The organism is Uliginosibacterium sp. 31-16 (genome assembly GCF_030730865.1).
In the GTDB taxonomy this organism is placed as follows: domain Bacteria; phylum Pseudomonadota; class Gammaproteobacteria; order Burkholderiales; family Rhodocyclaceae; genus Uliginosibacterium.
Map to the genome: position 1 here is coordinate 1,143,071 of NZ_JAVALZ010000001.1, position 57,671 is coordinate 1,200,741.

Genomic DNA, 57,671 nt, shown 5'->3' on the forward strand with positions numbered 1-57,671 from the left:
CGTCATCATGGCGCTGGTGTTCTATCACCTGATCCGGCGTCTGCTGAAGGGCCCGCCGGTGGGCGTGGCGGTGCTGGAAGTGGCGGACAGCTTCCTGATCCTGCGCAATCCGTCGACCACGCCGGCCAAGGTGGACCGCATTGCGCTGGAGAAGCTGCATTCCGTCGAGCTGCAGGGCGAAGAGCATCTGCGCTACTTCAACTGCAAACTCATGAATGGCGACATTGCCCGTATCGGCCCCTTCGAGCGGGGGCAGGGCGAAATGGCGATTGCTGAATGGTTCTACGCCAACCTGCCGGAAACACCTTTCCACGTTGATCCCTCGGCGACGCCGGTGCATCAGCTCAGCAGTCGTCCGCCCGGCATGTAATCCTCGCGGAGAGCTGCCCCCGGCGGACCTCTCCGGCCTGCCTGCCGGCTCAGGCTTGGCAGGCGCGCCTCTCCACGATGCCTGCCTGAAGACGCTTGCTGCATGCGGCTCTTCAGGTTGCTCATCCAGCGCAAGAATCGGGTGGCTGCCAGTCGCCAGCGGTGAGACACTGCGTCTTCACGAACTATTGCAGCACCGCACTCATGGATTCGCGCAACCTCACCCGCCTGTTTCTGCTCGCCCTCATCTGGGGCGCGTCCTTCCTGTGCATGCGTGTGGCTGTGCCGGCGCTTGGCCCGATTGCCCTGATGGAAGCCCGCGTCGCGCTGGCCGCGCTGCTGCTCGGGGCGCTGGCATTGTACAAAGGCCAGACCTTCTGGCCGCGCGGGCACTGGCTGGATTTCTGGGTGCTGGGCCTGTTCAACACGGCACTGCCCTTCGTGCTCTTTGCCTGGGCGGCGCAGACCCTGACCGCCTCCACCCTGTCCATTCTGAACGCCACCGCGCCGATCTGGGGGGCACTGTGGGGCGCGCTGTGGCTGCGTCAGCTGCCCGGCCTGCGGGCGGGGGCGGGTTTGCTGATCGGCCTGTGCGGGGTGGCGCTGGTGGTGGGCTTCGATCCGACCGCGCAAACTCGCGGCGGCCTGCTGGCCTACGCGGCCGGGGTGCTGGCACCGTGCTGTTACGGGCTGGCCACGACCTGGATGAAATCCCGCCGCAGCGGACCGAGCCCGGCGCAGGCGGCACACGGCAGCATGGCCGGCGCCAGCCTGATCCTGCTGCCTTTCCTGCCCTTTGCACCGCCCGCCGCGCTGCCCTCGGCCTGGGGCGTGGTGGCCGTGCTGGTGCTCGGGCTGGTGTGTACCGGCGTGGCGTATCAGATGTATTTCCGGCTGGTCGAGGAAACCGGACCGACCCGCGCGCTGACCGTGACCTTTCTGGTGCCAGTGTTCGGCGTGCTGTGGGGGCATCTGCTGCTGGGCGAGGCACTCGGCCTGCGCAGCCTGATCGGCGCGGCGGTGGTGATCGTCGGGACGGCCCTGAGCACCGGTTTTTCGCTGCGCAAGCTGCTAGCCAGGGCGCCATGAGCGAGGCTGCCTATGCCACCGTGGCGCAGGCGATCCGCTTCCTGCGCAGTCATGCCCGCGAGCAGCCCGGTCTGAGTGAGCTGGCTGCGGCGCTGGGCGTGTCCGAATTCCATCTGCAGCGGCTGTTCAGCGACTGGGCCGGGATCAGCCCGAAGCGCTTTCTGCAATTCCTGAGCAAGGAAGACGCTCGCCAGCGTTTGCGTGCCTCGGCCTCGGTGCTGGAGGCCAGTCTGGAGGCCGGCCTGTCCGGTCCCGGCCGTCTGCATGATCTGATGGTCAGTTGCGAAGCCGTCACGCCCGGCGAATATGCGGCGGGTGGCGCCGGACTGGAGATCCGTTATGGCGTAGCCGCGACCCCCTTCGGCGAGGCTTTCGTGGCAAGCACGTTGCGCGGCATCTGCCGGCTCGAATTCATCGACCCCGAGCACGGAGCAGCACACGCACTGGACAACCTGCAGGCCGAATGGCCGCATGCCACCTTGCTGTGCGCGCAGGAAGCCGCGAAAGCCTTGCTGGGCGCGGTTTTCCAGGGCGACCCCCGGAAAACGCCGCTGCGCCTGCTGCTGCGTGGCACCAACTTCCAGATCCAGGTCTGGCAGGCCTTGCTGCGGATTCCGCCCGGCGCGCTGGCCAGCTACGGCCAGATCGCCCGGGCCATCGGCAAACCGCAGGCCGCCCGGGCCGTGGGCAGCGCCATTGGCGCCAACCCGATTGCCTGCCTGATTCCGTGCCACCGGGTGATCCGCGAGAGCGGCGACTTCAGCAGCTACCGCTGGGGCATCGAACGCAAGCAGGCCCTGATTGCCTGTGAGGCCGGGCGGCACTCTCTAGAGGCTGTTCATGATCTTACTGCGAGGCCGTGATCAGGGCTCATGCGCTGCTCGGAATCCTCATTTATCAACATAAACTCCGGTTCCTGTGCTGCTCTTCACCCTGCTGACGGCCTCTCGCTACAGATCGTGAACGGCCTCTTAGAGCATGTCACCCAGATTCAGCAGGGCGGCCAGACCGAGCGCCACGAAGATCAGCGCGCAGACGCTGTGCACCACCTTGATCGGCACGATCTTCGTCAGCTTGTCGCCGAAATAGACGACGGGCGCATTGGCCAGCATCATCCCCGCCGTGGTACCGGCCACCACCCAGACCAGCGACGAATACTTGGCCGCCAGCGCCACCGTGGCGATCTGCGTCTTGTCGCCCATTTCGACGATGAAGAAGGCGATTACGGTCGTGAGGAAAGCGCCAAAACGTTGCGGCTTGGCGCTCTCGTCATCGTCCAGCTTGTCCGGAATCATCATCCAGGCGGCCATGGCGAGGAAGGAGATGCCCAGAATCCAGCGCATCGCATCGGCGCCAAGATAGGTCGTGATCCATTGCCCGACGGCGGCCGCACAGGCGTGATTGACCAGCGTGGCAACGAGAATGCCCAGACAGATCGGCAGGGGTTTCTTCAGGCGGGCGGCCAGCACGAGGGCCAGCAACTGGGTTTTGTCGCCCATTTCAGCGAGGGCGACGAGACCGGTAGAGACGAGGAAGGCTTCCATGAATTTCTCGGGTGCGGGCTGGCGACAGATGAACCAATGACTGCCGCAGCCCGCCAACCCGCGTTGGCACTGCAGCAGTCAAAGGTCTCGCCAAGCACTTGCGTGCCCTCCGCACCATGCCCGAAGGCAAGTCTGTTGATGCGGCGCTCTCTTGAGAAAGAGGCTACTCCCCGATGACGGGGCGGATTATAGCCGTCCCGGCCCGTTCGGCGTCGAGCTTTTTCAGGCCGCTTTGCGCCGGTAGGCCCACACCATCATCGCCACGCCCGCCAGAATCATCGGCAGGCTGAGCCACTGGCCCATCGAGAGATGCCCGGCGAGCAGGCCGAGGAAATCATCCGGCTCGCGAGCGAATTCGGCGATGAAACGGAAGCTGCCGTAGCCGATCAGGAACAGGCCGGACACTGCGCCTACCGGGCGTGGCTTGCGCGAGAACAGCCACAGGATCACGAACAGGGTCACGCCTTCCAGCGCAAACTGGTAGAGCTGTGAAGCGTGACGCGGCAGGCCGGCCTGCATTTGCTGGCTCATCGGGTTGAGATAGGAAAGTACCGAGGTTTGCAGCGACGGGTTGGCTGCCACTTGCGCGGCATCTGTCTGGGCGGCTTGCGGGAAGATCATCGCCCAGGGCGCATCCGGCGCCGTCACGCGGCCCCACAGCTCGCCATTGATGAAGTTGCCCAGACGCCCGGCAGCCAGCCCGGTCGGCACCAGCGGGGCGACGAAATCGCCGACCTGCAGGAAGTGGCGCCCGGTCTTGCGGCCGAAGTACCACAGTGCGAAGAGTACGCCGAGCAGACCGCCATGGAAGGCCATGCCACCTTCCCAGACCTTGAAGATATCCAGCGGATGGGCGAGATAGTCGCCCAGTTTGTAGAAGATTACGTAGCCGAAGCGCCCGCCGAGGATCACCCCGAGCATGCCGTAGAACAGCAGATCATCCAGCTCGGTACGCTGCCAGCCCAGATCGGGGCGAGTCTTGATACGCTGGCGCCCGAGGAACAGGAAGAGCATGAACGCTACGAGATACATCAGCCCGTACCAGCGCACATGCAGCGGGCCGAGGGAGAAGGCTATCGGATCGAATTGGGGATGAATGAAGGGCATCTTGCAGGCCATGGGCTAGAATCCAGAGTTCAATTGAACCACATTGGCGCGACAAACCGCTTGCTCCTCCCGACGCCGCGCGCAAATCCGGAGAAAAACACCATGCCCCAGTATCGTTCCCATACCTCCACCCACGGCCGCAACATGGCGGGTGCCCGCTCCCTGTGGCGCGCCACCGGCATGAAGGATGGCGATTTCGGCAAACCCATCATCGCGGTGGTGAACAGCTTTACGCAATTCGTGCCCGGCCACGTGCACCTGAAGGACATGGGGCAGCTCGTCGCGCGCGAGATCGAAGCCGCTGGCGGCGTGGCCAAGGAATTCAACACCATCGCGGTGGATGACGGCATCGCCATGGGCCACGGTGGCATGCTGTATTCGCTGCCCAGCCGCGAACTGATCGCCGACAGCGTGGAATACATGGTCAATGCGCACTGTGCGGATGCGATGGTGTGCATTTCGAACTGCGACAAGATCACTCCGGGGATGCTGATGGCCGCGCTGCGCCTGAACATCCCGACGATCTTCGTGTCCGGCGGGCCGATGGAAGCCGGCAAGGTCACGATGGTGAAGGATGGCAAGCAGCAGGTGATCCATCTGGATCTGGTGGACGCCATGGTCAAGGCCGCCGACAAGACCGTGTCGGATGCGGAAGTCGACGAGATCGAGCGCAGCGCCTGCCCGACCTGCGGATCATGCTCCGGCATGTTTACCGCCAACTCGATGAACTGCCTGACCGAAGCGCTGGGCCTGTCGCTGCCGGGCAACGGCACCATCGTCGCCACCCATGCCGACCGCAAGGGCCTGTTCGTCAAGGCTGGCCACCTGATCGTCGAACTGTGCAAACGCTATTACGAGAAGGACGACGACAAGGTCCTGCCGCGCTCGATCGCCAACTTTGCTGCATTCGAAAACGCCATGAGCCTGGATGTGGCCATGGGCGGCTCCACCAATACCGTGCTGCACCTGCTGGCCTGTGCGCATGAAGCGGGCGTGAATTTCACGATGACGGACATCGACCGCATCTCGCGCAAGGTGCCCTGCCTGTGCAAGGTGGCCCCGGCGACCGACAAGTTCCATATCGAAGACGTGCACCGCGCAGGCGGCATCATGGGCATCCTCGGCGAACTGAACCGCGCCGGCCTGCTCAATCACAACACCTACACCGTGCACAGCCACACCATGAAGGGTGCGCTGGAGCAGTGGGACGTGATGCACTCCGGCGACCCGGCGGTGTTCGAGTTCTACCGCGCTGCGCCCGGCGGCGTGCCGACCCAGGTGGCCTTCAGCCAGAACAAGCGTTTCCCCGAGCTGGACATGGACCGCAGCAAGGGCTGCATCCGTGACAGGACCAATGCCTACTCGCAGGACGGCGGCCTCGCCGTGCTGACCGGCAACATCGCGCGCAAGGGCTGCATCGTGAAGACCGCCGGCGTCGATGAATCGATCTGGAAATTCACCGGCAAGGCCCGCGTGTACGAGAGCCAGGACGACGCGGTGGAAGGCGTGCTGAATGAAGTGCAGGCCGGCGACGTGGTCATCATCCGTTACGAAGGCCCGAAGGGCGGCCCGGGCATGCAGGAAATGCTCTACCCGACCTCGTATCTGAAGAGCCGTGGCCTCGGCAAGGAATGCGCGCTGCTGACTGACGGGCGTTTCTCCGGCGGCACCTCGGGTCTGTCGATTGGCCACACTTCGCCGGAAGCGGCCATGGGCGGCGAGATTGCCCTGATCGAAGACGGTGACACCATCGAGATCGACATCCCGAACCGCACGATCAACCTGAAGATCAGTGACGCCGAAATGGCCAAGCGCCGCGCCGCCATGGAAGCCCGCGGGCCGGAAGCCTGGAAGCCCGCCAACCGCGTGCGCCACGTCTCCGCAGCACTGCAGGCGTACGCCGCGATGACGACCTCGGCCGACACCGGCGCGGTGCGCGATCTGTCGCAACTCAAGCGCTAAAGCAGCCCGGCAGCAAACCGGCTCCCAGACCCGGCCTTGAGCCGGGTCTTTCGTTAACGCGCGCCGGTATTCGGTCTTCGGGCAGGCATGCTGGAGAGCAAGGCTGAGGGCGGCATTCCAGCATGCCGGTTAATGGGTCATGGGCCGATGAACGCAGTGCTGCCGCAAATGATTTCAGGGCACCATACGCGCTGCCTGTTGATCAGAAGAGAGCGTCATGAAACCGATGTGCCACGCGAAACGCTGTGCGAGCGTCTTCCTCCTGTGTATGGCTGCGTTCCTGAATCCGGGGCTTGCCCGGGCGGCGACGGCAGCGGATTTTCCGGGGCTGCGCGTCGAACGCAGTCCGGTCGGGGAAGGGCGCTTGCGCATGCTGTCGGCGCGCACGGGAGCCGTCATTTTCGACAAGCTGGAGGCGGCCTACCCCTACGACGGTTACGTGACCGTTTCCCGTGACCTGCACTACGGCGTCGTCGATGCCGAGGGCCGTGTGCTGCTGCCGCTGGAGTTCGAACGCATCGAATTCCATGCCGCGTGCGACTGCTTCGAAGTCAAGCGCAAGGGTCAGACCGGGTTGCTCACGCGCGCCGGCAAGCCGCTGCTGCCCCTGACCTATGAATTCATTCAGGACGATGAGCAACCCGGCCTGTGGGTGGTGCGTGCGAAGACGGGCTATGGCGCCATCGATCCGCGCAGCGGCAAGATCGTGCTGCCAGCGGTCTACAAGGAAATGCAGAAACGCGGCAGCTTCATCATTGCCGGCAACGAGAGCCAGCGGCGGGGCGAGGCCATGGTCTGGCAAGCCTGGGACAGCACCGGCCGGCCGGTGCCCGGCCTGCAGCGGGCAGGCGGCCTGAATATCCTGGACAAGACTGACCTGCTGCTCGTCGATGGCCGCCGGGTGATCGACGTGCAGGGCCGGGAGCGCATCCCCGCTGGGCGCTACGACTACCTGATGGAAGCCGGCGAACGGCTGATCACCGTGCTCAAGGATCGCTACGGCCTGATCGACGCCACGGGGAAGGAAATCATTCCGCCGCGTTACCAGCATCTGGGCTACTTCAACTCAAACCCGTTCTGGTTGCAGGCCACCCTTTTCGGCCCGGATGGCGAGGCAGGCCACATCGGTGTCGTGGATGCCGATGGCAAGGTGGTGATCGACCCGCAGTGGGACAGTGCTGACCTCGACTATTCCCGTGCCCGCGAGGGCAAGCCGGCCAGCGGTTTCTTTCTGGTCGAGCGCAACCGGCGTTACGGCGTTTTCGGGCTGGACGGGCGCCTGCTCTTCCCGGCACGTTTCGAGAAGCACCACAGCATCGACCGTGACAGCCCGCTGCACCTCGTGACGCTGGATGGGCTGCGCGGCCTGTGCGATTTCACCACCGGGAAATGTCCGCTGCCGGTGCAATACGAGGTGCTGGGCGTGCTGGACCGCATCGGCAACGGCGAAGAGCTCTTCATCGCCGGCAAGCCCGGCGCACTCGGCGTGGTCGATATCGAGGGGCGCCCGGTCCTGCCGCCCGCATTCGGCAGCATCCTTGAGGACAGCTACACGGGCGTCATCACCTCGGGTGCGAAAGGCGTGCAGCCTTACCGTTTCGAGCGCGACGCGGCCGGCCGCTGGCAGGCCAGCGCCGAAAAGACCATTCCGCTCGCCGAGTTGCCCTGGGACCGTCATCCGCTGGCCAGCGAAACCCATCCCCTGATCGAGGCGCGTTACGTGCCGGAGCAATACCAGACCGAAGCGCAGGTGCTGGCCGGCGTTGAGGCGCTGAAGCTGCGCGACGCCCAGTTCCCCAGCATCCAGCTTTCGGCGCAGGCCGCCTATGTGCAGTTCGGCGAATTCGTCAGCCCGCGCATCCCGCTCTGGCGCAACACCCTGCCCTGGTGCCGCACGCCTGATGGCTGGCGCGTGGTGGTGGACACCTCTGTGGAACGCGACGCGAAGGATGTGTGCGCCGATGCGACCCTGAGCGCGCTGCATTTCCGTGGCGATCCGGACAAGCGCCTGCTGTGTGCGGATTGTGCCCGCTACGATCTGCCCGAAGTCTGGGTGCGGCAGGATCGTGCAGCGCCGGGTCAGTGCAAGGCCGGTGCGTGGAACGCGGCGCAGGCCCGCGCCGACTACGCCAGCTGGCTGAGTGCTTGGCGTACGACCTGGCAAGCCGCCGTCAAGAGCCCGAAGACCATCACGCGCAGCACTCTGGGCGTCAGTGTGGCGCCAGTCTCGCGGGCCACGGTCGCGCTGGGCCAGATCCTGCTCGAACCGGAGAACCTGCAGGTGCCGCTGCCGGCAGGCATCGAGGCGGTCGCTCCCGAGCACCTGGCCGCCCGCCTCGACGCCCTGTTCGCCGAGGCGCAGCCGGTCGGTTATGGCGGCCTTTACCCCGAGCCGGAAGCACGCTTTGCCGGGCTCTGCGCCGAAGTCTGGTATCTGCGTCTGCCCTCGCTGGAAGTGCGCCTTGCCGCTGGCCAGCCCAGCCCGCTGGGTAGCGCCACGTCCTATGCCTTGCCGGCAGAGGGCACGCTGCGTCGCGATGCTTACCCCTTCATCCTCGTCAGTCGCGAAGGCGGCACGCTCAGGCTGGCGGGGCTGTCGAAGGAGTGGGTGCAGGTCCTGCGCGCGAAGTAGGCCTGCCCGCAGACCCGCCCCCAGACCCGGCCTTGAGCCGGGTCTTTCGTTAACGCGCGCCGGTATTGGGTTTGCAGGCAGGCATGCTGCGGAGACCCGCCAGAAGCGGGTCTTGAGGCATGGGCTGATGCAGCGCAGCATTTTGCCGTCAAGGCATGTGCTCTGGCGCGGCGGTTTGGCCCTTGCAGTCCGGTGGACTCCAGTTCTGTGCTGTGATGCCGTTAGACCTGACTGATGAGCCAGAAAACCTGACCGGCACGCGCGTAACCATGCACCCCGTAGCGGACCAATTCGACAATCTGAGTGATCGCCTGCAGGCCGCGTTCAACCGTCTGGCCAAGGACGAGCATCTGTGGCAGAGCGATCTGTACGGCGCGCTGCGCGATGCGACGACCTCGCTCGCCGCCGCGCTGGAGGTGACGCGGGCCAGTGTCTGGTATCTGAACGATGAGCACACGGCGCTGGAATGCCAGTTGCTGTTCCGGGCTGACCGGGGCGCTTTCGAGTCGGGGGCCAGCCTGACGATGACGGAATGTCCGCGGCTGTTCGGGGCCTTGAATGACGGGCGCCTGCTGGATGTGTCGGATGCGGCCAATGATCTGCGCGTGGCGGAGGTCTATGGCTGGCTGCTGCGGCCACAAGGGGTTGGCGCGGCGATGATCGCGACCCTGAACGAAGCGGGTCGGCTGGCGGGCATCCTGTGTCTGGAGCATGTCGGCAGTCCGCGCCTGTGGAGTCGCGACGAGCAGACTTTTGCGGTGTCGGTCGCCGATCTGTTGTCGCAGTTGCGGGTGTTCCATGCCTTGAAGAACCGCGAGCGCAGTTATCGCGCGGTCTTCGATGCGGCGGGTGACGCAATCCTGATCATCATTGATGGCGTGATCACCGATTGCAACCCGCAGGCGCAGACGCTGAGTGGTTATTCCCGCGAACAGCTGATCGGCATGACCCCCGGAGAATGTTCGCCGGAATTCCAGAGCGACGGCAGCCGCTCGCAGGACAAGGCCGCCGAGCTGATCCGGGCCGCCGTGGATGTGGGGCCGCAGGTGTTTGAATGGACCCATCTGACCGCCGGGGGCAGTCTGCTTGAAGTTGATGTCAGCCTTTCTGCCATCTGGGTTGGCGGGCGTTGCCAGATTACCGCCATCGTGCGCGATGTGACCGAGCGGCGCCTGACCGAGCAGATCCGTCAGGCTTCAGCCGAGGTGCTCAAGCAGCGCAACACCGCGCTGCAGGTGATCAACAATCTGGCCAACCGTCTGCATGGCAGCAAGGACAGCCATGCGATCGCCGATGAAACCCTGCGCGTGCTGCAGGTGCTGCAGCGTTCGCCCCTGTCGCTGTTCCATCTCTATGATCCGGCCACGGATGATTTTGAAGTCGTCGCGGCCATCGGTTACAGCCCGGAGGAAATCGCCGTGCGCCGGCGCATGTCTCTGGGCCGCAGCATGAGCCAGTTTGCGATTAATGAACATCGCATCCTGCATAGCGACGACATTGCCAATGATCCGCGCATGGATCCGGACATCTGCGAGTTGCTGCTCGCCACCGGCATCCGTTCGCAAACCGTGCTGCCACTGCTTTATCACGATCAGGTGCTCGGCATCATCGGTCTGCATTTCCACGATTGTGGCAACGAGTTTTCCGATACCGAGCTCGACACCTTGCGGGCCGTCAGCCAGACCGTGGCGCTGGCGCTGGCCAATGCGCGTCACCTGCACGACCTGGAATTCCAGGCCACCCATGATTCGCTCACCAGCCTGCCCAACCGCATGCACCTGCACCGCGACGCCACCGCAGCCTTGCGCAGGATTGCCGGTACCCAGCAGGGGCTGGGCTTGCTGCTGCTGGATCTGGACAAGTTCAAGGAGGTCAATGACACCCTTGGGCATCGCACGGGCGACCAGATTCTCAAACAGGTCGCCCTGCGTCTGCAGACCGCGCTGGAGCCGCACGATGCACTGCTGGCCCGCCTCGGCGGTGATGAATTCGCCATCGTGCTGCGCAGTGTGAGCGGCGCACCACAGGCCTGCGGCATTGCCAGCACGCTGCTGGCCGCCCTGCGTCAGCCCATGGAGGTGGAGGGCATCTTCATCGAGCTGGGCGGCAGCATCGGTGTGGCGGTCTATCCGCAGCACGGTGGCACCAGCCATGCGCTGCTGCGCTGTGCCGATGTGGCCATGTATGCGGCCAAGACGGCGCCAGGTTCGGTCAGTCTGTACGACAGCAGCCACGACGCGCACAACCCGCGCCGGCTGGCGATGATCACCGAGCTGGGCGCTGCCATCCGTGGGAATCAGCTCATCGTGCATTACCAGCCGCGCTTTGCGCTGCAAGAAGGGCACTGGTGCAGCTCCGAGGCGCTGGTGCGCTGGCAGCATCCACGTCTGGGCTTCATTCCGCCGGGCGAGTTCGTGCAGTTTGCCGAGACCAGCGAGCTGATCCGTCCGCTTACCCTGTGGGTGGCACGGCAGGCCGTAATGCAGCTGGCTGCCTGGCAGCGCGCCGGCATGCCGCTGTCGATATCGGTCAATCTGTCCACGCGCAACCTGCTTGACGTGACCCTGCCTGAAGCGCTCGCCGAGTTGCTGCGCGAGTTCGACGTGCAACCCGGCTCGCTGGAACTGGAGATCACCGAAACCGCCCTGATGACGGACCCCGAGCGGGCCATGCAGGTGGTGAACCAGATTGCTGCGCTGGGCATGCGCCTGTCGATCGATGATTTCGGTACCGGTTATTCCTCGCTCGCCTATCTCAAGCGCCTGCCGCTGCATTCACTGAAAATCGACCGCTCCTTCGTGCGCGACATGCTGGTCGACGATCAGGACGCCATCATCGTGCGTTCCACCATCGGTCTGGCTCACAGCCTAGGTCTGCAGGTGGTAGCGGAGGGTGTGGAAGATCTTGACACTCTGGCACGTCTGCGCGAATACGGTTGCGACGAAGCGCAGGGCTATGTACTCAGCAAACCACAACCGGCCGCAATTGCCGGTGCCACCATGCAGGCCCCGCCGCCCGGCAACCCGGCCTGACTCCTGCAAAGGGCAAACAACCATGGCCAGATTCCGCGAAATTTTCGCTTCCTTCACTGACGTTCTGCAGCGCTGGCTGCCGGCGAAGCGTTTCAATCTGTCCGCCGAGGCGCGTGCGCGCCTGCACCCCGGCTCGCTGGCAAACACGATTCGTGAGCAGCGCGCACAATTCCAGCGCGCCTGGCAGGAAGACAAACTGGGGGCGGTATTCAACCCGGGTATTCGCCATCTCAACCGTCTGAGCTATCCGTGGAAATTCGGCCTCATCGGCCTGCTGGCCCTGGCATCCATCGGTTTTTACGTCATCTCGCTGAACGTCTCGATGCGTGGCGAGCTGAATGCGGCGCGTTCCGAGCGGGCGGCTCTGGAGCTGTATGCTCCGGTGGCAGGCGCTTTGCAGAAGGTTCAGGGTTATGTCCTGCTCGGCCACGGGGTCGCCACCAATCCTGAGCTTCGACCGACCTGGCAGGCGCGGGGAGCGGAGGTCGACACGGCCTTCAAGGCGGTTGATGCCCAGCTGGCACGTGATGACGCCTTCGACATGAAAGACAAATGGACCCTGCTCAAAGCCGCCTGGCAAAAGCTGCGCGCGGCCGAAGCAGGTCTCAGTCCGGAGCAGATCAAGACCGAGTTGCCCGGGTTCGGCCGCCAGACGCTGGATTTCATCGGCGATCTGGGCGAGGCCTCCGGTCTGGTCAGTGACAAGGGGCATGACAGCAATTACCTGGCCGACAGCCTGATCCGCAAGATTCCGCAGGCAGCCGACCGGCTCGCAGCGCTCAACAACAATGCCATTTACATTCTTGGTTCGCGCGACATGGGTGCCGAGTGGATCCGCATGAGCGCCCTGACCAGCAATGCCGGGCGGGGCCGCGACGATCTGCACGAAGCTCTGCGACGCGCAGGCGTAGCCAACGCGGCTTTGCTGCCGGTCGTACAGAAGGTGGACGGCGCCATCAGCGAGATGTACCCCGCACAGCTTGAGATTACCGACCGCGAGATCGTCAAGGGCAGTTTCGCCATGTCCGGCGTCGAGTTTGCTGAGGTGGCAACCAAGGCGAGCGATGTCCTGTACGCGCAGATTCCGCTGGTCAGCACCGCGCTGGCGGGCTTGCTGGACGCTCGCGTGAGCCGGCTGGATGGTGAGTTCTGGACGGCTTCCCTGCTGGGGGCCGGCATGTTGCTGGTGCTGGGCTATTTTGCAGCGGGCCTGTTTGTGACGATTCTGCATTCCATTGCCGAATTGGGCGAAGGTGCGTGGCGGATTGGCGAAGGTGATCTGAGCAGCCGGATAGCCTATTCGGCGCGTGACGAAATGCTGGCGGTGGCCGAGCAGTTCAACCACATGGCGGCCACTTTTGGCGGAGTGATCCGTCAGGTGCAGGAGACCGCCAGTGAGCTGGTCGGCAACGCCGAAACCCTGTCTTCCTCCGCTGCGCAGGTTGCCAACGGTTCCGAACGGCAGAGCGAAGCGGCCTCCAGCATGGCCGCCGCCGTTGAGGAAATGACAGTGGGCATCGACGAAATTTCGCGCAGTGCCAGTGCGGCAGACGAAGCCTCGACCCGCTCCGGGCAGCTCTCGCAGGAAGGGGGCGAAGTCGTGCAGCGCACGGTGGCCGAGATGGAACAGATAGCAGGTGCCGTAAACGAATCCGCGCGGGTGATCGAGGAGCTGGGGCGCAATTCACGCCAGATTCACTCCATCGTCAAATCGATCAAGGAAATTGCCGACCAGACCAATCTGCTGGCGCTGAATGCTTCGATCGAAGCAGCACGCGCCGGTGATGAAGGGCGTGGTTTCTCCGTCGTGGCCGACGAAGTACGCAAGCTGGCGGATCGCACCACCAAGGCCACTGCCGAGATCGGCGGCATGGTCGGAGCGATTCAGGCCGGCACCACGCGAGCTGTGGCGGCGATGCAGGATGGTGTCAGGCGTGTGCAGGACGGCGTTCAGCTGACCAATCGTTCCGGTGAGGCAATGCAGCGCATCCGTGAAGAGTCCGACCGGGTCGTGCGCTCAGTCAGTGAAATCTCGGCTGCCCTGCGTGAACAGGCCAGTGCCAGCACCGGTATCGCCCGCAGCGTTGAAAACATCGCCCAGATGGCCGAAACCAACAATGCCGTGGTTGCACAGACCAGTCACACCGCGCGCCATCTTGCCAGTCTGGCCCAGCAGCTCGGGCAAGACGTCAAACGTTTCCGTATCTGAGCCAGGAGCCCCGGCATGAACATCCTCTCCTTCCTGCTCGCCCCCGCAGTGCTGCTGCTCAAGCGACTGCGCTATCCCGCCCGGTTCGGCCTGATCGGCACTCTGGCGATCATTCCCATCGGCTACTTCATGATCACGCTGGCGGTGCAGATGCGCAGCGATCTGGCTGTTGCCGCGCGCGAGCAAAGTGGCCTGGAGCTCTATTCGACAGTCATCGCCGCCGTGCAGCGCACCCAGCATTTCGTGGGTCTGGCGCAGGGGGCAACAGGTGTGGATGTATTCAAGGGCAGCGCCCAGATTGCGGAAAAGGAAGTCGATGCTGCCATGCAGGAAGTGACTTCCCAGGTGGAGGACATGCCCGAGCTGGCGTTGACCAAGCCCTGGCAGGAGGTTCGTGCGCAGTGGGATGCGTACCGGAAGAAGTCTGCCAGCTTTGATCGCGCCAGCATGACCACCGAGCATCAGGCCCTGATGGCGAGCCTGCTCGGTTTCCTGCGCGAAGTGGCGGATGTATCCGGTTTGTCGCGTGACCCGGATGTGCGCGGCGCCTATCTGGCCGAGGCGGTAGTGCGCAGTCTGCCCGAGATGGCTGACCAGATTGGCCAGCTCAATGCCACCGGCATCGTTGTTCTGGGCGTGCCCGGCTTTGCCAAGGAGTGGCGGCGCATGAACGCAATGCTCGACACCTTGCAGGGCAAGCGCGATGAGCTTGACGATGCCTTGCTGCGAGCCGGCCGTGAAAGCGGTGCGGGTGCCATGGAACGGGCGACCAAGCGGGTGGGTGAAAGCACCGACAAATTCATCGAGTTGACAAAGAAGAACATTCTCGCCGGTAGCCGGGACATGCCTGCCCAAGCCTGGGCGGAAGCGGGAAACAAGGCATTGGGTGAGTTTTACCGTGTGGCGGATGAGGAGATTGTCGACGAGCTGCGCAGCGTCGTGGGCTGGCGCAGTTTCTCGCTGTCTTTGCGTTTCTGGGGCATGAACCTGCTGGCATTGGGTATGGTTCTGCTGCTGGCTTATGCGGCGGTCAGCATGTTCCTGTCGTTGAGGCAATCGGCCGAAGAGCTGGGCGAGGGTACGCGCCGGGTGAGCGCCGGAGATCTCTCGCACCGGATTGTCTTCTCTGCCCAGGATGAGCTGAAGACGGTAGCGGATCGATTCAACAGCATGATCGAATCGCTGGAGGGGGTGATCCGGCAGGTTGAAGGCGCGGCCGCTGATCTCAATGTCGCGGCTGGCGAACTCAGTCAGTCGGCCGGCACGGTGTCGCTGGAGTCCGGCAAACAGAGCGAGGCCTCGGCCGGCATGGCCTCCACCATGCAGCAGATGACGGCGAGCATCAATGAAATCGCGCACTTTGCAGGTGATGCGGAGCAGATGGCCAGCCAGTCCGGCAGGGTTTCTGCTGAAGGTGAACAGCTGACCAGCCAGACCGAGCAGGAAATCGAGCGGATCTCCGAGGCCGTGCAGCAATCTTCGATCGTGATCGAAGAGCTGGTGTCGAATTCGGCACGCATCAGCGCCATCGTCACCACCATCAAGGAAATTGCCGAGCAGACCAACCTGCTGGCCCTGAATGCGGCCATCGAGGCTGCGCGGGCGGGTGAAACCGGTCGTGGCTTTGCGGTCGTGGCCGATGAAGTACGCAAGCTGGCCGAACGGACCTCGCGCGCAACACTGGAAATCACCGGCATGATCCAGGCGATCCAGCAGGGCACCGAACAGGCTGTGGGGTCGATGCAGCGCGGTGTCGAGCGCGTCGGTGAAGGCGTGGGACTGACCCGTGCAGCAGGGGAATCGATGCGCAAGATTCGCGCCTCTTCGGCCGAGGTGGTCGGGCTGGTCAGCGACATTTCATCCGCCTTGCGCGAGCAGAGTTCGACCAGCAACGAGATTGCCGGCAACATCGAACGGGTGGCACAGATGGCCGAAGACAACAATGAGGCGGCCCGCCAGACGCTGCAGACAACCCAGGCGCTGGAGGCTCTGGCCTCACGCCTGTCCGGACAGATCCGCCTGTTGCGCGGCGGCCGGACTTAATCCACAGCAGGAGGCAACATGAGCGGTTTGCAGGAATTCATGTGGCGCAGCAACATCAAGTGGCCCGAACTGGTTGCTACGGCCGAAGGCGTGATCCAGCGCTGGAACACGGTGACCCAGTTCGTGACGCAGACCGACAAGCGCGAGCATATCTGGACCGTGCGCCACAGCAGCGTGGCCCTGCCCTTCCTCGTGTTCAACGAGGATTCCATGCGCGGATCGGTGCCCCGCATCGGCAATCCGATGCCCTTCCTGCTTCTGCTGGGCATCTGTATCAGCCGGCCTGGTGCACTGAATATCTCTTTCGCCAACGGACAGAAAATTGACCCGACGAAATTTGATCTGGCCGACCTGACCGACCTGTTGCCGCACGCCACTCACGCCGCCCATCGCAAGCTGGCAGCACTCGCAATCCAGCCGCCAGCACCCCACGTCACGGTGTAAAGCCATGAACCGCCTTGCTCAGGAAAGCTCGCCTTACCTGTTGCAACACGCCACCAACCCGGTCGACTGGTGGCCCTGGTGTGACGAGGCATTCGAACTGGCGCAGCGGCAGGAGCGCCCCATCCTGCTCTCCATCGGCTATTCCAGCTGCCACTGGTGCCATGTCATGGCCCACGAATCGTTTGCGGATGCCGCGATTGCCGAGCAGATGAATCGCCATTTCGTGTGCATCAAGGTCGATCGGGAAGAGCATCCCGATCTGGACCAGATTTACCAGACGGCACATCAGTTGCTGACACATCAGGGCGGAGGCTGGCCGCTCACGATATTTCTCACCCCTGAGGCGGCGCCTTTCTACAGCGGCACCTACTTTCCACCGCTGGCTCGCGCCGGCCTGCCGGCTTTTCCTGACGTGCTGCAGCACGTGACGGACGCCTGGCAGCATCGGCGCCCGGCGATTCTGGCCCGCACCCCGGATGTGCTGGCGTCATTGCAACAGGCGCTGCAGCCGGTGGCGAAGCCTCCGGGCAAACTGGAGCGTCGGCCAGTGCGGCACAGCATTGGCCGCCTGCTCGAACAATTCGATCCGCGCCATGGCGGGTTTGGTGCGGCGCCCAAATTCCCGCATCCCACCGAATTGCAGTTGCTGCTCTATGTGGCCACGCTGCAGGACGATGACAATGCCCGGCATGCCGCCCTGCACAGCCTGCGCAAGATGGCGGAAGGCGGCGTGTACGATCAGCTGGGAGGTGGATTCTTCCGCTACAGCGTCGATGAGCGTTGGGAAATTCCGCATTTCGAGAAAATGCTGACCGACAATGCCTTGCTGCTGTGGCTATATAGCGAAGCTTTCAGCCTGAGTGGCGAGGAGCTGTTTCGCCGCACGGTGAGCAGCCTGATTGATTGGGCCGGGCGCGAACTGCGCACCCCTGAGGGCTTGTTTTACAGCGCGCTGGATGCCGACAGTGGTGGTACCGAAGGCGCGTTCTATCTGTGGGACAAAAACGAGATAAGCCGTCTCATCGATGGCGAGCGCCTGGCACTGACAAGCGCCCATTTCGGTCTCGACAACAGGCCCAATCATGACGGCCGCCACTGGCATCTGCACGTCTGGCGCCCGCTGGAGGAAGTTGCCGGCACGCTGGCCATACCCCCGGCAACCGCGCGCCAGCATATCGATGCTGCCTGCGCCCGCCTGCTCGCTCAGCGCGACACCCGGCCGCACCCCGGCTGCGACGACAAACTGCTGTGCGGCGCAAATGCCCTGATGATTCGCGCCCTGGTGCGAGCAGCCAGTGTTTTCGAACGGCCCGAGTGGCTTGCCGGCGCGCAGCATGCCATGCATGCCTTGCGTGCCCGATTTGAAATCGACGGGCGCCTGCATGCCGTCAGTCAGCATGATCAGGCGCGTCTCGATGCGGGCCTGGATGACCACGCCTGGCTGCTTGAGGCCAGTCTGGAACTGTTGCAGGCTGATTTCAGCCTGGACGAACTGCAGCATGCGCGCTGGCTTGCTGATCAGATTCTTGAGCATTTTGAAGATCGCGAACGGGGCGGCTTCTTTGTCACTCGCCATGACCATGCGCCGCTGATCGCTCGTGCCCGCACCGGGCATGACCATGCGACCCCCAGCGGCAATGGAGTGGCTGCGCGCAGCCTGATCCGGCTGGGCCATCTTGTCAGCGAACCGCGCTACCTGCATGCCGCAGAACAATGCCTGCAGGCGTTTCGTGGTGATTTCGACCAGCATGTCGGCCCCAGCCTGTTGCTGGCGCTTGAGGAATGGCTGGCGCCCCCCACGCTGGTCATCCTGCGTGGTGTTTCCGCCGGACTGCGAGCCTGGCAGACGCGCCTGCGCATGCGCTGCGAACCGCAGCTCATGGTGCTGTGCATCCCTGTCGGCATGAGCGGTCTGCCGATCTGTCTGGACAAACCCGCCAGCGCGGACATTACCGCCTGGGTCTGCCGTGGCGGCACTTGCCTGCCCCCGGTCGCCAGTTATGACGAACTCCTGACCCTGCTGCGGCCGGAGCCTGATTACATGGTGCCGGTGCTTATGCCCGAGCAGTAGCCGGGTGTGTGCCGTGGAGGCGGTTCAATGCCTGGCTTCCGCCGCGGATTCACATCCTGCGGCAGCCGGAGGCCACCTTCGGGTGGCCTTTTTCATGTGCCTGTAGAGCCGCGCCCCGCTTGCGTCTCCATGATGCAGGCTGGAAACGCAAGCGGGGCGCGGCTCTTCAAGGGGGTCAGCCTTCCTGCCCGTCCACCCGCGGGTGCCACAGCATCGGCGCGTATTTCCACAGGTAGAGCGCAAAGCACAGCGACCACAGCGTGGCTGACAAGTGCAGGCCCGGCATGTAGGCCGCCGGCCACAACACCGCAGGCAGCACGCGTGCCAGCAGGGCTGCCTGCAGCAGCACGTAGCAGCTCGTCTCGATGCGCCCGGCCTTGAGTAGCCGGCCGGTGTGGCCCAGGGCGGTGCGGGTGATCATGCCGAGGATCAGACCGGCGATCGTGCCGACAGTCAGCACATGCACCGCCACATTGCTGCCCACCCAGCCGGCTGCGCTGGCTGCCAGCACCAGCAAGGCAATGATCAGCCAGCCATGCGACACATGCAGGATCCACAGCAGCGGTGTACGCAGGGTGGCGAACGGACGCCAGCCCTGGCAGCGCACCGCTTGCGCCAGGGCGGCGAGCAGCGTCAGCGGGCCGAGCACGCTGGCCGGCGCTTCGACTACCCAGGCCAGCAGGCCGAGGATTGTGGCCGTGATCGCCACCCGATCCACCCAGACATTCCGCCAGGGAACGGTCTTGAGGGCATTGGCGGTGAAGCTCGGCACGATGCGCCCGGCAATCACGGTGCACAGGGTTGCGATCAGGGCGATGGCCAGATGCGGGCCGAGCAGGGGTGAAACGGCGAGCCAGCCGTGTGCGCCGGCATGGCTCAGGGCGTTGGCAAGAGTCAGCAGAGCCAGGATCAGCAGCACGAAATAGTTGCGCCGGCTGCCGGCACGGATCAGCACCTGCGCCACGAGTATCCCGACGACGGGCAGGAAGGCCAGATCCACCACAGCCGCCAGCCAGGGTGGCGTGGTCAGCAGGGCGATACGACCTGCCAGCCAGAGCAAGACCAGCGCTGCCAGCGATTTGCCGGTAGGCGTGGGCAAGCCGGTCCAGTTTTTCGCGGCGGTGAACACAAAGCCGACGATCACCGCACAGGCAAAGCCAAAGATCATTTCATGTCCGTGCCACAGCAGTGCCGGCATGGCCGGTTGCAAGCCGATGGCGCCGGCCAGCAGCAGCACCCACAGTGGCACCAGCAGCACTGCCAGCCCGGCGGCGAGCAGGTAGAAGGGGCGAAAACCCAGTGCAAACAGGGCAAAGCCGCGAGGTGGCGCGACAGGTTTGCGGCGTGGTTCAGAAAGCGGGATGACGGCCATGAGGGCTCCGGAGAAATCTGGGGGAATGCTGCATTGTTTCAAGCTCATTGAGGCAGACGCCTTACTTCACGTCAATTTCCGCGCTGCGTACCGGTTCAGGGTCTGTCCGGCTCCACGCAAGCAGTCCGGCATTCCTGTCGGTGCGCCGAGCGAGGATCGCAAGAACATCCTCTGACCTTCCCTCCACAAAGGATGGCTGGAGAGACGCTCGATGACAAGCAAAAGACCGGAAAGAGCTTCTTACGGAGTTCTTACGAGCGTGCGCGAGACTTTAATGGTTCGGGGCAACTATCTGTTTGCATGTGCGAAAACCATCATGGCAGGCAGTCCGTCAGGGGGCGGCGGACCGAGCGGAACGCCCCGAGCGCGGGAGCGTACACATTTCAGCTTCGCAATTGCGAAGCCGCCACGCAGGCGATCAAACAACAGGGAACAGGACCACAGTTCCACAGGGGAAATCATGAAAAAACAGTCGTGCAATAGTCAAGCTGGGCAATTCAGTCTGAAGCTCATTCCGGTCGCCGTGGCGCTGGCGCTGGCGCCGCAAGCATTTGCCCAGCAACAGTGGACGCCGACCATCGAGCCCATTGCCAAGCACAGCAACAAACGCAGCTCCGGCAGCATCAATGCGGCCATTCCCTTGCAACAGGATACAAGCAGCCTGCTGTTTGCCGATATCAAGGGCAGTATCAGCCACCCTCGCGACCATCAGGATGGCGAGAGCGATGGCAATGAATTCAATCTTGGTCTGGCTTATCGCAAGCTCGTCGCTGAAGGTCAGTGGGCCGTTGGTGGTTACGGCGCCTGGGACCGTCGTCGCAGTTTTCTTGGCAATTATTTCAATCAGATCACGCTCGGTGTTGAGGCCCGCAACAGCTGGATGGACTGGCGCCTGAATTACTACCAGCCGATTACCGGCAAGAAGGAAATCGGTCTGGGTGATCTGAATCACTTCTCCGGCAATAACATCTACCGGAATGGTGTGTACGAAGAGGCCTTGCGTGGCGCCGATCTGGAGTTAGGTTTTGATCTGCCGCTGTTCCAGAGCCTCGAAACCCGTATCTATACCGCCGCTTACACCTTCAAAGGTGACGTTTCCGGCCCGGCGGCCAATGGCTGGCGCGGACGCCTGGAGGCGCGCCTGAACAAGCGCTTCACCCTGGGCCTGGGTACTCAGCATGACAAGAAATCCGGCACCACCAATTTTCTCAGCCTCAGCTACGCATTCGGTGGTGGTTATTCGGGCGACGGCAAGCGGTCACTTCGCGAGCGCATGATCGAGCCTTGGGTTCGTGATGACGACATTGTTCTGGCGGCGGCTGAATCCGGCAGAGAGAAGGATGCAAAGCAGACCTCGGATCAGGCCATCCACATTGACAACTCGAAGGCCACCAACGGTGACGGCAGCTACGAGAACCCGTACAACAGCGTTGCCAATTGTGAAGCTGCCAAGTGCTTTGCGGCGAACGGTGACGGTAGTGGCAGCTACAACATGATCCGCCTGTGGCAGGGCAATTCGGCAATGGGCATGATGGTTGGGCCGGGTAGCCTGCAGACTGCGGTCTATGCAGGCCCGGACGCTGCCTATACCGGCATGACCCTGCTGGACGGGCAGACCCTGTGGGGCGAGGGCTACAACATCTATACCAACGTGGCTACGCCGGCCAAGGCGCCCGTGATTAGTGGCTGGAATGGCAATGGCAATGGTGTGACCCTGGCCAGCAATGGCAGCCGCGGCAACACTGTGGCGGGCGTAAAGATCAATGCGCCGGTCAATGGCATCTACGGCTCGAATACCTGGGGTATGGTCAACATCATCGGCAACCAGATTGATTCTGTCCGTCCCGGCATCAATCTGAGCTCCGATACTGGCGGCTATGCGGGCTATGCGGGCATAGCTGCCGTGCCTGCGGTTTCTGCAGAAACCCCGGTGAGTCGCAGCCAGATCATCAACATCCGTGACAATACGATCACCACAAAATATGGTCATGGCATCCGTGTCGTCGGTAACTCCACCAGAACCAGCGCCAGCCTGAGCCAGAGTATTACGATCGAGGGTAATACGGTCGGGGCCGGTCTTTCCGGCAGCAGCAAAAAGGCGGGCCTCACCGGCAAGTCAATACTGAGTCCGGCTGGCAATGGAGGGTATGGCGGTAACGCCGTGAGTATCTCGACCAGCGCATACTATGGCGGTCCGATCAGCCAAAGTGTGGTGATCCGCAACAATACCCTGAGTGCTGTGGCCGGTAATGGCATCAATCTGACCAATTACGGTGACAGCACCGCGACACAGACCATCAGTATTACCGGCAATACCATCACTGTCCGCGACAATAGCACTGTCACCAGTCTGGATTCGGGTCCTGGCGCGAGCCGTGGCGTCGGGATTTCCCTGAACAACTTTGCCTATGATGCGGATGTCACCCAGACCGCCCAGATCAGTGGCAATATCATCGACGCCAGCAAGGTGGCTATTTACGCGACCAACGAATCAGCTTACGGTGGCAAGGCCATGCAGAGCCTCACGATCCGCGACAACTCTCTGACGGCAGGCCTGGGTGGCATCGCGCTGGGCAATGGCAGTTCCCGCAAACGTGCTGTCGCTACAACGGCTGATGTGGTCAAGGCCATGCCGGCCAGCGCCCCTCCTATCGCCTCGACCAGCGAAGTCCAGACGGCGGAGATCTCTGGCAATACCCTCCGCGGGGGCTCCGTTGGCGTGGCGGTCTATAACATGGCGGCAACGCCTGGTGCCCAAAGTGTGACCATCAGCAATCTGACCTACACCACCCCGGTCAGCAATGCTGTTGTGGCCATGCGTTGCACCCAGGCCAGCGGTTCCCAGACGGTAACGCTGGACAGCGGTGTGACGCTCAACGGCAATCCTAAAACCGGTACTGTTGCCAACGGCTGCGTGAATTAAGTCATCCGCGTGCAGCAAAAAGCCCGGCTGTGTGCCGGGCTTTTTGTGTCAATCTTGCCTTTCAAGACCTGCTCCTGCGTTGAGGAACCCGCATGCTCCCTCCAGAACCCGCTCCCGTCGTCACTGTCGAGCAGCTCATCGCGCAATGTCTTGCCCAGTATGAGTCTGCAGACAGGGCTGGCGCATTGACACGCTTGCAGGCAATGACCACAGCGTACCCGGATCACCCCGGCGTGTGGGAGGCGCTGGCGCGTGTGCTGCGCCATGCTGGGTGCCGCGAAGAGGCCGTCGTGGCGCTGCGTCAATGGGTTGTATCCGCGCCGGATAGCCACGATGCCCACACTGATCTGGCCGGCCTGCTGCATGAACTGGGTAACAAGGTGGATGTTGAATACCACGCCCGCCGCGCGCTGGCGCTGAACCCGCTGAACGCTCAGGCGCATAATTTGCTCGGCATGCTGGCGCTGGACGACTTGCGTGCTGAGGAGGCCGAGTTCCACTTCCGCCAGCTTCTGCTGCTGCATGAGCCGCTCGCCCCGCTGTGCGCCAACCTGGCCACTGCCCTGCAGCGTCAGGGCAAGCTGGACGAAGCGGCGGCGATCTTCAGCCAGATGCTGGAACTCGACCCGGCCAATGTAGACGGCTGCATCAGCTGGGCACGCATGGAAGAAGCACGCCGCAATTTCTCCCGTGCCTGGGAGCTGCTGGCGCACGCCGAACGTATCGCCCCGCTACGTCCGAACGTGGTAATTGCCCGCGCGGTGTTGTTGCGTCGCGAGAAGCAGCCCGAAGCAGCGCTCGCCGTACTGGATACGCTGGGCAAGTCGTCTGCACGACTCATGCCTGATTACCTGCGCGAACGTGGTGAGGTCCTCGATCGGCTGGGGCGCTACCCGGAAGCCTTTGCCGCCTATAGCCAGGCCAAGGCCCTGATTCACGCCAATCGGCCGGGCTATGATGCCGCTGCCCAGCAGCAGCTCGCCGTACGACTCAAGCAGGTATTCACGCGCCACCGCATGGCGCCAGTGCTGCTCAATCTGCCCGCGGTGCAAACCACCGGCACGGCTGCCCAGCCCCTTTTCATCATCGGTTTTCCGCGCTCCGGTACGACCCTGACCGAACAGATCCTCGCCTCGCACCCGCAGATCTCGGCCGGTGACGAGCTGGATTTCATCCACCGCCTGAGCCTGCTCGGCAGCCACCTGTGCGCTAGCCCTCAGCCTTATCCTGAGTGCATGCTGGATCTGGCTCGCCCCGGCAACGGCGCGGCGATTGAAACATTCCGCCATTACTACCTGTGCAATGCGCAGCTGGCAGGCGTGATCGAGCCTGGCCGCGACCTGTTCACCGACAAGATGCCACTCAACGAGGTGAATCTCGGGTTGATTTACCTAGCCTTTCCGCAGGCCCCCATCGTCCACCTGCTGCGTCATCCACTGGACGTGGTGCTGTCCACCTTTTTCACCGATCTGAGCCACGGCGGCCACTGCGGCGACGAGCTGGTGAGCGCCGCGCAGCATTACGCACTGGCCTTTGACCTGATCCAGCACTATCGCCGCGAGCTGGACCTGAACTACCTCGCCGTACGCTACGAAGATCTGGTCACCGACCCGGAGCCCCATGTGCGCCGCCTGCTCGATTTCATCGGCAAGCCTTTTGATGCGCGCTGCCTGGCCTTCCACGAAAACACCCGTACCGCCCGCACCGCCAGCTACGCTCAGGTCAGCGAGAAGCTGTACACCCGCTCCCGTTACCGTTACCGCAACTACCTGCCGCAGCTCGAAGCGGTGCTTCCCATCCTGCGGCCGGCTATCGAGCAGCTCGGTTACGAGGTCTGAGATGCTGGCCAGTGAATACCTTGTCGAAGCCGTCTACGGGCAGGTTTCTCTGGCACTTGCCGACGCGTTATGTGCGTTCTGGCTGGCCAACGGGGCGATCAGCGATTCCGCCGAAGCGCTTCGCCGCGCTTCCGAAGTGGTGATCGTGGCACGCACGCCAGCGGGCGAAATCGTTGGCGTGAATTCCGTTTACCCCGGTCGTTTCAGTGATTCCGCGCAGAACTATCATTTCTACCGCCTGTTCATCCGTAGCAGTGACCGTGTGCGCGGCCTCGGCTCGCGCATGACGCGTGCCGCTGCGGATTGCCTGCGCCAGCGTCAGGACGGCATGGCCGGAATGGCGTTGATTACCGAGAACCCCAAGCTCATGGAGCGTGGCGGTCAGCGCCTGCTGCAGCGTCTGGGCTGGGAATACGCCGGGCGTGGTCTGCTGGGGCGCGACGTATGGAAGATTGATTTTCATGCCCTGCCGGAGACCCGCACGCAGCCTTGATCTGCAGGCATGCATTGTGTGAGGGCGCATCCGGCAATGATGAACGGGCAGGCCTGCTGAAGACGCCCGCCACATGCGGCTCTTCACAAAGCTCATGATTCGGTAAAGAAGCGTAACGGTTTGTAAGTGTCGTCCTCGCCGGAACGGCTGCCACGTTAATGGGAGTGGAGGCCCTGTTTTGAGGAGATTTGCATGAACCCCCTGATCCGCCCTGTTGTCGCCCTGAGCATCCTGCTGGCCCTGCCGCTGGCTCAGGCTGCCGATTTTGACGATTACGCCCGCGTGCTCAGTGTCGAACCACGCATGCAGCAGTTCAACGAACCGCGTGAGGAATGCCGCACCGAATATCGGCGCATTGAAAGCCGCGAGGGTGGGCCGAATGCCGGCACCCTGATCGGCGGCGTGGCCGGTGCCATCCTCGGTCATCAGGTTGGCCGTGGTGGTGGCCGCGATGTTGCAACTGTGGCCGGCGCAATCACCGGGGCGGTCGTGGGCAGCGAGCTGGGCAGCCGCGAGCGCACTGCATCCGAGCGCCCGGAACGTGTCTGCCGCGTGGTGGATAACTGGGTGAGCCGCCCGGATGGCTATGACGTGCGTTACGAGTATCAGGGCCGCGAATACAGCACCGTGCTGTCCCGCGATCCGGGCCGGCGCATGCGTCTGCACGTGAGTCTGACGCCCGACGAGTGATGGTCCGGCCGGAAATGCAAACGGCCTGCCGCATGCGGCAGGCCGTTGCGCGTCGGGCAGGGCGGATCAGGCTTTCTTGACCCAGGCCGAGCACCAGCCCTTGCTGGCGACCAGACGGTTGCCCAGCGCCGCACAGGTGCCTTCGGCGGGCGTCTTGGTCTTGTAGAAGTTGCAGTTCGCGCAATTGCTGCCTTTGACGAACTGTTTGAACTTGGCGGTATCCACCTTGGCGGCGTCTTCCTTGTAGCCGAGTGCGGTGGCGGTCGGGTCGTTCTCGGGCACCTTGGCCTGCGCAGCGGCTTCGCGCATGACACCCAGGCCCAGAGCCAGTGCGGGGGCGGCAATCAGAATGGAACGGCGGCGGCTATCCATGAGTTTCTCCTGTGGGGTTTGTGGTTTGACAGCCCCTGAAGCATCGGCTGTGCAGCGGTGCGCGTCAAGTCAGGATCTTGCCCGCCGCCTTTTCGCCCCACCAGGCGGCCTCTTCAAACACCGACAGACCGGACAGGTCGGCATGGGCAAACAGGATGCGCCGGTCTGCCGCGCACAAGGCGGCAATGCCCGGCCGGGCGAGGAATCCTGGTGCGGGCGTGGCCATGGCATGGCCGCGCACGGTGATGGCGACCTGCTGTACCTGTCGCGCAAAGCCGTTGCCATAGGCGGCGTGCAGATCGCTGCTGGCGAGTGCCAGCAGTTCGGCCGGCGGGGCATTCACCAGCCAGGCCCGCAGCGCCTGCGGCGGCAGGTGGTCAAGCGCACGATAAGCCGTGAATACGGTCTGTGCCGGCCGGGCCTGACGAATCCACTGGTGGGTGGCGACCACCCAGCCCAAGCCCTCACCGCCATATACCACGTTGTCCCAGGCCAGCGGCTGGTGCGGATCGGCCTCTTGCGGGAAACGGTTCAGCAGGAAATTGCTGACCAGCCAGCTCGCGCTGGCGGGCAGATCGCGCGCCTTGTCGAAGCCGAAGTCGGCAAGATTGGCCACCGCATGCGCGGCCACATGCAGCGGCATCGCCACGATTACCCGTTTGGCGTGCAGGGTAAAAGCTTCATTCCTGGCCGCGTCGAAGCACAGCACGTCCACGCCCTGCTTGTGCTCGCTGACCTGCAGGGCCATGCCGTCGATCCAGCGTGCAGCTCCGATGCGCGAGCGCAAGCCCTGCGCCAGGGGTTGCAGGCCATCCGGCCAGGTCAGCACGGCGCCGTCTTCCGCATTCGCGGCATGCCCACCGCGGCTGGCAAAGTAATGCAGACCGGCCCAGGCCGACACCTGTTCGATGCCCGCGCCGTAATCATCGCGGCAACAGTAATCGGCATACCAGCGCAGCGGCGGCGCCGTGAAACCCTGACGGTTCAGCCAGGCCACAAAGGTTTCGGTGGCCAGCGCGGTGAACACCGGGTCTGCCGAAGACAGTGCCAGCGGAATGACGAAGGCACGCCGGCCATCCTGGCCACGTGCCTCGCGCAGGCGGGCGATCTCGCCGAAGAAGCGCCGGATCTGCGCCTGATCGTCGGCACCCAGGCCGTGTTGCGGCACGATGCCGTCCTGCCACGCGGCGTTGATGAACAGGCGCTCGTCCGGGGCGTGTACCAGCGCGCGTTCGGCGTACTCGGGTCGCAAGGCAAAGGGGTCACCGTGCAGCACACCGAATTCCGCCAGCATCTCGCGCACATGCGTCGATTCCATCGATGGCAGCGGCAGATAATGCGCGCCGGTGGGACACGGGACGCCTCCCAGCACGCTGCCGGCGGTGTTGCCCAGCGGCTCCGGCCCGCCGAGCAGGCAGAAATCGCGGTAGCCCGCCTGGGCCAGCCGCCAGCCTGCAAACAGCCCGGCCACGCCGCTGCCCAGAATCGCCACGTCAACGGAGCGTTGCCGCGTCGGATTGGGCGTCGGCAGGCGGTCGCGCAGGCGGTGGCCCAACTCCATGCCCGGCATGTGCACGCTCACCGGAGGTGCCTGCCAGGGCAGGCGCTCGCTGCAGCCGGCAAGGCTGGTCGCAGCAGCGAGTTTCAGGAAGTCACGGCGCTTCATCGCTCGGGAGTTGGAAGTCGTGAGTCGGGAGTGGGATGCCCGGAGAGCCGCGCGCACAGCGCTTCTTCGAGAAGGCATGCCAGAGACGAAACAGGAGCGCGGTTCTTCAGGCGGATAGCCTGAAAACCCTTGCCGGAAGCGGGTTTCCGGTCGCTGGCCGGCCGACTCCCCCGCCTCACCGGATCACCCGATGCCAGTCTTCCTCGAAGTAGCGCACCAGGGCCTGGCTGTTGAGGCGATTGGGCTCGACTTCGATGCGCTGCATGTCCGCCGGGAAGCGGAACATGTCGCGCGTGGCGGTGCCGTCCAGCCAGCGCATCGGCAGGGCGTAATGCGTGGGCGGCTGGTAGCGGCCGGTGCGATCCGCAATCACGAAGCCCCATTCGCCGAAGGAGGGCACGTAAGCGTGATACGGATAGGTCTTGAAACCTGCCGCTTCCAGCGTGGTGACCACACACCAGTAGGCATGCGGGGCGAAATAGGGCGAGGTGGATTGCACCACCATCAGGCCGTTTTCGGCCAGATGCTCGCGCACCAGCCGGTAGAACGGCTCGGAGTACAGTTTGCCAAGGCCGTAACTGTTCGGGTCCGGCAAGTCGATGATGATTGCATCGAAGGCCGTGCCCGCCGTTTCCAGCCACTGGCCGGCGTCGGCATTGATGATGTGCACCCGGTGGTCCTTGAAGGCATTCCGGTTCAGTGCCGTCAGCGGCGCGGCGCTGGAGAACAGGCGGGTCATCGCCGGGTCCAGATCGACCAGGGTGACTTCTTCCACGCTCGGGTATTTCAGGATCTCGCGGATCGCCAGCCCGTCGCCGCCACCCAGCACCAGCACGCGTTTCACGCCCGGCAGTGCGGCCAGTACCGGATGCACCAGCGCCTCGTGATAGCGATGCTCGTCGCGGCTCGAGAATTGCAGGTTGCCATTGATGTACAGGCGCAGGTCGTCCTTCCACTTGGTCACCACCAGGCGCTGATAAGGCGTGGTCTCGGCGTGCACAATCTCGTCGCCGAAGACACCGCGTTCGCTCCATTGCGTGATGCGTTCGGATGCCGCAAAACCACCGACCAGCAGCACCAGCACGATGCTTGCGCGCAGGGTCAGTGCGCGGCGCTGGCGGATCTCGCTGCGAAAGACACGAATGGCCAGCAAAGCCACGCCGGCATTGGCGATGCCGAACAGGAACGCCGTGCGCGCCAGCCCCAGATGCGGCGCCAGCACGATGGGAAAGAGCAGCGACACGAACAGCGCGCCCAGGTAATCGAAGGTCAGCACCCGGCTGACGATCTCGCTGAACCCGGTCTTGCGCTCATTCAGCAGGCGCATCACCAGCGGGATCTCCATGCCCACCAGCACGCCCAGCGCGAACACCAGTGCATACAGCACGCTGCGGAAGGGGCCGGCCATCCACGCGAAAATCACGAACAGCACGGTGGCCGAAGCGCCACCGATCAGGCCGACGAGCAGCTCGATGTCGATGAAGCGGGCCAGCAGGTCTTCATCCTTCACGTACTTCGACAGATGCGAACCTACTCCCATGGCAAACAGATAGCAGCCGATGATCGACGAGAACTGCAGCACCGAGTCGCCGAGCAGATAGCTTGCCAGCGCGCCGGCCACCAGTTCGTAGGCCAGGCCGCAGGAGGCGACGATGAAAACCGAGAGGATCAGCAGGCGGTCTGGCCGCCGGGTGCTCGAAGGGGATGACATGCTGGCATCGTGAATGCGGAGCGTGGCATTATGCAGGCAAGCCGCAATCCACGGGTCTATTGAAATTGCTCAAACTCATCAAATACGCGCTTTTGCTTGCTGCGATCCTGCTTTGCTATAAAGGCTTGGAGATTTACGGCACAATCAGCAGCGGCAAGATCATGCTCAATGAATGTCATGCTGATACAAAGCTGACCGAAGCGCGCAAGCGCGGAGGCTCCAAGGAAGACGTGGAGCATCTTTACCGAGAAGTTTTTACGTGCGTGAAGGAAAGGCAGAATTTCATTCAAGCTTATTTCTTCAAGGTCACTGACAAAATGATTCATCCAGAATTTTCCGAAAAGCGATAAGACTCACAGGAGCCCCGGCATGAGCATTGACATGATTTATGGTTACGTTCTCCACCTGCTGACCGGCCTGGCGCTGGTTGGCGTCTTCGTCGTCATTTACCTGTGGCTCACCCCGTTCGACGAGATTGCGCTCATCTGCAAAGGCTGTGTGGCACCGGCGCTGTCTTTCGGCGGCACCCTGATCGGCTTCTCCTGGACAGTCGCTTCCGGCATCCTGCATGTGCCGGGCTATCTGGCCTTTCTCGCCTGGGCCGCCGCCGCCATGGTCGTGCAGCTTGTCGCCTTCCTGATTCTGGAACGCACCTTGCCCAACATGAAAGAAGCACTTGAATCCAATAACGTGGCGATGGGCGCCCTGCTCGGTTCGATCTCGCTGGCGATTGGCCTGATCAATGGTGCGTGTCTGTCGTAGAAACCGCAGAAATGGTTCTGGCGGCTTCGCTGTTCCGACCTGAAATGAGCCCTCTGAGCATTCGCAAGCTCGCCGAAGCCGATCTTGCCGCCCTGCTCGCCCTCTATCGCGAGCTGCATCCGGGCGATGCGCCTTTGCCGGAAGCCGCGCAGGTGGCCGATGTCTGGCGCACGATTCTCGCCGATCCGCGCCAGCATTGCCTCGGCGGATTCCTGGATGAAAGGCTGGTGTGCAGCTGCACGCTGGTGATCATTCCGAACCTTACACGCGGCGGTCGGCCGTACGCCCTGATCGAAAACGTCGTGACCACCGCCGCACATCGCGGCCGGGGCTACGGACGGGCAATCCTCGCGCACGCCTGCAACATCGCATGGCAACATGACTGCTACAAAGTCATGCTGCAGACCGGTCGCAAGGATGACGCGACCCTCGCTTTCTACGAATCAGCCGGCTTCGACCGGACCACCAAACAGGCGTTTTACGCCGCTGCTCCGACCTGAAAGGAACCATCATGGGCCTGACCGATTTCATCAAGAAACAGTTTATCGACATCCTGCAGTGGAACGAGGATCAGGACGGCGTGCTCGCCTGGCGCTTCCCGATGCAGGACATGGAAATCCAGAACGGCGCCAGCCTCACCGTGCGCGAATCGCAGATGGCCGTGTTCGTCAATGAAGGCAAGGTCGCCGACGTGTTCGGCCCCGGCATGTACAAGCTCACCACCCAGACCCTGCCGGTACTCACCTACCTGAAGAACTGGGACAAGCTTTTCGAGTCGCCCTTCAAGAGCGACCTCTACTTCTTCTCTACGCGCCTGCAGATCGGCCGCAAGTGGGGCACCCAGCAGCCGGTGACGATCCGCGACAAGGATTTCGGCATGGTGCGTCTGCGCGCCTTCGGCATCTATTCCTACAAGATGGCCGATCCGAAGAAGTTCTTCGCTGAACTCTCCGGCACGCGGGAAACCTATACCGTCGACGACGTCGAGCAGCAACTGCGCAACCTTGTCGTCGCCAACATGACCGGCTTGTTCGGCTCCAGCGAGCTGCCCTTCCTCGACATGGCCGCCAACCAGATGCTGCTCTCCGAAAAGCTCAAGGAAAGCATGCTGCCGGTCTTCGACAAGTACGGTCTCGCGCTCGACAACTTCGCGGTCGAAAACGTCTCCCTGCCCGAAGAGTTGCAGAAGGCCATCGACACCCGGATCTCGATGGGCATGATGGGCGACATGGGCAAGTTCACCCAGTATCAGATGGCCAACGCCATCCCGCTCGCCGCGCAGAACGAAGGCGGGCTGGCCGGCATGGGTGCCGGCGTCGGCGTGGGTCTCGGCATGGGCCAGATGATGGCTGGCACCATGGCGCAAACCATGGCTGGCGTGGCCCAGCCTGCTGCTGCAGCCCCCGCCGCTCCGGCAGCCGAAGACCCCACTGCCAAGCTCGCCAAGCTGAAGGTCATGCTTGATCAGAACCTGATTACGCAGGCCGATTACGACACGGCGAAGGCTGAAGTGCTGAAGAAGATGCTGGGCTGAAACCGGATGGTTCCCATGCTCCGCGTGGGAACCTGAATTGCGACGCTCTGCGTCGAAGGGGGCGCTGGAGCGTCCCGGCAGCAGTCCCACACAGAGCATGGGAACAATCAAACTTAATTTTTCGGGGCGGACAAGTTAGAGGGGCGCGGCTCGAATACATCAAGGCCCGGATGAATCAGGAACGTACCCACGCGCTTGCGTGGGGGTGGTCAAAATCTCATTACTCGATACAACGCTTGGCAGGAAACGTGAATGAAAAAAACGGCAGTATTCACCATGGTGTACAACGAATCATTGTTTCTGCCGATCTGGTTGCAGCACTATGGGAGTATCTTTGGCCTTGAAAACTGTTTCGTGCTTGATGATGGCTCCAACGATGGTTCCACAGGAGACCGTCGCATACGCAATCTCATCAGCAAGAAACGCAGTGAATTTGACGAAGATGATCGCGCCCGTCTGATCAGCAGCCTGCACACCGAGCTGCTTGCGGATTACGAGCAGGTCATTTACACCGACACCGACGAACTGATCGCGGTCGATCCCGCGCTAGGCGTTGATCTTGCTGCGTACCTCGCTACGCAGGACGCCACCCATTTCACGCCTGTCGGTTTTGATGTGATCCACAGGGCGGCTACAGAGCCGGATCTGGTCCTGACCGGCAAGCTGTTCGAGCAGCGCAGCTACTTGCGTTTCAGAAAAGACTATTGCAAGACTCTCATCTCGCGAATTCCCTTGCGCTGGTCCGTAGGCTTTCACTACGCCAGTCTGCCGCCGAATTATGATCGCAACCTCTATCTGTTTCATTTGCGGGCCGTTGATCGCGAGTCTTCACGCCAACGCATCGCAGTCTTGAATCAGGTCCGGTTTTCTGAGAACTCGCGGAGAAAGTCGCATGGCGCACACTTTCTGTGGAGTGAGTCAGACTATCTGGATCACCTGTACGGAACTTCCGACGCGGTATTTGCGGAGGCCCTGCAGACCGACCCGATGGAGTTGTTTAGCGAGGAAAATCCGTGTGACTCTGCGCAACTGGTCAGGATTCCGCAGCGTTTCGAGCAGTCTATCCAGTTGTCGCCCCTGCAGACAGAGTCGGCCGGCAGTGATACAAGACCAAGGGAAGCACACACGGCGCTGTTTGAACGCGCCCTACGCCGGGCAATAGCAAGCGCGCCAGAGCGCAAGCGCAATGATCCTTGCCCTTGTGGTTCTGGCAAGAAATTCAAACATTGTCACGGGGCTCTGGCGTAAAACTCCTGATCGAAGGCCGGACTTGAATCAGTCCGAATTAGCCTGAAAGGCTTTTCGCGGTCTGGACGTTGCATTTAAGAAACATTGTGCCGGCAAAGCCGGCGGAAGTTCGAAATACAAACCATCCGGTGCAATTCGCTACGCTCATTGACACCCTACGAAACCATGTACAAAACCGCCTGCCCCGCCTGCGGGGCGCAAGTCGAATTCAGGTCCGCCGGCTCGGTGATGGCGGTGTGTGCGTATTGCCGCAGCACGCTGCTGCGCGATGCGGACAGCGTGCGCAACATCGGTCGCATGAGCGAGGTGATCGAGGATCACACACGCATCCAGATCACCACCTCCGGTCAGTACGAGGGGAAGAACTTCGGGGTGGTCGGGCGCATCCAGCTCAAGTACGAGGATGGTTTCTGGAACGAGTGGTATGTGCTGTTCGATGACGGCACGGCGGGCTGGCTCTCCGATGGCTCCGGCCAGTATGCGCTGACCTTGCCGAAGGGAACTCCGAACAAGGCGCCGACCTTCAGGCAGATCCGCCCCGGTGCGTCGATCCCGTGGGATGGCGCACGTTTCACCGCGACCGACGTGCGCACCGCGACCTGTGTGGCTGGCGAGGGCGAGTTGCCCTTTCAGGTTGGCAGCGGCTACGTGGTGCGCGTCGCAGACTTCCGCAGCGATGATCGCTTCCTGACCCTCGATTATTCCGACGGCGACACGCCGCAGGTCTTCCTCGGCACGGCGACCACGCTGGAGGATCTGAAGTGCCAGTTGCTGCGCAGTGAAGATCAGGTGAAGGACACGGCCGGCAAGCTCAAGGGCAAGACGAAGGCACTCGAATGCCCGAACTGCGGCAGCGGTATCGACAGCATTCCCGGCAAGGCCGAGCATCTGGTCTGCCCGAGCTGTCATGCCGAGGTGGGGCTGGAGGGTGACAAGGCCGAGGTGTTGCAGAAGCATGCCGGGCTGCAGACGCATGTCACCAGCCTGCAGCTGGGCGACACCGCCAGCCTGGAGGGCGTGAAGTGGCAGCTCATCGGGCTGATGGTGTGCCGGGAGTTCGGCTCGGATGAATCTTCGGTGTGGACCGAATATCTGCTGTTCAACGCGAGCAAGGGTTTCCTGTGGCTGGTGGAAACCGACGAGAAGTGGACCCGTACCGCCGTACTCAACAAGCTGCCGGCCGATGCGGGCCAGAGCGTGCGCTTCGGCGGCAAGACCTACACCAAACAGTGGGATTACGGCAGTGAAGTGATCTACGCCGCCGGGGCTTTCAACTGGCGTGTGAAGATCGGCGACAAGACACAGATCACGGATTTTCAGGGGCCGGACGGCACCCTGTGCAAGGAGCGCACCGCGGAGGAAATCACCTGGTCGCTGGGTACCGACATGGATTCCGCGCTGCTGGCCAAGGCCTTCGGCAAGGCGCCGGAGCTGCTCGCCAAATCAGTCAGCAGCGCGCCGTCGTCGCTGACCTTGTTTGCCAAGATCGCGTCGGGCATCCTGATCTTTCTGAATATCAGCAACATTTTCCGGGGCAGTTTTGGGGCCATCGTCTTCACCGGACTGGCCCTGCTGCTGCTGTGGCTGCCGGTGTGGATGGGCGGCGGAACGGGTACCGACAGTTCGGACGGCGACGAAGGGGATGAGGAATGAACCGCCTTATGTACATCGTGTACGCCATCGTTGTCACCACCGTTACCACCGGCATCAACAGTGGCATCAGCTCCAGCTCGGGCGGCGGCAGCTACCGCTCCTGGGGGAATTCCTCGAGCTATTCGAGCGGCTCCGGCAGTAGCTGGAGCGGTGGCGGGCACAAATAAATCCCGCTCCAGGCTGAAGAGCCGCACCCAGCCTGCCTCTGCGGACAGGCTGTCTGCCAAGCGGCGACTGATGCGCTTCTTCAGCATGCCATGCCGGAGAGGTCCGTCAGGCGGCGCTCTCGCAACCACCGCTGGCGCAAGCGCCTGAGCCGCAACTGGCAGCCGCCTCCACCGGGATCGATTCCAGCGGCTTGATGAAGCGGGTCAGGAAACCGCCGAGGCTGTCCGCCGGCAGGGGAATCCACACGCGATGGCCGTTGCCGGGGGCGACCGGCATCACAGCACCTGCCGCATCCTGCATGGCGGCAAGCTCGATCACGCGGTTGCCGCCGGGCTGCACCAGTTCCAGCCGGTCGCCGATGGCGAAGCGGTTCTTCACATCGATTTCGGCCAGCCCGCGCGCCGTATCGAAAGCGACGACATCCCCGACGTAGAGGCTGCGCTCCGACACCGAATTGCCGCGCTGATAGTTCTGCGTGCTGGCTTCATGGTGGCGTTCGAAGAAACCGGTGGTGTAGCCGCGATTGGCCAGGCCGTTGAGCGAGTCGATCAGGGCCGGCTCCAGCGGCTGGCCGGCGACGGCGGCATCAATCGCGGCGCGATAGGCCTGGGCTGTGCGCGCGACGTAGTACGGGCTCTTGGTGCGGCCTTCGATCTTCAGCGAATCGACGCCGATCTCCACCAGCCGATGCACGTGCTCGATGGCGCGCAGGTCCTTGCTGTTGAGGATGTAGGTGCCGTGCTCGTCTTCCTCGATCACGTTGTATTGCCCGCTGCGCCGGCTGTCCTGCTCTTCGATCAGGTACACATCGCCGCTGGCGTCGGTGCGGCCTTCGCGCAAACGATAATCCCAGCGGCAGGAATTGGTGCAGCTGCCCTGGTTCGGGTCGCGGTGGTTGAAGTAGCCCGAGAGCAGGCAGCGGCCGGAATAGGCAATGCACAGCGCGCCGTGCACGAAGACTTCAAGCTCGGTATCCGGGCAGGCCTGACGGATGTCCTCGATCTCTTCCAGCGACAGCTCGCGCGACAGGATCACGCGCGACACACCGTTGCGCGCCCAGAATTTAACCGCCGCCGCATTCACCGTGTTGGCCTGCACCGAGAGGTGGATGGGCTGGTCGGGCCATTCCTCGCGCACCATCATCATCAGGCCGGGGTCCGACATGATCAGGGCATCGGGCTTTAGCGCGATCACCGGTGCCATGTCGCGCACATAGGTCTTGATCTTGGCGCCGTGCGGGAAGATGTTGGAGACGAGGTAGAACTGGCCGCCGGCGGCATGCACGTGGTCGATGCCGGTTTTGAGCACGGCCAGATCACCGAAGTCGTTGTTGCGCACGCGCAGCGAGTAGCGCGGCTGGCCGGCATAGACGGCATTGGCGCCGAAGGCCAGGGCGGTGTCGAGCATGGCCAGCGAGCCGGCGGGAGCGAGGAGTTCGGGTTTGCGTGACATGGCGTTGTGGAAACCGGTAATTGCTGGGGGAAGGCGGCGCTTATTTCTTTGGCATTCGATGGGAGGGGCGCCTAATATCCCATGATGCAAACAGTGTTTCGGGCGAATTCGTGAATGAAAAAACCGACCTGAAGGATGTGTTCGTCTGGTCCAGCCGTTTTGAAACCGGCTTGCATGACGTTGACCAGCAGCACACCCGGCTGGTTCAGCTGATCAACAGCCTGTCGCAACTGGCCATCGAAGGCAGCACCCAGGCGAAGCTGATCAGCCTGCTCGACGAACTGCAGGACTACGCCGGCTATCACTTCAAGACCGAAGAAGACCTGATGGCGCAGTTTGCACTGAACGCTGATTTTGTAGCTTCGCACGTGCATGCCCATGCATCCCTGCGCGAACAGATCCGGATTGTACGCAACCTGGCCGAGAGTGCCGAATCCAGCGCCGGGGCGGCGGTTGGGCGGCTGTTACCCTTTCTGACGAAGTGGTTGATGTTCCATGTGCTCGGTACCGACATGCGCATGGCCCATGAAATCATCGCCCTGCAACGCGGCGAGAGCCGTGAGCAGGCCGAGGAACAGGCGCTCGCGCAGCAATCGGAATCACTGGTGATCGTGCTCGATGCGCTCAACGAGATTACCGACAACCTGACCCGCCGCACCACCGAACTGCAGGAATCGAACCAGCGCCTGCGCATCAGCGAAGCGCGCTACGCGCTGGCCCAGCGCGCCGCGCGGATCGGCAGCTGGGATCTGAATCTGGAGAGTAATGACCTGCGCTGGTCTGATGAGGTGGATCCGCTGTTCGGTTTCCGTCTGCGCGACTTCTCGCAGCCCTTCGAAGGCTTCATGGCCTGCGTGCATCCGGAAGACCGCACACGCATGCTGGAGGCGCTGGACGCGGTGCGTCAGGGCAGCGGTGATTTTTCGGTGCAGACCCGCATCGTGTGGGCCGATGGCACGGTGCGCTGGCTGGCCATTACCGGCGAATGCATCCGTGGCCGGGCGGGTGAGGCTGACCGCATCGTCGGCATCGTGCGCGACATCACCGACGAAAAGCTGGCCCGCGAACAACTGCAGGACACCAACGCCCAGCTCAAGCTGTCGCTGGCCTCGGTCGAACGGCACGCCGCCGATCTGACCCGCCTGAATGAACTCAACGAAGGTTTGCAGAGCTGCCTGAACGCCAGCGAAGCCTTCGAGGTCGTCGAGCACACGCTGGGGCGGCTCAATCTCGGCAGTGGCGGCGCGCTGGCGGTGCAGCCGATTGGCGAAGAACAGCTCAAAACCGTGGTGCGCTGGGGCGAGAGCAATGGCATGTCCGCGGTGTTTGCGCCGAGTGCCTGCTGGGGCATGCGCCGCAACCAGCGCCACACCCTGCTGCATCTGGCCGACGGACCCGCCTGCAAGCATTTCGACAATCTGCCGGGGAGCCCCTATCTCTGCCATCCGCTGCAGGTGCTGGGTGAAAATCTCGGTCTGCTCACCGTGAGCGCGCCAGCGGATGTGAGCGAACGCGAGTGGGCGCGGATCAGCCATCTGTCGGCAATGGTGGCGGAAAGCCTGAAGCTCGCGCTCTCCAACGTGCGCCTGCGCGAGGCCTTGCACGAACAGGCGATCCGCGATCCGCTGACCGGGCTCCTCAACCGCCGTTATCTGGACGAAACCCTGCCGCGCGAAATCGTGCGCGCCCAGCGCGAGCACCGCCCGATTTCGCTGGTGATGCTGGATCTGGATCACTTCAAGCACGTCAATGACACCTGGGGCCACGAAGCCGGCGACGCCGTGCTGGTGAATCTGGCGGCCATGCTCAGGCTGCATCTGCGCAGTTCGGATCTGGCCTGCCGCTTTGGGGGTGAGGAGTTCGTGGTGGTGATGCCCGGTGCCACGCTGGTCGAAGCCCGCGAGCGCATCGAACAGATCGCCCGACGGGTGCGCGAGACCCCGATCCAGCTGGCGCACATCACCCTGCCTGCGGTCACGTTCTCGGCCGGGCTGGTGCAGACCGGCGTGCACGGCGACACGGCCGAAGCGCTGCTGCGCGCGGCGGACCATGCGCTCTACGCCGCCAAGGAAGCCGGACGGGATCGCATCCACGAGCCGGCGGCGGCACAGCATTAGCTTCCCGGAGAGCGGCTTCTGGCAGGCTTCTTCAGGTCATCAATCTGCAGACCTGCGTGTATCAAGGCTTCCCGGAGAGGCGGCCTGAAGAGGTCCGTCAGAGGCGGCTCTTGGGGCGGCCTTGCTACAGGTTTGGCCCTGCCTCCGGAGCGGGTGTGCCGATCTGTTTGAAGCGCCACAGGGTCTTTTCGCGCGCGGCGGCGTGATCGACGATGGGCGCCGGATAATCGCGCCCGATCACGCAGCCCAGAGCACTCTGCTCGGCAGGCTTGAGCTTCCATGGCGCGTGGATGAACTTGTCCGGCACGCTGGCCAGCTCCGGCACGTAGCGGCGGATGAACTTGCCCTGCGCATCGAAGCGCTCCGATTGCGTCACCGGGTTGAAGATGCGGAACCAGGGCTGGGCGTCGCAACCGGTGGACGCTGCCCACTGCCAGCCACCGTTGTTGGCGGCCAGATCGAAATCCAGCAGCCATTGCGCAAAGAAGGCTTCGCCGCGCCGCCAGTCGATGCCGAGATCCTTGGTCAGGAAGCTGGCGGAAATCATGCGCAGGCGGTTGTGCATGAAGCCGCTCTGCACCAGCTGGCGCTGCGCCGCATCGACCAGCGGGTAGCCAGTGCGGCCCTCGCACCAGGCGGCGAAGCGCGCGTCGGCTTCCGGGCCTTCTTCCCACCGGATCGCGTCGAATTCCGGCTTGTACGCATGCCCGACAACCCGTGGGTGGTGATAAAGCAGCTGCTGGTAGAACTCCCGCCAGATCAGCTCGGACAGCCAGCACTCGGCGCCTGCGCCGCCACGCAGATGGGCGATGCGCGCCAGCTCGCGGATGCTCACGGTGCCAAAGCGCAGATGGGTGGACAGATAGGACACGCCTTTCACCGCGGGGAAGTCGCGGGCCGCGTGGTACTGATTGATGCGCCCGGAGAAGTCCTCCCACAGGGCTTCACCACCACTCATGCCCGGAGACACGCGCAGATCGGTCGTCTCGAAGCCGATGGTCTGCAGATCGGGCACACATGCGGCTTCCGGAGTGGGCGCCAGATGCGCGGCGAATTCGGCCACCGGCCAGCTGGCCAGGTCGCGTTCGCGCAGCAGCTTCAGCCAGGCGTTCTTGTAAGGCGTGAATACGCCGAAGGGCTTGCCGGAAAGCGTCAGCACCTCGCGCCGCTCGAAGATCACCTGATCCTTGAAGGAGCGGAAGACGATGCCGGCGTCCTTCAGGGCCGCTGCCACGACAGCATCGCGGGCAATTGTGGCCGGCTCGTAGTCGTGGTTGGCAAACACGCTGACCACTTTCAGCTCATTGGCCAGACGCGGGATCTCGTCGACCGCCCGGCCGTGGCGCACGATCAGCCCGCCCCCTTTGCTGCGCAAACGGGCATCCAGCTCGATCAGGCTGGCGTGAATGAAAGCCACGCGTCTATCCTGCCGTGAAGGCAGGGGGTCGAGAATATCGGTGTCGAACACGAAGCAGCAGAACACGCGGCCATGCGCCTGCAGGGCGTGCGAGAGCGCGGCGTGATCGAAATCGCGCAGATCACGACGGAACCAGACGAGGGCAGCAGGTATTCGAGACATGGTTACAGGCGGCGTTTGCTGCCAAACAGGTTAAAATATCCCCGTGGAAAACGCTAACTTCACTCATCACTTCCTCATCGCCATGCCGGCCATGGAGGATGACAATTTTGCCCGCAGCCTGATCTACGTGGCCGAGCACAATGAAGACGGCGCACTGGGCATCATCATCAATCGCCCGCTGGACCTGTCGATCAAGGATCTGCTGGAGCGCATCGAGATTCCGTCCAAGGTGGAAGGCTTCGATGCCACGCCGGTGTTTTTCGGTGGTCCGGTGCAGACGGATCGCGGCTTCGTGCTGCACCGCCCGCTGGGTGAATGGCAGTCCAGCCTGGTGGTGACGCCCGACATTGCCCTGACCAGTTCGAAAGACATCCTGCAGGCGCTGGCCGACCGTGGCGAACCCAGGGATGTCCTGATCTCGCTCGGCTATGCAGGCTGGGGTGCCGGGCAGCTGGAGGAAGAACTGGCCCAGAACGGCTGGCTCACCGTCGAAGCCGATCCGCGCATCATTTTCAATGTGGATGCGAGCGAACGTCTGGACGCCGCCCTGCGCCTGCTGGGCATCGACTTCGCCAATCTTTCCGACGTCGCGGGGCACGCGTAACAGGATGGGCACCCTCCTCGGCTTCGACTTTGGCACCGCCCGCATTGGCGTTGCCACCGGCGAAACCGAAACCCGCATGGCGCAAAGCCTCAGCGTGATTCACGGCGAAGCCAACGAACAGCGCTTCGGCGAGATCGAAAAACTGATCCGGGAATGGCGACCCGTCAAGCTGGTCGTCGGCTTGCCCACCGCGCTCGACGGCTCTGAAACCGACATGACCGCGCGCTGCCGGCGCTTCGCCAATCAATTGAATGGCCGCTTCGGCTTGCCGGTGGCGCTGGTCGATGAGCGCCTCTCTTCCGCCGAGGCCGAAGAACTGCTGCGCGAGGTGAAACGCGACTGGCGCAGCCGCAAACAACATCTGGATGCGGTAGCAGCCCAGCGCATCCTGCAAAGCTTTCTCGACATGGGTGACAACAATGACACTGCCTGAAGTCAAACAACTCCTGAACACGCTGGCCGAGCAGATCCGGCCCCAGCTCACGCCCGACACCGCGCTGGTCGGCATCCACACCGGCGGCGTGTGGGTGGCCGAGCGCCTGCATACCCTGCTCGGCGTCAGCCAGCCGCTGGGCAGCATCGATGTGGCTTTCTACCGCGATGACTACAATTCGCGCGGCCTGCACGCGCGGCCGCAGCGCTCGGGCATTCCCTTCGACGTGGCGGATCGCCACATCATCCTTGTCGATGACGTGCTCTACTCCGGGCGCACCACGCGTGCCGCGCTGAATGAACTCTTCGATTACGGCCGCCCGGCGCGCGTCGATCTGGCTGTGCTGGTCGATCGCGGCGAACGCCAGCTGCCCATCGCGGCGCGCTTCTGCGCGCACACCCTGAGCGAAGCCTTGCCGGCTGACAGCAAGCTCGCCCTGCAGCGCGACGATCACGGCAATCTTTCCCTGGAGGTGAAAAGTGCTTAATCCCCAGCTTACCAAGGATGGTCGCCTGCGCCATCTGATTACCCTGGATGGTCTGCCCAAGGCCATCCTCACCGAGATCCTCGACATCGCCGCGCCCTTCACCGAGGTGGCCGAGCGTGAGGTCAAGAAGCTGCCGCTCTTGCGCGGCAAAAGCGTGTTCAACGTGTTCTTCGAAAACAGCACGCGTACCCGCACCACCTTCGAGATCGCCGCCAAGCGCCTGTCGGCCGACGTGATCAACCTGAACGTTGCGACCAGCTCGACCAACAAGGGCGAAACCCTGCTCGACACGGTCGACAACCTGTGTGCGATGGGCGCCGACATGTTCGTGATGCGCCATGCATCGAGCGGCGCGCCCTACCTGCTGGCCCAGCACCTGCGCAACACCGGGCGTGACCACATCAGCGTGGTCAACGCCGGCGATGGGCGCCATGCCCACCCCACGCAGGGTCTGCTGGACATGTACACCATCCGCCACTACAAGCAGGACTTCACCAGGCTCACCGTGGCCGTCGTGGGCGACGTGCTGCACTCGCGTGTGGCGCGCTCCGAAATCGCCGCGCTGACCACCCTGGGCGTGCCCGAGGTGCGCGTAATCGGGCCGAAGACGCTGCTGCCTACCGACGTGGAACGCATGGGCGTGCGCGTCTTCCACGACATGGAAGAGGGCCTCAAGGGCGTCGATGTGGTGATGATGCTGCGTCTGCAGAATGAGCGCATGCAGGGCGCGTTGCTGCCCTCCAGCCAGGAATACTTCAAGTGCTACGGCCTCACCGAAGAGAAGCTGGCACTCGCCGCCAAGGATGCCATCGTGCTGCATCCGGGGCCGATGAATCGCGGCGTGGAAATCGACTCGGCCGTGGCCGACGGAGCGAATGCGGTGATCCTGCCGCAGGTGACCTTCGGCATCGCGGTACGCATGGCCGTGATGAGCATGCTGGCAGCGGGGAACTGAGAACATGAAAATCCAGATTGCAAACGGCCGCGTGATCGACCCGGCCAACCAGATTGATGCCCGGCAGGACGTGTTCATTGAGGGCGGCAAGATCATCGCCCTCGGTACGGCACCGGCCGGTTTCATGGCCGAGAAGGTCATCGACGCCAAGGGGCTGATCGTCGCGCCCGGCCTGGTTGACCTGTCGGCCCGCCTGCGCGAGCCAGGCTTTGAATACCGCGCCACATTGGAAAGCGAAATGCAGGCGGCGATGGCCGGTGGCATCACGAGTCTCGCCTGCCCGCCGGACACCGATCCGGTGCTGGACGAGCCGGGCCTCGTCGAGATGCTGTGCTTCCGCGCCAAGAAGCTGCACTGTGCCCACGTCTATCCGGTCGGCGCGCTGACCACCAAGCTCGAAGGCAAGCGCATTACCGAGATGGCCGAGCTGGTCGAAGCGGGTTGCGTGGCCTTCTCGCAGGTGAATACGCCGGTGGTGGATACCAACGTGCTGATGCGCGCGATGCAGTACGCTGCGACCTTCGGTTTCCGCGTGTGGCTGCAACCGATTGACGCGCATCTGGGCAAGGGCGGCGTCGCCCACGACGGCGAAGTCGCCTCGCGCATGGGTCTGACCGGCATCCCGGTGGAGACTGAAACCGTGGCGCTGGAGACGCATCTGAGCCTCGCCAAGCTCACCGGCGTGAAGCTGCACATCACGCGCATCTCGTCTGCCGCCGCATTGGAAGCCATCGAGCGCGCTCGCGCCGGCGGGCTGGATGTGACCTGCGACGTGGCCGCCCACCACCTGCATCTGTGCGACATGGACATCGGCTACTTCGATCCGCAGTGCTACGTGGTGCCGCCGCTGCGCAGCCAGCGTGATCGCACGGCGCTACGCGCCGGGCTGGCCAGCGGCAAGATCAACGCGGTGTGTTCCGACCACACCCCGGTCGATGACGACGGCAAGCAGATGCCGTTTGCCGAAGCCGAACCGGGCATGACCGGCCTCGAAACCCTGCTGCCGCTGGTGCTGAAGTGGGCGCAGGAAGACAAGGTTGCCCTGGCCGACGCACTGGCCCGCGTCACGGCGAGTGCCGCCGGCATCATGGGCATCACCAAGGGCGGTCACCTTGGGGTCGGTGCCCGCGCCGATGTGGTGATTTTCGACGCCGCGGCCGAACAGGTGCTGACGCGCGAAGCGCTGAAGAGCCAGGGCAAGAACACGCCCTTCCTCGGTCTGCCGCTGCCGGGCGTGGTCAAGCACACGCTGGTCGAAGGCCGGATCATGTTCGGCTGACACGTTCAGGCCTCCGTCAGCACAAGGGCCATCCTGCGGGATGGCCCTTGTCATTTCAGGCGCTGCTCGCCAAGCCGCATCGGGTGGTCATTTCCGGCATGGCATGCCGGATATCTAGATGGGACGCGGGTTCCAGGCCTGTCTTGCCAGAAAGCGAGGCGGGGTGGGGCTCAGCGGACAGCCTGACGCACATCGCGATTGCGTTCGCGGCGGTCCTGGCGCAAGTCGCGTTTGTCCTGACGGGTTTCGCGGTGATCCTGACGCAGCTCCTTGCGTTCAGCCGCAACGCCCGCTGCATCGCCTTCGCGTCGTTCCTGACGCAGGTCGCGGCGGTCATCGCGGGTGGCGACGCGGTCGCGGTGGATCTCGCGCTTGTCCTGGCGGATTTCGCGCTGATCACGCCGGACTTCGGCCCGTTCGGCAGGGGTCACAACGGACGTCGGTGCGGGCTGGGCCAGGGTGGCGGTGGCACTTAGGGCGAGGATGCAGGTGGCAAACAGGGTTGTAATACGCATGATGATCTCCATAAGCAGACAGGGTTTCGAGTTGCGTGTCGGCAAGTGCTCGCCACACGCAAACCTTAGCGTGCGAGCCGTGTTTTCGATGACCGTCAATTGCAAGCAGATGTAAGCGTGACCGGAGGTGCAGGAAGCCGGAAACGGGCTGGGCAGGCTGGCTATAGTGGAAGCCGGTTTGTCTGAAGGGGGCCGTCATGAGCATCGTTCTGACCGGGGGCTGCGCCTGCGGCGCGATCCGCTATGAATGCGAAACCAGGCCGGCGGTCATGCTCAACTGCCACTGTCATGACTGCCAGCATTTCAGCGGCAGCGCCTATGCGCCGCTGGTGGTGGTGGTGGCGGATCATTTCTGCCTGATGCAGGGTGAGCCGAAATATTTCGTTACGATTGCCGCCAGTGGCAACACCGTCCGGCGCGGCTTCTGCCCGGACTGCGGCTCTTCGCTCTTCGTGGTGACGGCCGCCTTGCCTGCCTACATTGCCTTGATGGCGGGCTGTCTGGATGATCCGGAGCTCTACAAACCCGCCGCCGATTTATGGACGCGCAGTGCGCGGTATTGGGACCTGATGGACCCGGCCTTGCCCAAATACGAGACCGAGCCGCCCGGCGCCGGCTGAATCATTGCGCAGCGCGCAGCGCCGGTTCTGCCGAGATCCGGGCCACCCAGTTGATGGCTTCGATCTGCCGGACGCTGACCTTGCTGGTGGTCAGCCCGAGCATCAGGGCATATTTGCCGATTTCCGTGGCAATCCCGCGTTCGCAGGCATCGGCCAGTGCGAGGTACATGCCGTAGGGGCCTTCGCGCCGCAGCAGGGCCGCATTCAGCGGCTCGGCCAGACGCAGGGGTTTCACCGCCGTTTCCAGCGGCACCTTCAGGGCCACATCGAGCATCGAGAACAGCCCCAGCACGAATAGCTTCTCACACTGTTCGGGCGGCAGACGATAGCTGCCGACGAGTTCGAGGAAGCGTGCGCGGGTCAGCGCCACCTCGGTCAGGGCCGTGTCACCCAGCTCACCACCGGAAAGCAGCAGCAGGATCAGCCAGCGGTCGAGCTGCGCCTGGCCGAGGATCAGCAGCCCCTGCTCGATACTGGAGATCGGCTGGGACAGCCCTTGCGCCGCTGCATTCACGTAACGCAGCAGACGGTAGGACATGGCCATGTCCTGTCTGAGCACCTGGGCGACGGCACGGAAGTTGGTCTCCTCGCGGATCTGGTTGATCAGCGAGGCAACGCTGAGCATCTGCGGCGAGAGTTCGCGGCCGGACCAGTCTTCGCGCCGTGTCACGAAACTGCCGGAAAAGCGCGTGCAGCGCAGCCGGCGGGCCATTTCGTAGTCATCGAGGGTGCCCACGTCCCAGGCGCCGAGCCGCAAACCGGCATAAAGATCGCGCGCGCCCTTGAGCAGTTCGGCGACTTCCAACGGGGTGCGCATGGCCAGACGCAGGGTGGCGCCATCGGCCAGATCCGCCAGACTGGCGAACCAGGGACTGCCGATGGCGTCGTCAAGCCAGACCTCATGCCCGGCATCCTGCATGGTGACAATGGCCTCGCGGGTGTCCGGGTTGGCACGGCGCTGGCTGTCTTCCGGCCACAGCAGCACGCAGGCGCGGGCCGGCAGCTTGCCGGTGCCCAGTCGCAGCAGGCTGGTTTCCGCGAGCTGCACCCAGGCCTGACGCTGGCGCAGGGGCGAGCCGCGCAGGCTGGCCAGCTGGTCGATCAGCATGCTGTCCAGAAAGCGGCGCATGCTGCTGCGGTGGGCGGCAATCTTGTCGCGCAATTCACCGCGCACGAAGAATTCGATCCCGCTCACGCCCAGCGCTTCATCCAGCACCTCGCGGTGCACCAGCACCGGTTCCGGTTGGGCATCCGTTGCAGCATCGCCCTCAGAGCGGCTTGCAGCAAGGCTCTCCGGGATGCCGTCCGGAAAATCCATGTTCTGTGCGGATTCCCCGGCATGCAGCGTGGAGATGCGCGCCCGAAGCGGCTTTCCGGCAGGGGCGTCGCTGAACCAGCGATTGAAAGCGGTAATCAGTTTGCCGAACATGAAGGGACGTATGCGCCGCGGTTCAGGGTACGTCCTGTTCTACGGCGTGAAACGCCCGGGGTTTAGCGCTTGCGACGCTTGACGGAGCGGCCGGGCCCGCCGGGGCCTCAGCTTCCCTGATTCACGGCCCGGGCAAGACGCTCGCCGAATGCCGGCGCCGCTGCCGGATTCTTGCCGGTGATGATGCGTCCTTCCGTCACCACCGGTTCATCAACATAACGGGCGCCGCCAGCTTCCAGCGTGGCGATCCACTTCGGGTCCGGCCACATCGTGGCTTTCAGCCCCTTGAGCAGGCCGGCGTTGGCCAGTACCGGCGGTGCCGCACACAGCGCGGCGATAATCCGGCCTTGTGCGTACGCGCCCTGCAGCAGGCTGCGCAGCCCGGCGTGCTCCCACAGCAGATCCTTCGCCCCGTAACCGCCGATCACGGCGATGGCGGCGTAATCGGCGGCATTAGCCTGGCTGATCAACAGATCGGCCTTGATCTCGCCGAAGGAATAGCCGGTCGCGCTGGCGGCATCGCTGGCCACGGCCACGGCGATCCCGGCGTCTTCGAGGGCACGGCGGGTGTTCTGGTATTCGCTCTCCAGGTAATTCCGTGAGGCCAGCACGAGCAGCACTTTCTTTGCGGGCGTGGCCGCTGCCGCCGGAGCAGCAGCGCCCCAGACGAGACAACTGGCGAGCAGGAGGAGGATTGATTTCATGGTGGCTTCCTTTTGGGTTGTGACGAGATTTGCGTTAACCGGTCACGAGTTCATGCCGATGGCCCGGACCCAGGTTTCAAAACTTGCGGGCCAGCCACGCACGGATTCGCTGGCGCTTTCCAGCAGGGCGAAGCCGTGCCCGCCCCGCAAGGCGACGTGCAGCTCCGTGGGTACGCCTGCCTGATGCAGGGCCTGCCACAAGGCCACATTGCTTTGCGGCGGAACACGCGGGTCGTCGCCTGCGATGAAAATGAAGGTGGGCGGCGCATTCTTCGTGACCCGATCCAGGGTGCCCGACGCGCTGTAGGCCAGGCTGGATTCGGGGCTGCCGCCGGCGTCTGCGGGACGCGCACGGAAACCCGCCGCACCGTAGATCAGCGCCACGAAGTCAGGCCGGGCACTGACGGTGTCGATGGCATCCACCGGCGCATGCACCTCGCGAGCGAAGTCCAGCCCGGTCGCTGCCGCAAGATGGCCACCTGCCGAGAAGCCCAGGATGCCGATCCGCTGCGGATCGATGTGCCACTTTTCCGCCTGACTGCGCAGCAGGCGCACTGCGCGTTGCCCATCCTGTAGAGGCACCAGGCGCCCGTTGCGATGCCCCTCGTCCGGCAGGCGATACTTCAGCACGAACACCGAGAAGCCTTTGGCGGTGAAGCGGCGTGCCACTTCGGAGCCTTCCTTTTCGAATGACAGCTTTGTATAGCCCCCTCCGGGTGCCACGATCAGCGCCACACCATTGGGCTTCGCCGGCAGGAAAACGCTCAGCCCGGGTCGGGCGACCCCGCTGACCCTCAGATCAGGCCGCTCGGGATCGTCGATGCGAATGCGCTGTTCGGTAACGCTGAGCGCTTCAGAACCCGGCGGTGTTGCCGTACCCCACAGCGATATTTCCTCGCTGGCGACAAATGGTGCAGCGATGGCGGGGCCGGACAGCCAGAGGATGAAGCCGAGACCCAAAGCGAGAGGCGTGCGAAGGAAGGACATGGCGGACTCCTGCCTGAGAAGGAAGATGTCCGTAATGTCCGGTTTTCGGGGCGCAGGGACTTGATCGAAACTCGCGTTCCGTCAGCGCCGCAGGCTGCCGAGCGGGCTGACCGGCACATGCAGCGCAATGCGACGTTCCTGTGGCGGATGGAAGTCGCGCACCTGGAGGTCCTGCTCCAGCGATGGCCCTTCGCCAAGCCTGCAATGCAGTTCGTCGTGCACCCGCTGTGCCAGGGTGGCCATGTACTGACTCCGGTTCGCCGGGTTGAGTTCGACAACTGCATAAAGACCGCCCGCGTGTGTCACCAGATCCGCCTCGGCAATCGGCTGCGGGTGCAGCGCAAGAGGTACGAAGTGACAGAGTTCGACGCGTTGCGAGGCGGTCTCGGTGAAGGGATGGTCACGGTCATTGCTGCGCCAGCCGCGCCAGCGGCGACTCCCGGCAGCCAGACACAGCCATGCCAGACGGGCCTTGTAATAGGCATTGTCGCCGTAGGCACCGGCGTAGCGAAATTGCCAGACCTTGCGTTCGGCGAGGCGTTCAAGCCGCAATGGTGGCGGCGCTGCATCCGTCTGCTGCAGACGGATCTGGCTGGGAGCGATGCCGAACTGACGTTTGAAGGCGTGGGAAAACGCCGCATTCGAATCGTAGCCCGCAGCGAACGCGATCTGGGTGACGGAGACGTGCTGATCAAGGCGAAGCTGGTCGCAGGCACGTTGCAGGCGCAGGCGGCGCACGGTCTGCATGGGCCCTTCGCCGGTGCGCGCCCGGTACAGACGCATGAGCTGGGCAGGCGAGAGACAGGCAATATCGGCAAGATCGCCGAGGCAGAGCTCATCCTCGTCAAGACTGGCACCGATGAAATCAGTGAGTCGACGGAAACGGCGCTGGCGCTGGCAGAAAGCGGTGAAGCTGGGAGCCATGGATTGTTCCTGATCCGTGGGTCGGGCGAGGGCATCGTTGCAGGGCGAAAACCACCCTGATTGTAGGTCTATTTGCTGTGGCGCTGCACCATGACTGAACCTGAATCCTGCCTCGCCGGCAGGCTCAGGCCGAAAAAAATCCCTTCACAAAGGAAGGGATTTTCGGGGCGCGATATGCCGGACAGCATCAGCGACTGCCAAGCCCGCTGAAGCTATCAATGTCGTAACCATCCCATTCATCAGCAGGACTCCAGCTGCTGCCGGGCACGCTGCCATGCGTGATGCCGCTCTTGCGCCGCAGGCTCTTGTTCGCGGTACTGACACTGCCACTCACCCATTCGGTGCCCGGGTCGGTGCCGAGCACACCGATTCCGTCAATGACGACGCCGTTTTTCTCCAGCGTGACAGCATCGTCACCATTGAAATTGGTGACACTGCTGCTTAGTGCGCTGGCCGGAAAACTGAAGCTGGTAGTGAAGCTGGCATGCCGCAAGATCAGCGTCTCGCCCGCCGCCAGCGAGCCCGTCAGTGCCTGGATCTGGGTCGCCGTGGTGCCGCCGTTGGCATACATCTTCACGCTGTAGGCCGAGAGGTCGATGGTCGCACCGGTCGGGTTGTAGAGTTCCAGCGCCTTGTTGTTGCTGCTCCCCTCGATGTATTCGCTGAAGAACAGCTCGGCAGAGCCGGTGCTGCCGCTGCTGGCAGCGTTGACGGTGATGGCCGCGCTGCGCACCGCAGCCGGGCCGGCGCCTGTCAGCGTCAAGGTGATCGTGTAGCTGCCGGCACTGGCGTAACTGTGGCTGGCACTGCTTGCAGCAAGTGCCAGAGTTTCGCTGCTGCCGTCGCCCCAGTCCAGTGTCAGGCTGCTGCCATTGCTGGCCACGATGCCGGCGATGCTGACCGCGGTGCCGGCCGTGCCGCTGACGGGCAGGCTGGCGCTCAGGGTCGGCGTGGTCGCTGCAGCGTCCGCCGCAAGGCTCAGACCGACCAGCACCGGATCATGATCGGAGGACCGATAGGCCGTCGCGGCATAGCGGTCGTCGGTCTTGTACTCGGTGTTGTAGTCGAGCACCAGCGGCTCTTCGGCATTGATATGCCAGACCGTAACACCACTGACCTGTGACTTCAGGCTGCTGCTGGCAAAGGCATGATCCAGCACGCCGCTTTCGCCTGAATACACATAGGTATAGCGCTGATCGGCCGGCAGGCGTTTGAGAAGTTCTTCATGACCGGCTGCTTCCAGTGCCTTGATCGGGTCTTCATTCAGGTAGGAATTGAAATCCCCCATCATCAGCATGTCGGCCTCGCCGGAGCTGCTGGCGAGCGTCGCTACCCAGTCTTTCAAGGCGGCCGCCTGGAGTGTGCGCGAGGCATTCCAGCAACCCTGACCATAGTCCTGATCCGGATCGCTGGCAGCGCTCGGGCAGGAGCCCTTGCTCTTGAGGTGATTGACCACCATCCAGAAGCCACCATTATTGCTTTGTGCGGCAAAGCGCTGGGCCACCGGCGGGCGCAAACCACCGGCGACCGAGAAACGGCTGTCGGTGGGAATCTGCGGACTGCCGATCGGGGTGGCACGGGCCGGTTTGTAGAGCATGGCAACCGTGATCGCATCGGTTCCGGGCTGGCCGACATCGATGTAGCTGTAGGTGCCGGCACCGACCCTGGCATTCACGGCCGTCACGAGACTGGCCAGTGCTGCCGTTCCGTTGTTCTCGATTTCCATCAGGCCCAGCACGTCAGCATCCAGCCCGGCAATGGCTTCGACCAGCTTGGCCTGCTGCCGGGTGAATTCGGCAGCGGTATTGGCACCGCGCGAACCGAGGGTGGTGAAGTAATTCAACACGTTCAGCGAAGCTACTTTCAGCGTGCCACCGACAGCCGCCGGAGCGGCTGGGCGCGGGTTGGCTGCCGTGAAAACCGGGCTGGCATCCGGATGCACGCGCCAGGCATTGGCGCTCCAGATCAGCGGGCCACGCACGCCGGTCACCGTGTCGCCGACGCGGCGGGTGCCACTGCTGTCAGCAGCACTCAGGTAGGGAACCGGATTCGGGTTCTGGCTGCTGCTGCCGTCATCCAGGCGGATCTGGTTCAAGGCGTTGGCACTCAGCGCTTCGGCCGCAGTGAGGGTCGGATGATTGTTCGGGTGATACAGCCGGCCATTGGCCGAGAGTACGAGCTCGCCATAGCGTCCAAGCTGGTAGACCTCGCTGACTGTCAGCGGCTGCTCGAATTTCACCAGCATGCCTTCATAAGCCTCCAGCGCCGCTGCACTCGTCAGCGGCAGGCTGAGGCTGACGGGATTGATTGCCAGGCCCGCACCGCAAACGCTGATGGCGGTCGGCGCCGTGATTTCGGTGAGGCTCTGGCTGTCACTGCTGGCCTTGTATTCGGTGACTGTGCCTTCCACCTGCACGTAGTCGCCTGCTTTCACATCCGCAGCCGCCGGGGCATAGACGAAGATGCCCTCGGAGGTCAGCGGATCGGCATCCGCTACCGGCTGCTGGATGAAGAATCCTTTGAGCTGGGTGTCTGTCTGGTAGTCACCGGTTACCACCCCGCGCACGGCAACCAGCTGGCCTGCCAGCGGGCTGGTATCGGTTGTACCCTGAACTGCGGTGATGGTCTGCAGCGCATTGGTCGGCGTGGCACAGGTGGGAAGGCTGCTGCCGGTGTTGCCGGAGTCCACTGCGCTGTTTTCCACACTGCTGGCTGAGCCGCCGCCACCACAGGCGGCAAGGCTTGTCGTCAGCAGGCAGAGCAAGGTGAGGCAACTGCTGCTGAAAGAGGATTGAAATTTTTTTGTCATGATCTGGTCAGGGCAAAAAAAGCCCTCCGCACGCGGAGGGCCAAGGTGGTGAGGTGTGATCAGAGACCGTCGCTGCGCTTGGAAAGGTTCTGGATACGCAGGTTGGCGGCGTAATCGGTGTCGGCGACGGTGTAAGGTGTGGCGCGCGGAAATTTCGACTTCAGATACCAGGCAAAGGCATCCTGTTCACCGCCGGCGGTGGTGAAGCTCATCGTGGTGCCGCTGGCTGTCAGGTCATACTGGTTGAAGAGGGCGGCATTCGCGATCTTGAAAGCCGGGAAGGGATAATTGTCGCCACCGGTGCTGCCCCCTGTGGTCGTCGCATTCGCCAGGTAATTCAGGGTCACCATGCGATAGACCTTGCTTGTCGCGACCTGGAAAGCACCGTTGCGATACACGGTTTCAGCGCCGGTCAGCGGGCCGGCTCCATCCGGATCATCAACCACGATGGTCTTCACGCGGCTGCCGGCAGCCTGGGTCGGGTCAAAACTGAATTTCACTCCGCCCACTTGCGGGAACTTGCCCTGGGTGGACGTCGCGGTCCAGTCCGACACGCCATGTTCCAGCACCTGCTTGAGCTGATCAGCCGTGACGCTGACCAGCGAGAGGGCGTTGTTGAACTTCAATGCGAATTCGATATCGAGCTGGGAAATGTCGCCTGCCTGCTTGCCCAGCGCTGCGTTGGCCGCCGTTTTGGTCTTGGTGCCACCGCTGGTAGAGCCGGCTGGTGCATCGATGTAGCCGATCGAGGAGCGGATGCCGCCACCGTTCTTCAGCGAGATCGCGACGCTCGGGTCGGTTTTCTGGGCGTACGCGAGATTGGCATCGGCCGAGAGATTGCCAAGGTTGGATTCACGGCTGCGTACATAGACACGGTCGCCTTCCAGATAGACGCCGGCAGCCCCCAGGATGTTGCCATCCTTGGCGCTGATCACGGCACCGATCTTGTCCGCAATCGCAGTGACGGCAGGCATTGCATCTGCAACCGTCAGGCCGGCACGCGTCAGGCCTGCGGTGTGGGTCGCCCAGGCGCCGTTCTTCGTGCTGTCGAGCTTGCCGGTGATGATCTTGCCCTCCTTGTCGAAGGGCAGAACCAGACGGCCAAGATACTTGTAATCGGCATCGACGTTGACTACCAGGGTGGCTTCATTCTTCGCCGAGACGTAGCTCAGGGGATAGTCGCCGCCCTTGCTGTCGCCGGCACGGATCAGGTCGTCGGCGTCATACAGGCCGGTGTTCGAGCCCCCGCCGACGATCACGTCCACATCCTTGAGCAGCGGCGCCAGCGCTTTCTCGACGGAGAGCTGCTGCATGTGCGCGAGCACGATGATCTTGTTCACGCCACTGGCCGTGAGCAGATCGACCGAACTCTGGATTTCGGCAGCCAGCTTGGTGATGTTGTTGTCGGCCGGGCGCACGGCCACGCCCCCCATCGTGGTGATCGAAGGCAGGGTGGGCGTGGATGCCCCGACCAGACCGATCTTCTCGCCACCTACGGTGACCACGGCGTACTTGGCAATCTTGTTGCCCAGGGTCGTCGTGTCGGCGCCATCATTGGCTGTCGCAGCGAGGCTGGACAAATTGCTGTCGCCGGAGAAATCAAGATTGGTCGCCAGATAGGGGAAGGTGGTACCGGTCCAGGTGTTGCTGCCGGAAGTGGCTTTCTTGAGCAGATCTGCGACGGTCTTGGTGCCGTTGTCGAATTCGTGGTTGCCGAGAGCAGATGCCTGCAGCCCCATGGCATTCAGGATGCCGATATCGCCACGGCCGGCCAAAGGCACGCCCAGCTCGGTGGTCAGCGAGTTGTCATCCGCTGCGTTGAAGAAGGGACCGGGGATGTAGTTGTCACCGGAAGAGACGAACAGCGTGTTGCTCGGCAATTCGGCGCGGAATTTCTTCAGCAGTGCCGACAAGCCTTTGGAGTTGGCCACCAGATCGCCTCCGCTGTCCATGTCGGATACATGCAGCAGCTGCAGGGTGTACGCCGTGGTGGCCAGGCTGGGGGAATTGTTCGATGAACCGGTATCGCCGGAACTGGAGCTACCACCGCCACCACAGGCGCTGAGCAGCGCACTGGCGATAAGTGAGGCAAGGAGCAGGGACTTGGTTTGCATGAGACTGATTCTCTCCGATGAAAATGCCGGGCCACACGGATGTGTATGGCGGCGGATTGTCGGCAGGGAACATGACATGCAGAACAAACAAAAATGACATGATTGTTTCAGCCGCGAGCGGAGCGCCGGATGCAGTCCGGTCTGGCTCCGTCGAAGCGGGCATTGCACCCGGTGTGCTCAGAGCCCCGGATCGCTTCCTTGCATGCCTGACAGTGCTGCGTCCACTACGTGCCGGTTCAGCTGGGGCGCAAACATTTCAATGAAGGCATAGGCGTAGCCGCGCAGCCAGGTGTTGTGTGGCAGGCCGATGCGGGTAATGGACGATTCGAACAGATGACCGGCATCCAGCGCGGCGAGTTCGCGATCCACCATCGGGTCGAAGGCCATGCTGGCGATGATGCCGACGCCCAGATCCATGTTCACGTAAGTCTTGATCACGTCGGAATCGATCGCCGTGAGCACGATGTTCGGTTTGAGTCCACGCGACAGGAAGGCCTTGTTGATCAGGCTGCGTCCCGCAAAGGCTGAATCATAGGTAATGATCGGGAAGTGACTGATCGCTTCCAGTGTCAGCGGGCTTTCTCGCAGGATGGGATGCCCCTTGCGGGCGATTACGCTGCGATTCCATTGCTTGCAGGGCAGCAGCACCAGATCAGGAAGGTCGGCAGAGGCCTCGGTGGCAATCGCGATATCTGCCTCTCCAGCCAGCACCTGTTCGCAGATCTGGCGAGGATTGCCCTGATGGATGTGGAGTTGCACCTTCGGATAGCGACGCATGAATTCCGCGACCACTTTCGGCAGGGCATAGCGCGCTTGGGTGTGGGTCGTGGCAACCACGAGGCGGCCGCTGTCCTCGTTCTGGAAGTCCTGACCCACCTGACGCAGATTGTCCGCTTCACGCAGCAGGCGCTCGGCAATCGCCATGACCTGCCGGCCGGGCTCCGTAATGGCAGTGAGGCGTTTGCCGTGGCGCACAAACACTTCGACGCCAAGTTCTTCTTCGAGCAGGCGCACCTGTTTTGATACGCCGGGCTGCGAGGTAAACAGGGCCTCGGCCGCTTCGGAAACGGATAGGTTGTGCCTGGCGATTTCCAGCACGTAGCGCAGTTGTTGCAGGTTCATGGCGGGCAATCAGAGGGTGAATCCTGATTCTATATCACCAAATCTTCTAAAGATCGGCAAAAAACCGGCAGAAGTTGCGATACGTCAGCCCCTATCATTCCGTCCATAGCAAGACCCCTGACAACAATAGAGAGCGCTTTCATGGATCTGATGTACCCCGTTGCCGGTTTCGCGGTAGGCGCCATCGTCGGTCTGACCGGTGTTGGCGGCGGTTCGCTGATGACGCCTTTGCTGGTGCTGCTGTTCGGCGTGAATCCTTCCGTGGCCGTCGGCACCGATCTGCTCTATGCAGCCGTCACCAAGAGCGGCGGTACGCTGGCGCACAGCCTCAAGGGCACGGTCGACTGGGCCATCACCCGCGCCTTGGCCTACGGTTCGATTCCGGCCGCCGGTTTGACTCTGTGGCTGGTGCACACTTTCCTGCCGGGCGGCCTCGGTGGCGCCAAGGACCTGATTTCCTTTGCCCTGGGTATTGCCCTCCTGCTGACCGCGGTGTCGCTGGTTTTCCGCAAGAAATTGCAGGCTTTTGCCCAGAAGCACGCACCGGGCACACCGAACCCGCAGCGCACCTTCTGGCTGACGGTGGCTACGGGCGCCATTCTCGGTGCACTGGTATCAATCTCGTCAGTAGGCGCCGGCGCACTGGGTGTGACAGCCTTGTTCTTCCTGTATCCTCACCTGCCCGCGCACCGCATCGTCGGTTCGGATATTGCCCACGCCGTGCCCCTGACCCTCGTGGCCGGGATTGGCCACTGGATTCTGGGCAGCGTGGACTGGTTCCTGCTGGGTAGCCTGCTGATCGGCTCGCTCCCCGGCATCTGGATCGGCAGCCACGTTTCCGCCAAAGTACCGGAACGCGTATTGCGCCCCATCCTGGCTGGCATGCTGGTGCTGATTGGCAGCAAGCTGATCGCCGCCTGAGAACACCCCCGAGAGAGATCAAGATGTACAAATATGATCAATATGACCAGCAACTCGTGAATGAACGTGTTGCCCAGTACCGCGACCAGACACGCCGCTATCTGGCCGGCGAGCTGAAGGAAGAAGAGTTCCGCCCGCTGCGTCTGCAGAACGGTCTCTACATCCAGCGCTATGCGCCGATGCTGCGCGTGGCCGTGCCCTATGGCCTGCTCAACTCGAACCAGATCCGCAAGATCGCCCACATCGCGCGTACTTACGACAAGGGCTATGCTCACGTCTCCACGCGCCAGAATTTCCAGTACAACTGGCCTGAACTGAAGAACGTGCCGGACATCCTTGCCGAACTGGCGACGGTGCAGATGCACGCCATCCAGACCTCCGGCAACTGCATCCGCAATGTGACGACCGACCAGTTCGCGGGCATTGCGCCGGACGAAGTCGTCGATCCGCGCCCACTGGCCGAGATCCTCCGTCAGTGGAGCACCTTCCACCCTGAATTCGCGCTGCTGCCACGCAAATTCAAGTTCGCCGTGAGCGGCACGACCAATGACCGCGCCGTAGTTCAGATGCACGACATCGGTCTGGAGTTCTACCGCAATGCGGCCAATGAACTGCTGATCAAGGTGTGGGCTGGTGGTGGTCTGGGCCGCACCCCGATTCTCGGTGAGGTGATTGAAGAAGCACTGCCCTGGCAGCACATGCTAACTTATGCCGAAGCGATCATCCGCGTCTACAACCGCCATGGCCGGCGTGACAACGCCTACAAGGCGCGCATCAAGATTCTGGTGAAGGCGCTGGGCATCGAGGAATTCAAGCGCCAGGTCGAAGCAGAATGGGCGTTCCACAAGGACGGTCCGAACACCATCACCCAGGCCGAATTTGATCGCGTAGCGAAGTTCTTTACCGAGCCAGCCTACGCGCAACTCGCCGACAGCGATGCCGGTTTTGACGCCAAGCGTGCCGAAGAAAAAGCCTTTGCCAACTGGGTCAAGCGCAACGTGCATGCCCACCGGCAGCCGGGCTATCGCGCCGTCACCCTGTCGCTGAAAGTCACCGGCGTCGCACCGGGCGATATCACCGACAAGCAGCTGGATCTCGTCGCGGACCTCGCGGACAAATACAGCTTCGGCGAACTGCGCACCACGCACGAACAGAACATCGTGCTCTCCGACGTGAAGCTGGGTGACCTGTACGCGCTGTGGCAGGAAGCCCGTGCTGCCGGTCTGGCCACGCCGAACATCGGCCTGATCACCGACATCATCTGCTGCCCCGGTGGCTCGTTCTGCGATCTGGCCAACGCCAAGAGCATTCCGATTGCCGAATCCATCCAGCAGCTTTTCGATGATCTGGATTACCAGCATGACATCGGTGATCTGGAGCTGAATATCTCCGGTTGCATGAATTCCTGCGGCCATCACCACGTCGGCCACATCGGCGTGCTGGGCGTGGATAAGAATGACGAGGAGTGGTATCAGGTTTCCATCGGCGGCAAACAGGGCAATGACGCCAGCCTCGGCTCGGTGATCGGCCCGTCCTTCGCTGCCGATGAAGTCGCTGGGGTGGTCAAGCGCCTGATCGACGTGTATCTGGAAAACCGCACGCCGGAAGAACGTTTCATCGACACCGTGCGCCGTCTGGGCGCGGCACCGTTCAAGGAACGCGTGTATGCCGATCGCCAGCCGGGCAAG

The 57,671-nt window shown here is 63.1% G+C and carries 46 protein-coding genes and 1 riboswitch (2 of these 47 running past the window's edge); of the genes, 29 read left to right on the forward strand and 17 right to left on the reverse strand.

The window, feature by feature from the left end:
- The 3 genes from Q9Q94_RS05330 to Q9Q94_RS05340 all read left to right on the forward strand — a co-directional run.
- On the forward strand, positions 1-370 hold the 3' portion of the coding sequence (locus Q9Q94_RS05330; RefSeq protein ID WP_305978983.1) for a hypothetical protein. The gene continues 125 nt to the left of window position 1, outside the view; 370 of the gene's 495 nt are visible here — the last part of the coding sequence; the start codon falls outside the window, past its left edge; the stop codon is at positions 368-370.
- Positions 371-573: 203 nt separating this feature from the next.
- Positions 574-1,458 carry a DMT family transporter gene (locus Q9Q94_RS05335; RefSeq protein WP_305978984.1) on the forward strand — a complete coding sequence of 295 codons (885 nt, stop codon included), beginning with the start codon at positions 574-576 and terminating at the stop codon, positions 1,456-1,458.
- A complete protein-coding gene (locus Q9Q94_RS05340; RefSeq protein ID WP_305978985.1) occupies positions 1,455-2,321 on the forward strand; it encodes a methylated-DNA--[protein]-cysteine S-methyltransferase in 867 nt (288 codons plus the stop codon). The genes Q9Q94_RS05335 and Q9Q94_RS05340 overlap by 4 nt, the downstream gene beginning before the upstream one ends.
- Before the next feature lie 108 nt (positions 2,322-2,429).
- On the opposite strand, the gene Q9Q94_RS05345 is transcribed toward Q9Q94_RS05340, so the two are convergent.
- Both Q9Q94_RS05345 and lgt read right to left on the reverse strand, forming a co-directional pair.
- Positions 2,430-3,002, reverse strand: a complete 573-nt coding sequence (locus tag Q9Q94_RS05345) for a TMEM165/GDT1 family protein (RefSeq protein WP_305978986.1) — start codon at positions 3,000-3,002, stop codon at positions 2,430-2,432.
- Between the two features lie 47 nt (positions 3,003-3,049).
- Positions 3,050-3,186: riboswitch (yybP-ykoY riboswitch) on the reverse strand.
- Between the two features lie 38 nt (positions 3,187-3,224).
- On the reverse strand, positions 3,225-4,121 hold the full coding sequence (lgt, locus tag Q9Q94_RS05350) for a prolipoprotein diacylglyceryl transferase (RefSeq protein ID WP_305978987.1): 897 nt from the start codon (positions 4,119-4,121) through the stop codon (positions 3,225-3,227).
- Between the two features lie 90 nt (positions 4,122-4,211).
- Here lgt and ilvD point away from each other — a divergent pair, with 90 nt between their 5' ends.
- From ilvD to Q9Q94_RS05385, 7 genes are all read left to right on the forward strand, one after another.
- Positions 4,212-6,071, forward strand: coding sequence for a dihydroxy-acid dehydratase (gene ilvD, locus Q9Q94_RS05355; protein WP_305978988.1), 1,860 nt, complete (start codon positions 4,212-4,214; stop codon positions 6,069-6,071).
- A gap of 217 nt (positions 6,072-6,288) precedes the next feature.
- On the forward strand, positions 6,289-8,703 hold the full coding sequence (locus Q9Q94_RS05360; RefSeq protein ID WP_305978989.1) for a WG repeat-containing protein: 2,415 nt from the start codon (positions 6,289-6,291) through the stop codon (positions 8,701-8,703).
- A gap of 269 nt (positions 8,704-8,972) precedes the next feature.
- Positions 8,973-11,735, forward strand: coding sequence for an EAL domain-containing protein (locus Q9Q94_RS05365; protein WP_305978990.1), 2,763 nt, complete (start codon positions 8,973-8,975; stop codon positions 11,733-11,735).
- Positions 11,736-11,757: 22 nt separating this feature from the next.
- On the forward strand, positions 11,758-13,944 hold the full coding sequence (locus Q9Q94_RS05370; protein WP_305978991.1) for a methyl-accepting chemotaxis protein: 2,187 nt from the start codon (positions 11,758-11,760) through the stop codon (positions 13,942-13,944).
- Between the two features lie 15 nt (positions 13,945-13,959).
- Positions 13,960-15,987, forward strand: coding sequence for a methyl-accepting chemotaxis protein (locus Q9Q94_RS05375; protein WP_305978992.1), 2,028 nt, complete (start codon positions 13,960-13,962; stop codon positions 15,985-15,987).
- 18 nt (positions 15,988-16,005) lie between these two features.
- Entirely contained in the window at positions 16,006-16,431 is a 426-nt protein-coding gene (locus Q9Q94_RS05380) for a hypothetical protein (RefSeq protein WP_305978993.1), read from the forward strand.
- Between the two features lie 4 nt (positions 16,432-16,435).
- Entirely contained in the window at positions 16,436-18,502 is a 2,067-nt protein-coding gene (locus tag Q9Q94_RS05385; RefSeq protein ID WP_305978994.1) for a thioredoxin domain-containing protein, read from the forward strand.
- A 175-nt stretch (positions 18,503-18,677) separates the two neighbouring features.
- On the opposite strand, the gene Q9Q94_RS05390 is transcribed toward Q9Q94_RS05385, so the two are convergent.
- Positions 18,678-19,874 (reverse strand): NnrS family protein, encoded by a 1,197-nt coding sequence (locus Q9Q94_RS05390; RefSeq protein WP_305978995.1) that lies wholly within the window; start codon positions 19,872-19,874, stop codon positions 18,678-18,680.
- A gap of 460 nt (positions 19,875-20,334) precedes the next feature.
- Between Q9Q94_RS05390 and Q9Q94_RS05395 the strand changes: the two genes are divergently transcribed.
- The 4 genes from Q9Q94_RS05395 to Q9Q94_RS05410 all read left to right on the forward strand — a co-directional run bounded on the left by Q9Q94_RS05395 (position 20,335) and on the right by Q9Q94_RS05410 (position 25,818).
- Positions 20,335-22,797: an inverse autotransporter beta domain-containing protein gene (locus Q9Q94_RS05395; RefSeq protein ID WP_305978996.1), complete on the forward strand. Its 2,463-nt coding sequence runs from the start codon at positions 20,335-20,337 to the stop codon at positions 22,795-22,797.
- A 92-nt stretch (positions 22,798-22,889) separates the two neighbouring features.
- Complete coding sequence (locus tag Q9Q94_RS05400) at positions 22,890-24,635, forward strand: sulfotransferase (protein ID WP_305978997.1); 1,746 nt, start codon at positions 22,890-22,892, stop codon at positions 24,633-24,635.
- A gap of 1 nt (position 24,636) precedes the next feature.
- The gene (locus tag Q9Q94_RS05405) at positions 24,637-25,128 is read left to right on the forward strand and encodes a GNAT family N-acetyltransferase (RefSeq protein WP_305978998.1); all 492 of its coding nucleotides are present in this window, start codon (positions 24,637-24,639) and stop codon (positions 25,126-25,128) included.
- 192 nt (positions 25,129-25,320) lie between these two features.
- On the forward strand, positions 25,321-25,818 hold the full coding sequence (locus Q9Q94_RS05410) for a glycine zipper 2TM domain-containing protein (protein WP_305978999.1): 498 nt from the start codon (positions 25,321-25,323) through the stop codon (positions 25,816-25,818).
- A gap of 66 nt (positions 25,819-25,884) precedes the next feature.
- Here the strand turns inward: Q9Q94_RS05410 and Q9Q94_RS05415 are convergent, their stop codons facing one another.
- The 4 genes from Q9Q94_RS05415 to Q9Q94_RS05430 form a co-directional block, all read right to left on the reverse strand.
- Positions 25,885-26,190: a high-potential iron-sulfur protein gene (locus Q9Q94_RS05415; RefSeq protein ID WP_305979000.1), complete on the reverse strand. Its 306-nt coding sequence runs from the start codon at positions 26,188-26,190 to the stop codon at positions 25,885-25,887.
- Between the two features lie 64 nt (positions 26,191-26,254).
- On the reverse strand, positions 26,255-27,856 hold the full coding sequence (locus Q9Q94_RS05420) for an NAD(P)/FAD-dependent oxidoreductase (protein WP_305979001.1): 1,602 nt from the start codon (positions 27,854-27,856) through the stop codon (positions 26,255-26,257).
- 175 nt (positions 27,857-28,031) lie between these two features.
- Positions 28,032-29,567 carry a polyamine aminopropyltransferase gene (locus Q9Q94_RS05425; RefSeq protein ID WP_305979002.1) on the reverse strand — a complete coding sequence of 512 codons (1,536 nt, stop codon included), beginning with the start codon at positions 29,565-29,567 and terminating at the stop codon, positions 28,032-28,034.
- A gap of 56 nt (positions 29,568-29,623) precedes the next feature.
- A complete protein-coding gene (locus Q9Q94_RS05430) occupies positions 29,624-29,893 on the reverse strand; it encodes a hypothetical protein (RefSeq protein WP_305979003.1) in 270 nt (89 codons plus the stop codon).
- Between the two features lie 43 nt (positions 29,894-29,936).
- Here Q9Q94_RS05430 and Q9Q94_RS05435 point away from each other — a divergent pair, with 43 nt between their 5' ends.
- The 6 genes from Q9Q94_RS05435 to Q9Q94_RS05460 all read left to right on the forward strand — a co-directional run bounded on the left by Q9Q94_RS05435 (position 29,937) and on the right by Q9Q94_RS05460 (position 34,931).
- On the forward strand, positions 29,937-30,329 hold the full coding sequence (locus Q9Q94_RS05435; RefSeq protein ID WP_305979004.1) for a DUF350 domain-containing protein: 393 nt from the start codon (positions 29,937-29,939) through the stop codon (positions 30,327-30,329).
- Positions 30,317-30,829 carry a GNAT family N-acetyltransferase gene (locus Q9Q94_RS05440; RefSeq protein ID WP_305979005.1) on the forward strand — a complete coding sequence of 171 codons (513 nt, stop codon included), beginning with the start codon at positions 30,317-30,319 and terminating at the stop codon, positions 30,827-30,829. The genes Q9Q94_RS05435 and Q9Q94_RS05440 overlap by 13 nt, the downstream gene beginning before the upstream one ends.
- An 11-nt stretch (positions 30,830-30,840) precedes the next feature.
- Complete coding sequence (locus Q9Q94_RS05445; RefSeq protein WP_305979006.1) at positions 30,841-31,863, forward strand: SPFH domain-containing protein; 1,023 nt, start codon at positions 30,841-30,843, stop codon at positions 31,861-31,863.
- Between the two features lie 252 nt (positions 31,864-32,115).
- On the forward strand, positions 32,116-33,111 hold the full coding sequence (locus tag Q9Q94_RS05450; RefSeq protein ID WP_305979007.1) for an SEC-C metal-binding domain-containing protein: 996 nt from the start codon (positions 32,116-32,118) through the stop codon (positions 33,109-33,111).
- Between the two features lie 165 nt (positions 33,112-33,276).
- Positions 33,277-34,764 carry a DUF4178 domain-containing protein gene (locus tag Q9Q94_RS05455; protein WP_305979008.1) on the forward strand — a complete coding sequence of 496 codons (1,488 nt, stop codon included), beginning with the start codon at positions 33,277-33,279 and terminating at the stop codon, positions 34,762-34,764.
- The gene (locus tag Q9Q94_RS05460) at positions 34,761-34,931 is read left to right on the forward strand and encodes a hypothetical protein (RefSeq protein WP_305979009.1); all 171 of its coding nucleotides are present in this window, start codon (positions 34,761-34,763) and stop codon (positions 34,929-34,931) included. The genes Q9Q94_RS05455 and Q9Q94_RS05460 overlap by 4 nt, the downstream gene beginning before the upstream one ends.
- Before the next feature lie 106 nt (positions 34,932-35,037).
- On the opposite strand, the gene yegQ is transcribed toward Q9Q94_RS05460, so the two are convergent.
- Positions 35,038-36,384 carry a tRNA 5-hydroxyuridine modification protein YegQ gene (yegQ, locus tag Q9Q94_RS05465; RefSeq protein ID WP_305979010.1) on the reverse strand — a complete coding sequence of 449 codons (1,347 nt, stop codon included), beginning with the start codon at positions 36,382-36,384 and terminating at the stop codon, positions 35,038-35,040.
- 110 nt (positions 36,385-36,494) lie between these two features.
- Here yegQ and Q9Q94_RS05470 point away from each other — a divergent pair, with 110 nt between their 5' ends.
- On the forward strand, positions 36,495-38,501 hold the full coding sequence (locus Q9Q94_RS05470; RefSeq protein WP_305979011.1) for a diguanylate cyclase: 2,007 nt from the start codon (positions 36,495-36,497) through the stop codon (positions 38,499-38,501).
- Positions 38,502-38,625: 124 nt separating this feature from the next.
- Here the strand turns inward: Q9Q94_RS05470 and Q9Q94_RS05475 are convergent, their stop codons facing one another.
- Positions 38,626-40,071: a deoxyribodipyrimidine photo-lyase gene (locus tag Q9Q94_RS05475; protein ID WP_305979487.1), complete on the reverse strand. Its 1,446-nt coding sequence runs from the start codon at positions 40,069-40,071 to the stop codon at positions 38,626-38,628.
- Between the two features lie 46 nt (positions 40,072-40,117).
- On the opposite strand from Q9Q94_RS05475, the gene Q9Q94_RS05480 reads away from it, so the two are divergent.
- The 5 genes from Q9Q94_RS05480 to Q9Q94_RS05500 are packed head-to-tail and all read left to right on the forward strand — an operon-like array spanning position 40,118 to position 43,838.
- Positions 40,118-40,684: a YqgE/AlgH family protein gene (locus Q9Q94_RS05480; RefSeq protein ID WP_305979488.1), complete on the forward strand. Its 567-nt coding sequence runs from the start codon at positions 40,118-40,120 to the stop codon at positions 40,682-40,684.
- Between the two features lie 4 nt (positions 40,685-40,688).
- Positions 40,689-41,117, forward strand: coding sequence for a Holliday junction resolvase RuvX (ruvX, locus tag Q9Q94_RS05485; RefSeq protein WP_305979012.1), 429 nt, complete (start codon positions 40,689-40,691; stop codon positions 41,115-41,117).
- On the forward strand, positions 41,104-41,604 hold the full coding sequence (pyrR, locus tag Q9Q94_RS05490) for a bifunctional pyr operon transcriptional regulator/uracil phosphoribosyltransferase PyrR (RefSeq protein ID WP_305979013.1): 501 nt from the start codon (positions 41,104-41,106) through the stop codon (positions 41,602-41,604). The genes ruvX and pyrR overlap by 14 nt, the downstream gene beginning before the upstream one ends.
- Positions 41,597-42,559: an aspartate carbamoyltransferase catalytic subunit gene (locus Q9Q94_RS05495; RefSeq protein ID WP_305979014.1), complete on the forward strand. Its 963-nt coding sequence runs from the start codon at positions 41,597-41,599 to the stop codon at positions 42,557-42,559. The genes pyrR and Q9Q94_RS05495 overlap by 8 nt, the downstream gene beginning before the upstream one ends.
- A 4-nt stretch (positions 42,560-42,563) precedes the next feature.
- Positions 42,564-43,838, forward strand: coding sequence for a dihydroorotase (locus tag Q9Q94_RS05500; RefSeq protein ID WP_305979015.1), 1,275 nt, complete (start codon positions 42,564-42,566; stop codon positions 43,836-43,838).
- 170 nt (positions 43,839-44,008) lie between these two features.
- On the opposite strand, the gene Q9Q94_RS05505 is transcribed toward Q9Q94_RS05500, so the two are convergent.
- Positions 44,009-44,353, reverse strand: coding sequence for a hypothetical protein (locus tag Q9Q94_RS05505; protein ID WP_305979016.1), 345 nt, complete (start codon positions 44,351-44,353; stop codon positions 44,009-44,011).
- Positions 44,354-44,550: 197 nt separating this feature from the next.
- Between Q9Q94_RS05505 and Q9Q94_RS05510 the strand changes: the two genes are divergently transcribed.
- A complete protein-coding gene (locus tag Q9Q94_RS05510) occupies positions 44,551-44,973 on the forward strand; it encodes a GFA family protein (protein WP_305979017.1) in 423 nt (140 codons plus the stop codon).
- A gap of 1 nt (position 44,974) precedes the next feature.
- Here Q9Q94_RS05510 and Q9Q94_RS05515 read toward each other — a convergent pair whose 3' ends face one another.
- The 7 genes from Q9Q94_RS05515 to cysB all read right to left on the reverse strand — a co-directional run bounded on the left by Q9Q94_RS05515 (position 44,975) and on the right by cysB (position 55,062).
- The gene (locus Q9Q94_RS05515; protein ID WP_305979018.1) at positions 44,975-46,402 is read right to left on the reverse strand and encodes an EAL and HDOD domain-containing protein; all 1,428 of its coding nucleotides are present in this window, start codon (positions 46,400-46,402) and stop codon (positions 44,975-44,977) included.
- A gap of 107 nt (positions 46,403-46,509) precedes the next feature.
- A complete protein-coding gene (locus Q9Q94_RS05520) occupies positions 46,510-47,106 on the reverse strand; it encodes a DJ-1/PfpI family protein (protein ID WP_305979019.1) in 597 nt (198 codons plus the stop codon).
- A 42-nt stretch (positions 47,107-47,148) separates the two neighbouring features.
- Positions 47,149-48,093, reverse strand: a complete 945-nt coding sequence (locus Q9Q94_RS05525; RefSeq protein ID WP_305979020.1) for an alpha/beta hydrolase — start codon at positions 48,091-48,093, stop codon at positions 47,149-47,151.
- An 81-nt stretch (positions 48,094-48,174) separates the two neighbouring features.
- Entirely contained in the window at positions 48,175-49,017 is an 843-nt protein-coding gene (locus Q9Q94_RS05530) for a helix-turn-helix transcriptional regulator (protein WP_305979021.1), read from the reverse strand.
- A 187-nt stretch (positions 49,018-49,204) separates the two neighbouring features.
- Positions 49,205-51,826 (reverse strand): ExeM/NucH family extracellular endonuclease, encoded by a 2,622-nt coding sequence (locus tag Q9Q94_RS05535; protein WP_305979022.1) that lies wholly within the window; start codon positions 51,824-51,826, stop codon positions 49,205-49,207.
- Positions 51,827-51,885: 59 nt separating this feature from the next.
- The gene (locus Q9Q94_RS05540; protein WP_305979023.1) at positions 51,886-53,940 is read right to left on the reverse strand and encodes a bifunctional UDP-sugar hydrolase/5'-nucleotidase; all 2,055 of its coding nucleotides are present in this window, start codon (positions 53,938-53,940) and stop codon (positions 51,886-51,888) included.
- Positions 53,941-54,117: 177 nt separating this feature from the next.
- Positions 54,118-55,062, reverse strand: a complete 945-nt coding sequence (gene cysB / locus Q9Q94_RS05545) for an HTH-type transcriptional regulator CysB (protein ID WP_305979024.1) — start codon at positions 55,060-55,062, stop codon at positions 54,118-54,120.
- Positions 55,063-55,203: 141 nt separating this feature from the next.
- Between cysB and Q9Q94_RS05550 the strand changes: the two genes are divergently transcribed.
- Both Q9Q94_RS05550 and Q9Q94_RS05555 read left to right on the forward strand, forming a co-directional pair.
- Complete coding sequence (locus Q9Q94_RS05550) at positions 55,204-55,983, forward strand: sulfite exporter TauE/SafE family protein (protein ID WP_305979025.1); 780 nt, start codon at positions 55,204-55,206, stop codon at positions 55,981-55,983.
- A gap of 23 nt (positions 55,984-56,006) precedes the next feature.
- Positions 56,007-57,671, forward strand: partial view of a nitrite/sulfite reductase gene (locus Q9Q94_RS05555; RefSeq protein WP_305979026.1) — the 5' portion only. Its footprint extends 18 nt past the window's final position; the window shows 1,665 of its 1,683 coding nt (coding positions 1-1,665); it begins with the start codon at positions 56,007-56,009; the stop codon falls past the right edge of the window.

Bases quoted from the DNA above. Each gene is read 5' to 3' on its own strand.
- Q9Q94_RS05510 (WP_305979017.1), top strand. From the start codon at position 44,551: ATGAGCATCGTTCTGACCGGGGGCTGCGCCTGCGGCGCGATCCGCTAT.
- Q9Q94_RS05380 (WP_305978993.1), top strand. From the start codon at position 16,006: ATGAGCGGTTTGCAGGAATTCATGTGGCGCAGCAACATCAAGTGGCCC.
- pyrR (WP_305979013.1), top strand. From the start codon at position 41,104: ATGACACTGCCTGAAGTCAAACAACTCCTGAACACGCTGGCCGAGCAG.
- Q9Q94_RS05535 (WP_305979022.1), bottom strand. From the start codon at position 51,826: ATGACAAAAAAATTTCAATCCTCTTTCAGCAGCAGTTGCCTCACCTTG.
- Q9Q94_RS05530 (WP_305979021.1), bottom strand. From the start codon at position 49,017: ATGGCTCCCAGCTTCACCGCTTTCTGCCAGCGCCAGCGCCGTTTCCGT.
- Q9Q94_RS05515 (WP_305979018.1), bottom strand. From the start codon at position 46,402: ATGTTCGGCAAACTGATTACCGCTTTCAATCGCTGGTTCAGCGACGCC.
- Q9Q94_RS05405 (WP_305978998.1), top strand. From the start codon at position 24,637: ATGCTGGCCAGTGAATACCTTGTCGAAGCCGTCTACGGGCAGGTTTCT.
- Q9Q94_RS05410 (WP_305978999.1), top strand. From the start codon at position 25,321: ATGAACCCCCTGATCCGCCCTGTTGTCGCCCTGAGCATCCTGCTGGCC.
- Q9Q94_RS05505 (WP_305979016.1), bottom strand. From the start codon at position 44,353: ATGCGTATTACAACCCTGTTTGCCACCTGCATCCTCGCCCTAAGTGCC.
- Q9Q94_RS05525 (WP_305979020.1), bottom strand. From the start codon at position 48,093: ATGTCCTTCCTTCGCACGCCTCTCGCTTTGGGTCTCGGCTTCATCCTC.
- Q9Q94_RS05435 (WP_305979004.1), top strand. From the start codon at position 29,937: ATGAGCATTGACATGATTTATGGTTACGTTCTCCACCTGCTGACCGGC.
- Q9Q94_RS05415 (WP_305979000.1), bottom strand. From the start codon at position 26,190: ATGGATAGCCGCCGCCGTTCCATTCTGATTGCCGCCCCCGCACTGGCT.
- Q9Q94_RS05385 (WP_305978994.1), top strand. From the start codon at position 16,436: ATGAACCGCCTTGCTCAGGAAAGCTCGCCTTACCTGTTGCAACACGCC.
- Q9Q94_RS05400 (WP_305978997.1), top strand. From the start codon at position 22,890: ATGCTCCCTCCAGAACCCGCTCCCGTCGTCACTGTCGAGCAGCTCATC.
- Q9Q94_RS05540 (WP_305979023.1), bottom strand. From the start codon at position 53,940: ATGCAAACCAAGTCCCTGCTCCTTGCCTCACTTATCGCCAGTGCGCTG.
- Q9Q94_RS05460 (WP_305979009.1), top strand. From the start codon at position 34,761: ATGAACCGCCTTATGTACATCGTGTACGCCATCGTTGTCACCACCGTT.
- Q9Q94_RS05340 (WP_305978985.1), top strand. From the start codon at position 1,455: ATGAGCGAGGCTGCCTATGCCACCGTGGCGCAGGCGATCCGCTTCCTG.
- Q9Q94_RS05375 (WP_305978992.1), top strand. From the start codon at position 13,960: ATGAACATCCTCTCCTTCCTGCTCGCCCCCGCAGTGCTGCTGCTCAAG.
- Q9Q94_RS05395 (WP_305978996.1), top strand. From the start codon at position 20,335: ATGAAAAAACAGTCGTGCAATAGTCAAGCTGGGCAATTCAGTCTGAAG.
- yegQ (WP_305979010.1), bottom strand. From the start codon at position 36,384: ATGTCACGCAAACCCGAACTCCTCGCTCCCGCCGGCTCGCTGGCCATG.
- Q9Q94_RS05365 (WP_305978990.1), top strand. From the start codon at position 8,973: ATGCACCCCGTAGCGGACCAATTCGACAATCTGAGTGATCGCCTGCAG.
- Q9Q94_RS05425 (WP_305979002.1), bottom strand. From the start codon at position 29,567: ATGTCATCCCCTTCGAGCACCCGGCGGCCAGACCGCCTGCTGATCCTC.
- Q9Q94_RS05335 (WP_305978984.1), top strand. From the start codon at position 574: ATGGATTCGCGCAACCTCACCCGCCTGTTTCTGCTCGCCCTCATCTGG.
- ruvX (WP_305979012.1), top strand. From the start codon at position 40,689: ATGGGCACCCTCCTCGGCTTCGACTTTGGCACCGCCCGCATTGGCGTT.
- Q9Q94_RS05370 (WP_305978991.1), top strand. From the start codon at position 11,758: ATGGCCAGATTCCGCGAAATTTTCGCTTCCTTCACTGACGTTCTGCAG.
- cysB (WP_305979024.1), bottom strand. From the start codon at position 55,062: ATGAACCTGCAACAACTGCGCTACGTGCTGGAAATCGCCAGGCACAAC.
- Q9Q94_RS05360 (WP_305978989.1), top strand. From the start codon at position 6,289: ATGAAACCGATGTGCCACGCGAAACGCTGTGCGAGCGTCTTCCTCCTG.
- Q9Q94_RS05455 (WP_305979008.1), top strand. From the start codon at position 33,277: ATGTACAAAACCGCCTGCCCCGCCTGCGGGGCGCAAGTCGAATTCAGG.
- Q9Q94_RS05500 (WP_305979015.1), top strand. From the start codon at position 42,564: ATGAAAATCCAGATTGCAAACGGCCGCGTGATCGACCCGGCCAACCAG.
- Q9Q94_RS05430 (WP_305979003.1), bottom strand. From the start codon at position 29,893: ATGAATCATTTTGTCAGTGACCTTGAAGAAATAAGCTTGAATGAAATT.
- Q9Q94_RS05550 (WP_305979025.1), top strand. From the start codon at position 55,204: ATGGATCTGATGTACCCCGTTGCCGGTTTCGCGGTAGGCGCCATCGTC.
- Q9Q94_RS05450 (WP_305979007.1), top strand. From the start codon at position 32,116: ATGAAAAAAACGGCAGTATTCACCATGGTGTACAACGAATCATTGTTT.
- lgt (WP_305978987.1), bottom strand. From the start codon at position 4,121: ATGGCCTGCAAGATGCCCTTCATTCATCCCCAATTCGATCCGATAGCC.
- Q9Q94_RS05390 (WP_305978995.1), bottom strand. From the start codon at position 19,874: ATGGCCGTCATCCCGCTTTCTGAACCACGCCGCAAACCTGTCGCGCCA.
- ilvD (WP_305978988.1), top strand. From the start codon at position 4,212: ATGCCCCAGTATCGTTCCCATACCTCCACCCACGGCCGCAACATGGCG.
- Q9Q94_RS05520 (WP_305979019.1), bottom strand. From the start codon at position 47,106: ATGAAATCAATCCTCCTCCTGCTCGCCAGTTGTCTCGTCTGGGGCGCT.
- Q9Q94_RS05420 (WP_305979001.1), bottom strand. From the start codon at position 27,856: ATGAAGCGCCGTGACTTCCTGAAACTCGCTGCTGCGACCAGCCTTGCC.
- Q9Q94_RS05345 (WP_305978986.1), bottom strand. From the start codon at position 3,002: ATGGAAGCCTTCCTCGTCTCTACCGGTCTCGTCGCCCTCGCTGAAATG.
- Q9Q94_RS05445 (WP_305979006.1), top strand. From the start codon at position 30,841: ATGGGCCTGACCGATTTCATCAAGAAACAGTTTATCGACATCCTGCAG.